Raw genomic sequence first — 57,671 nt, 5'->3', positions numbered from 1 at the left:
GGCTTGTCGCAGGCAATTACGCACAGATCGGTGATGATCAGGTCGACGCACGCCCGCCCGGTCAGCGGCAGCGTGCAGGCGGGCAGGATCTTCGCCTCGCCGGCCTTGTTGGCGTGATCCATCACCACGACGACGCGCTTAACCCCGGCAACTAGGTCCATCGCCCCGCCCATCCCCTTCACCATCTTGCCCGGAATCGTCCAATTGGCGATGTCGCCAGCTACGCTCACCTCCATCGCGCCGAGCACCGCCATGTCGATATGACCGCCGCGGATCATCGCGAAACTGTCGGCGGAGGAAAAGAAGCTCGACGTCGGCAGTGCGGTGATCGTCTGCTTGCCGGCGTTGATCAAATCGGGGTCGACGGCGTCGCGCATCGGGAACGGGCCGATGCCGAGCATGCCGTTCTCCGACTGCAACGTCACGTCGAGGCCGTCGGGCACATAATTCGCCACCAAGGTCGGGATGCCGATGCCGAGGTTGACGTAGAAGCCGTCCTCCAGCTCTTGCGCAGCGCGTGCCGCCATCTGTTCGCGGGTCCAACCCATCACATCGTCTCCGCTTCGCGCACGGTCAGCTTCTCGATCCGCTTCTCGTTGATCGTCGACCGGACGATGCGATCAACGAAGATGCCAGGCGTATGAATGCAGTCGGGATCCAAACTGCCGGCGGGTACAATCTCCTCGACCTCGACAACCGTCACCATGCCCGCGGTCGCCATGTTCGGGTTGAAGTTGCGCGCAGTCTTGCGGAACATCAGATTGCCCGCCGGATCGGCGCGCCACGCCTTGATGATCGACAGATCGGCGCGCAGCCACGTCTCGCGCACATAGTCCTCGCCCGCGAACGTTTCGACCGGCTTGCCCTCGGCGACGACGGTGCCGACGCCGGTCTTGGTGTAGAAGGCCGGGATGCCGGCGCCGCCGGCGCGGATCCGCTCGGCGAGCGTGCCCTGCGGGGTCAGCTCCAGCGCCAGCTCACCCGACAGATATTGCTGCTCGAACAGCTTGTTCTCGCCGACATAGCTGGAGATCATCTTGGCAATCTGCCGCGTCTCGAGCAACATCCACAAGCCAAAGCCGTCGGCGCCGGCATTGTTCGAGATGACGGTCAGGTTGCGCACTCTGCTCGCACGCACCTCCGGGATCAGGCTCTCGGGATTGCCCGACAGGCCGAAGCCGCCCGACATGATCGTCATCCCGTCGAACAGCAGCCCGTCGAGCGCCGCCGCCGGACTGTCGTAGATCTTGTTCTTCATACCGCCTCGCTGCTGATCCCGCCAGTGAGCGGCAGGCCGACGTAATTCTCGGCGAGCGTCCGCTGCGCAGCCTCCGAGCCACGAATATAGTCCAGCTCCGCCATCTGAATACGCCGGTCGAAGCCGTCCATTGTCGGAAACCGGTGGGTTACCGAGGTAAACCACCACGAGAAGCGTTCCGCCTTCCACACTCGCGCCAGCGCCCGAGCCGAATAGCCGTCGAGCCCTGCGGCCGAGCCCTGTTTGTAGTGGAGCGCGAACGCCTCGCCGAGCATCGTCACGTCCGACACCGCGAGGTTCATCCCCTTGGCACCGGTCGGCGGTACGATATGCGCGGCGTCACCAGCGAGGAACAGCCGCCCCCAGCGCATCGGCTCCGACACGAACGAGCGCAACGGCGCGATCGACTTCTCGAACGACCGCCCGCGCGTCACCTTGGCTGCCGTATCGGGGCCGAGCCGCAAGCAGAGTTCGTCCCAGAAACGGTCGTCCGGCCAGTCGGCGATATCCTCGTCGAGTCCACACTGAATGTAATAGCGGCTGCGCGTCGTCGATCGCATCGAGGCGAGCGCGAAGCCGCGTTCGTGATTGGCGTAGATCAATTCGTGATCCGCTGGCGGCACGTCGGCGAGGATGCCGAGCCAGCCGAACGGATAGACGCGCTCGAACGTCTTCAGCACCTCAGGCGGAATCGCCGCCCGGCTGATGCCGTGATAGCCGTCGCAGCCAACGATGTAATCGCACGTCACCTCGTGCTCGACGCCGTCCGTGCGCCACGACACCGTCGGCCGTTCGTCGTCGATCCCGGCGAGTGCGACATCCTCGGCGTTCCACACGATCGGCAGATCGTCGGCCTCGGCGGCATCGAACAGGTCGCGCATCACCTCCTGCTGGCCGTAGACGGTGACGGTCGATCCACCGGTCAACGCCGCCATGTCGATGCGGAACAGACGCCCGTCGAGCGACAAATTGGTGCCGCCATGCACCAGCCCCTCACGATGCAACCGCCCGGCGAGGCCGAGCCGATGCATCAGATCGACGGTGACCTGTTCGAGCACGCCGGCGCGCACCCGTCCTTCGACATAGGTGCGGTCGCGCCGTTCGAAGACCATCGCCTCGATGCCCTCGCGGCGCAGCAGATGCGCGAGGAACATCCCCGCCGGTCCTGCCCCGATGATCGCAACCTGTGTGCGCATCCGTCCATCCTCTCTGCGGCCCTTGCACGCCGTCGTGCCGCCAAGGTGTGCGGCCGTGGCGGTGCGGGCCATGTCGCCGCCAGCCGAAATCTTGGATTATCCAGCGCATGCGCTATGCTGCCGCCATGGCGATCAATCCGGTGCCTAGCTTCTATCTCTACGGCGAGCCCCATCGTGCGGTTGCGGATGGCTTTATCCATGTCGAACAGCTCGACGATCGCTCGCGGCCGAGCGAATGGACGATCCGTCCGCATGCTCATGCCGATCTCGTACAGATGTTCCTGATCGGATCGGGCGGCGGCGCGATGCAGGCGGAGGATGCGGCGATGCGCTTCGACGCGCCGGCGCTGCTGCTGATCCCCGCCGGCGTCGTCCATGGCTTCCATTGGACGAGCGAATCGGCGGGCTGGGTGCTGACGCTCGCGCGCACCTTTCTCAAGGATCTCGTCGCGCGTCATCCCGATATCGCGCCGGTGTTCGACCGGTCGCAGGCGCTGACCCCCGACGCCACCGTCGCGGCGCAGCTGACGCAGGCGATGGCGACGCTGCGCCAGGAGCTCGCCTGGTCCGCCGCCGGCCATCATGTCGCGGTCGAGGCGGCGCTGCTCGCTATGCTCGTCGCCGCGCTGCGCCTGCTGCCGGGCGACGATGCCGCCGCCGCGCCTGCGCCGGGCCAGCATGCCGGCCTCGTCGCCCGCTTCCGCGCCCGGATCGAGGATCGCTTCCGACGGCGCGAGAGCATCGCCGCGCATGTCGCCGCGCTCGGCACGAGCGAGACGAGCCTACGCGTCGCCTGCGCGCGGATCGCCGGCCGCTCGCCCGCGGCGATGCTCGACCAGCGCGCGATGCTGGAGGCGCGCCGCGCCCTGCTCTATTCCAACCTCTCGGTGGCGGAGATCGGCTATGCGCTGGGTTTCGCCGACCCGGCCTATTTTACTCGCTTCTTTACCCGCCACGCCGGCCGCTCACCGCTTCGCTACCGCCGTGCGAATGCATTGAATTTGCCGGAGACCTGATCGTAGCCGTTAACTGGCGGTGTGCCGGATATCTTCCTGAACTCAAGCCTCTACCCTCGCCCAACGGGCCAGGACGAAGGTGCTATCGGCAATCAGGCGAGGCCCGGTTGTGGACGTTAGCGTGTACCCAGGCGAACTTGTGGAGACGGCAACAGGGGAACGCCGCAATTTTTCGTTTGGGATACGCGACATTCCCCGTGGGCAGCCGAGATTAGGCGTGCGCCGTCGCTCGATCAGCGGCTGCGGAGACCCAAAAGCCGACATTCGAGGCTGCCTCCCCGCTCGCCGCTTTCTGCCGTTCGTTAACCTCGACCGCGGTGGATCAACCGTCCCCCAGCTCGCGAGCTCATAGATGGGATAAGATTTTAGTTGGCTTGCACTAACACCTGAAGATGTTGACAGAGGCCGCGCGCGCTGTGCGGGAGCAGACGGCAAGCGTGCGCGTTCTGGTATCGTAACGACAGGGGGCACGCGTGCACGCACAGTGGGGCAAATTATCGGCAGCCGCGTTGCTCCTAGCGGGATGCAGCGTCAATGTGGTGCCCGACAATCAATCAACAACTGCAAATACGAGCGAACCCGCCGTACCGGCGCAGTGGACCAAAGATACCCGCGCGCAGTTGCGCCAGGCAATCGATGCGCGGGCGGTGCACGGGCTCGATCAGATGTCATTCGCCAGTGACGCAAGTGACGAGGCAGGCATCACGAAGCAGGCGCTCGCCTACGCTTCAGCCCTAGCACACGGCGCGACCGACCCGACCAAATTGTACGACGAGTACACCGTACCGCGTCCTAACCCGGATCTGCGCGCGGGGCTTGCTACCGCTTTGGTCGCAAACAACGTGAAGGGCTGGCTTGCCGACCTCGCGCCTGCCGACCAGAACTACCAGCGTCTGTCCAAGGCCTATCTTGCACTACGTCAGCAACCCGGCTCGCCGACTCCGGCGATACCTGTCACCGGCGAGGCGATCAAGCCCGGTGCCACTGATCCGCGCATCGCGACGATTGCGCGTGAACTAGTGATCCTCGACTATTTGGATCAGGGAGCGGCACAGGGCGATCGCTACACGCCCGCTATGGTTAAGGCGGTGCAGGAGATGCAAGCCGACTACGGCATGAAGCCTGATGGCGTTATTGGCAGCGCGGCACTCGCGATCCTCAACATGTCTGATATCGATCGCGCGCGCGCGGTAGCGATAGCGATGGAGCGGCTACGCTGGCTTGAGCGTACGCCGCCCGCCACGCGCATCGACGTTAATCTCGCTGCGGCACGATTGACCTATTGGCGTGATGGCAAGATCGTCGACAGCCGCAAGGTCGTGGTAGGCGAACCCGACCGCGAGACGCCGCAACTTGGCTCGCCGATCTTCCGCCTGGTCGCCAACCCGACCTGGACGATCCCGCGCTCGATCGAGGGCGAAACGGCGGCGAAGGGCGCTGCCTATCTTAAGGCCAACAATATCGCGCGCAAGGATGGCTGGCTGGTACAGCAGCCGGGACCGAAGAACTCGCTCGGTCTTGTCAAGTTCGACATGCTTAACGATCAGGCAATCTACTTGCATGATACGCCTGCCAAACAGCTGTTTGGTATGGTCCAGCGGCAGCGTAGTCACGGTTGCGTCCGGGTCGACGACGCGCTCGGCTTCGCCGAAATACTGGCGCGCGACGAAGGCATGACCGATCAATGGCATCAAGCGCGCGGCACGGGCAAGGAGACGTTCGTCAAGCTGCCCAAGCAGATCCCGGTGAGGATGCTTTACCAGACGGTGTTGTTCGACGACGCGGGCGAGCCGATTGTGCGCAACGATCCCTATGGTTGGGACGACCGCGTTGGCGCCGCGCTGGGCTTCAAGGCTGGCAAGGCTTTGCGGGTTGAGACGCGTGCCAGCGACGAGGGACCGTGATCTAGCCATCCTTCAACGCTCGATTACCGGCCCAGTTTGTACACTCGGTGACCCTTGCGATGACTGAGCTCACGCAGCGATTTGTGCGGCCGATGCCGTTACGGCATTGAGCGCCTGATAACGAGCGAAAGCGGCTGGATTCACCTGGCGACAAGCGCGTTGAGATTGTCGGCACGGCAATCATTGTTGTGGGCGCATTCGGGACGCTCGCGGCCTTCCTGATCGGAATGGTCAAAGGCGCGACGAGCCGGGATTGCTGGTTGCCAACTTCCGCTCGGGTCTTGGCCGCTCGATCCTGCTCGGATTGGAGTTCTTGGTCGCGGCAGACATCATAAACACGGTGGCGGTTGAGCCGACGATCGAGAGCCTGCTCGTCTTAGCCAGCATCGTCCTGATCAGGACCTTTCTAAGCTTCTCGCTCAAAGTCGAGATAGACGGGCGCTGGCCGTGGCAGAAAGGACAATCAGCACCGGAAGCGCCATACGACAGCGATCAGAAAGATTGATCAGGCGCATATTATCGCCCGGATGACCCATAAGTGGACGTTAAGCCTACCCTTCCCACTTTCCAAATGCAGACGCTCGTTCGTCAACGAGAATGACTAGCTTGCAACTCCAGACATTCACTGACCAATGCCGCCGTTTCGTTCGATAGCGGCCGGCCGGCTTTTCAGACGCTGTACAACAAAGGCCACCGTCACGAGTGTCACGGTTGTGTTCTACTTAGTGACGTTCACCGTGATCGTATCCGATACTACTTGGGCATAACGGACTGGCTCGGACGGGAAATTGAATAGAAATATCCGGGCTCTCAGCTTGTATCGACCTGCTCTTGGGAAATTCGTTTTTGCGCTTTCGTGAGTGAGGACACGGTAAGGCGATGCGACTGATATCTTCGTCAGCTCCTTTGTCTCTAAAGGAGGCGGTGGCGGTGAGCCTGCCATCGGCTCGGCAGGCGCGACTGGTTGACCGTCTTCCGAAATGACCTCAAACGCGATGCCCCGCGTGGGTTGCAGAAACGGTGATACCGCAAAGGTGTCGTCTTTGGCGGTAAGATCGACCTCAATGGGCGCCTCCCCCCGCATGGACAAGGTAGGCGCATGCAAGCCGACTTCGATAGGAGGCTTTTCCCCTAACCATGCCGCCTGAGCGGGAGGACTCCAGGTTGCCGCAGCCTGAAGGCCTATGAGCCAGAGCAATGGCATACCAATATTCCTCCATCCATCAGCATCATCATGGCGCCTATGATCGAGTGACTGGCTTTGGGTATGCCGCACTACCCGTCAAGCGGCAACAATCGAGAATAGCCGACCTACTTCTTTGCTGATAAGACCCAGTTGCGGTCATTCCACGTCGCCGTCCCCGTTCATAACTTTCGCCATTCGTTCATCACGGAAACTGCAGGCGCGCGACGGCAGCTCTAGCTGAACGACGCGCGTGAAATGGGGATAGCTGACATGACTGCTTGAGCGTGCCAAAGCGATGGACAATTATTTTGCGCTAAGTTGAGCGCGGCACCAGCAGCAGTACAAGAGACTCTTGTCCTGTTGTATAGATGCGGTATCGGTGTATCACCAGCAAACCAAAGGAGCAAGAAGTTGTCTGATCAGGATCAAGTCGAGCTAGGTGTAAGTTCTGTAGAACTCGCAACGGAGTTGACCGTTGCATGGCTCAGCAATTCGAATAATCGAGTCAGTGCTGATGACGTTCCGGCTTTCTTGGCCAAGATGCATGAGACGGTGAACGCCTTAGCGGCGGGTGGCGCCGCAGGCGGTGAAGCCGAACAGGCGCAAGAATACACCCCAGCGACTACGGCTCGTAAGTCGCTCGCTTCGCGCGAACACATTATCTCTATGATCGACGGCAAGCCTTACAAGACCTTGCGGCGTCACCTCGCAACTAACGGCATGACCCCGGACGAATATCGGACTCGCTATAGCCTCAAGGCTGACTATCCGATGGTCGCTCCCGCATACTCCGAAAGTCGTAGTGCGATGGCCAAGACGATCGGTCTAGGCCGTAAGCCGGGGCAGACCAATTCGCCTAAGGGCGAAGCAAAGCCTAAGGGGTCGAAAGCCAGCAGCGCTAAGGCAGCGGCCAAGGCTCACCTCGGCGGCAAAGAGAAGTAACCTTCTCCATCAAACGTTGCAGCCTCGAAGCTGCTGCTACGCCGATGATACAGGGGATCGCCGAATGCGATCCCCTTATCGTTTTGCCAGCGGCACACCCCAAAGATGCATTTAGATGCCACCGTCTGGGACGGATTTCGCGGCGTTCGATCGTCGTGGCCTGCCTCGACTCACATCCCGACATTCCGGTCGTCCGCTTGGCATCCCGAAAGCGAACGCCCGTTCATTTGACGTCCCTACTAAGCGTAAGCAGGCCTTCCGGCCTTCAGATCGCATTCACCCATGGCAAACGGGAGAGCACTGAGCTTGCCTCCTTAACTCTACATATGTATGGTTTGTCCATGAGTCGCACCCGACGCCCATCTCCGCAGATGATCGCGCTGCTCGCCTCGCTGTTCGAGAAGGCGCCGGGCTGGATCCACGGATATGACCTGATGAAGGACACGGGTCTGAAGTCTGGTACGCTCTACCCGTTGCTGATGCGTATGACCGACCAGCGTCTGGTCGAGGCCGAATGGCGCAAACCAACCGGGCCAGGACGCCCGCCGCGTCATGCCTATCGATTGACCGCACAGGGCCTGGCGCTCGCGCGTGAAGCGAAGATGGCAGCCCTGCCCTCCGCTTTGGTGGGAGCGCCGGCATGAGCGCGTTGCTCGCCCGCATAGTGATGGCGATAGCGATGAGGAGCCTCGGTCCACATCGTCACAGCTGGAAGCTGGCGATGGAAGCTGAGTTCGACGCGGCAGTTGCGGGAGGCGACGGACTGCCCTTCGCCACCGGTTGCCTGACGACCGCGTGGCGCGAGCTGCCGGCTCACATCGAAGGGCGGCTGACTTTGACGAGCTACACTATAATCGTGGGACTTATCCTGCCCGCGGCGGCGCTGCTGCTAGTCGGCATTCTCGTCGGCTATCCTTTCATCCATCCACCTTACGCCGACTCGATTGGCTCCTTCGCAAGAGCCGAAGCGATCGTGCCCCGGTTAAACGCCGGCAACGCTGGTGCGATACCGTCGCTCGCCTTGATTCTTATGCTCCGCGTTGGGAGCGACGCCCTGGTTGCCTGGTTCGCGGCGGAGCGGGACTGGACGCGGGCGGCTGCCGCACAGCGCTTCGGTGCGGCGGCAACGGTCACGCTGGCTCTGTTCGCCGGCATGGTCGTGCAAGACGAGACCTGCCTCGTGCTGCCCGCCCTGACATTGGTGGTCGAGGCGGTCGCAGTCGCCTTGCTCCGCCAATTGTATGGCGAGACTGACCCACGCTCCGCGGTCCATCGGAGAGCATCATCCACCTGAACTTCACCTCAACAAGGAGAACCTCTCGTGGTCGTCATCCGCAAACAGCTTGCCTTTATGACGCTGCCGATGGCCGCGGTAGTCTTCCCGGCGCCCTTGCAGGCGCAGTCGGGGCAGATCGTCGAAGTGATCCAGTGGCAGCCTTACGGAGCGCCTGCGGCCTTCGAGCGCGTAGATGGCGTTCCCGGCGGCAACGCGGTTGCGGTCGAACCACGCACTACGGCCGGCGAACCATGGGCCAGCGCTGCGGGGATGGCCGTGCCCGTCACGCTACAAGCGGAAGAACGCATCACGGCGACGTTCTGGGCTCGCAGCGATCGCGCGGTCCGCGTACCCGCAGCCATTCAGGGTGGACCACCCGAGCATGCCGGCCTTGCCAGCACTACCATGGATGTCGGCCCGGCATGGCGACAGTTCACCATCACCGGCGTTGCGCCCGGTGCTTTGGCGGCAAGCTCGCAGTCGTTGACTGTGCAATTGGGACAAGTACCAACTCGAGTGCAGCTTGGCCCAGCCGCTTTCCTGAAAGGCAAGGTCAGCGCGGCTGCCATGGACCACGCCTTCGCCAATTTCCGTCCGACACAGATAGCTGAGGACGTTCGGATCCAGTCCGAGCCGGGCGTCACGCTGGCCGGAACGCTGAGGGTTCCGGCCACGGCTGCTGCCTCTTACCCGATCGTCCTGCTGCTGGGCGGCGGTGGATCTTCACCCCGCGGCGTCTTCCCATTGCTCGAACAGCGGCTGCTGGCGAACGGCATCGCGACGCTCAGCTATGACAAGCGCGGCGTCGGGCAGTCCACCGGCACGCTGCTCGACACCAACGAGGTAATGATCAAGGACGCGACCGCAGCGGTCGCTTGGCTGCGTAAGCGGGTCGACCTCGATCCGAAGCGTTTGGCGTTGTTCGGCCTCAGCCAAGGTGGGGTCGTCGGTCCGGCTTTGGCGGCCAGGGACCCTGACATCGCCGCGGTCGTGATGCTCGCGGCACCCGCGGGGGAGCAGGGCACGCTTTTCCTGGACGCGATGAATGTGCAACTCGCACAACGCGGCCTACCGAAGGAGGCGGTCGCCCGTATCTTAGCTGCGACCCGTCCCTTCATGGAGGCACATGCGGCGGGCAAACCGGCGGGGCAGCTCGCAACTCTGCGTGCCCAGCTGATCGCCACGATTGTGGCCGTCGGCCGCAGCGCCGAAGAAGCGAATGGGTGGGCGAACATGCTGGCGCACCCGGTTCTGCTCTCGCAATGGCAGACCGCTGCCGCCTCGACGCTGGCAGGCCTGAAGGCGCCGGTGCTCGCGCTCTACGCGGCCGAAGACACAGTGGTGGCGGCGGAGGGAACCATGGACGATGCAGCACACGCCCTTCGCGGCAACCCGGACGCGACCGTGGTCATCATGCCGCGGATGAACCACGCCTTCCAGCGGCTGGAGAAGGGACCGGGGGGCAAGCCGATCCATGCCGGGCCGCCGGTATCTGATCCCGCCACGCTGGAGCACGTAACCGAGTGGCTATCCCGTCATTTGAAACGTCCTGAGGATGGTAAGGCGAAGCCGACATCCTGAGCCAAACAGTAGCACTGATCTGGAGTACGAAGCCTCGTTTGACGCGAATGCACGCAAACCACAGAGTAATTGGTTCGCTTTATGGCGGGTCAGTCGCGGCTGGAAGCCGACAACGCCGAGTGTCGGCCGCCCGTGCAGGTCGAACCGCGCGGGCGCTTATCTTTGTCGACCTCCGCGTGTCACATGATGCGGCTGTCCGGCTCGAGCGGTTGGAGCACAATGTCCGTAATCGCCGACGATCCGACCTGAAATGCTTTCTGGTACTCGGGATCTGCAACCATATCGTTGAACGCGGAACGGCGCGGATACTGGACCAGGACGACGGCGTCCCACGACTGGGCCTCGCCCTCGGTAAGCACCGGGAGCCCTTTGCCGCCAAACAAGATCCGTGCGCCGAAACGCGCGAGGATCGGCTTGGCCATGCCGATATACTGCAGGTAGCGGTCCCGGCCGCCGACCGGCTTGAACCGTAGCAGGTTCAGCATGACGACGGGTGTCTCGTCATGCTCGGCCATAAAGGCCTCGTAAGCGGCAGAAGAGAAGGCAACCATTCAATCTTCCTTTGAGCTGGCACCGTCTGCCGGTGCATCGGCCCTTTGATAGGCTGCGGCACTGCCAGAACCTGTCAGGATCGCACGCCAATCCCGATCTTGTTGGCGCCACTTCTTCACCAGCGCATGGCGCCGTCCGGGGTATCGCTCGTCGAGCATTATGCTCACCTGCACGCGATCAACCCGAAAGTGTCGGAAGGCCGCCTTTGCTTCGCACCAAGCCGCCAAGACACGGACGTCGTCGAAGTACACGATGGCAATGGGCCAGATGATGCGCTCCGATACGGTGCCACGGGCGTCCTCATAGCTGATCGCCACCTTCCGCTGCCGGCGAACCGCGTCGCGCAGCTGCGCCACGTGTGGCGGATCCATCCGCTGGGATAGTGAGGCGGCCGAGAAAAACGGTGGCGGGTCCTCGTGGCCCAAAAACGCACTGCTCGTGGTGGCAAGGATCTTCGCTAGAGCGCTTTCGCTGTTGCGCGCCAATGCCGGATCGGCCCGTTGCCGCACCCAGCCAAGCCCTAGAATGAGCGCGTCGATTTCTTCGGTCAGCAAGGCAAACTCAGGCAGGAAGAAGCCGTCACCCAGGCGAAAGCCAATTCCGGCTTGCCCGTCGACCGGCGCTCCCAACGACCGCAGCGTCTCGATATCACGGTAGACGCTCCGCGGCGAGATCCCGAGATCCCGAGCGAGATCGTCGGCTGTGACCGGCATCCTGTGCGCGCGCAGAATGTTGATGAGCTCGAAGAGGCGACTTGTTCTCGACATTGACTATTGGTCTTAGCCCTCTCCGATGTTTGGCGGCGTCGCGCCGCGATCAGTCGGGCGTCTTCGTCGACGGGCCGAACGTCGTGATCTTGATGATCTTTCCATTGTCTCCGACGGTGATCTGATCGCCACCGCGAGCAAACTCCTTTCCATCGGCCTGGATAAGCACCCAGGTCAGCAACGCGACGTTGTGGTGTGCGGACACGTCGCCAACCTCGAAGTGGCCGCCCGGAAAGCGCTCATGGAACGTGGCCATGTCCTCGATGACCAGCGTACGACCAATCGTCGTATCATGCCTCACAGTCTGATATTCGATGTTCTCATCGAGAACTTCCGCAGCAATCCGCCTACGCTCGTCGAGCGACTCCGAGTTCCAGGCAGTGTGAAGCTTGGCGTACAGATCCCAGGCCTGTCGTTTCGTAACTACCATCGGGTTTTTCCTAGTAGTTTGCTGGACCTGCTGCGCGTAGGCAGAGCTCGGCAGAAGTATCACGTTTGCCATCATGGCGACGCCAAGGGCGCGGTTCCCTAGAAGCAAATTTGGCACGATCACGGGCTATCCTCGGCACGTTGTCGGTAGGACGGACTCCAGCGCGCTAGATCAGCGCCCTGTCAGGAATTGTCAGGAATGTGCACAGAGACGGGCTAGGCACCGCGCCTTGTCCAGCGTCAGGCGGCCGCTCGGGCCACCGTCGCGCGGGCAATGAGGATGTGAAATGGATGGATCGCGCGGAGGTACAGGCGACCGAGCCGATTGTGCGTGCGAACCGCGGTGGTGGCGGTCAACATCGACCCATGCGGTCCGACCTGGCGCAGGAGCGACAGCCGGAAGTCGAGGTGATGGTCGTCCTCCCCAAGCACGATCTCGTCAGGGCTTTCGCTCAGGATTGGGAAGAAGTCGACGCGCGTAGGGTCCGGTCGCGCGCGGCGCAGCTCGCCGGACGTCCGCGCGCCGAACGGTACGACCGCGGCGTCGCACACCGCGACCAGTGCCCTGGACCAGTATGGCGGCGCCGAGTGCGCGATCAGCAATCGCCCGCATCGTCGCACCATCGGTCGCCACCTCGACACCATAGCTGTCGAGCAGGTCCGCGCCCGCGTACCAGCCGCTGATCGCGCTGGCAGGAGGAGGCTCGACGCGTCGGACGGCCCAAATGCCGAGCACGTCAGGCGCCTGGCTTGGCGAACAGAGCGGCGATCTGATGGAACGGGCCGAGATGGACGACCCGGCGGTCGAGCAGCCCGACCTCCACCATCGGCAGTGCGTCGATTGCCCGGTGAACCGCTGCAATTGAGGGCAGCTCGTAGATCAGTGTGACCACCTGCGGCTCGCTGGAGAAGTAGAACTCGCGCAGCTCGTCGCCGAGATAAGATGCCCAGACCGCCTCGATCTCCGGCACCATGTGCGGCTTGAAGTCGTCGAGGGTCTTGCCGGAACTAGGAGTGAGCAGGACAAGAAATTTCATGGGCAATCTCCCAAAAGGTGCATAGGCAGCGAAGCTCGCCGAGCCCAACAACGTGTCTCAGGCACCCGCCTCGACGTGTCATGTGTATCATGATATAGGAAGCTGATGACAGAGCGCAAGGCACGAGGATCGTCGGTCGCTCCGCAACGTGGCGAGCCGGTACGCCAGCGTGTGATTGACGCGGCGGAGCGGCTGCTGCGTCAAGGCAAGGCAGAGTTCTCGATGCGCGATCTCGCGGCGGAAGCCGGGGTCAGCTTCGCGACGCCGTTCAACCAGTTCGGCAGCAAGGCGGCGATCATGCACGCGATCTCCGCAAAGCGAGTCGAGCTAATGGACTTGCGCTTTAGGGAGGGCGCGCAGCCCCGTAGTCCGCTGGATCGGGTACTCGTGGCGGTCGACACGGCGGCTTCGGTCATGATCGAAGAGCCGGTAGTGAACCGATCGGTGATGGGGTGGCTCGGCACTGCCAGCCGGGGGGCTGGCTCGGCTTTAGTACGCTCCGAGGCATACTGGTCGCTGGCGCTCGGCACGATCAACGGCCGCGCGCCTGCCAGACGCGAGCAGGCGGTCCGCTCCCTTCCGAGACAGCTCGCCTTCGGATTTCGCGGCGTGCTGTCGTTCTGGACCGCCGGCGAGCTCGCTGACGATGAACTCGCCGCGTGCGCGCGGGAGGTCGCTCTGGCGATCCTGCTGGGGGTCCAGGTCGAGCAACGCAAATCGGTAGGTAAACCGGCGCGCTCAGAATGTGAATGAGACCAGAAAGCAACCCCGTTCCGACTGCTGCGCGATGCGCTCGGCGTCGTCGTGCACCGGTCTCAGAGAGCGCGGCGACCCTAGCGGCGTCTCCACTCGAGGCTGACGCATGCCGAGTGGCCAGCTGCCAACTCTATCCGCCGGCAGCTACAAGCGCTCGCAGATTTGCTCGCTCAAGTACCGAGCTCATCGCCTACCCTATCAACCCATTGGCGGTGAACTGACCCACAAGTGGACACTCAGCCCACCCTTCCTGCTCCCCAATTTCGGACGCTCGTTCATCGATGCGAATGACCAGCTTGCCACCCAGACATCCCCTGACGAATGTCACGATTTGGGGAAAGCGGCCCGGCGGCTTTCGCGGGAGCCGAGTCACGGTAGCCGACATTGCGCGACGCTGCCGCCTCTCAATAGGGTATCGGATCGCGACCGGATCTATAAAGCTTCCGGTCAATCCAGTTTTAACTGGGCAGAGGTAAGCGACTGGCCATGAGAAAGTCGCAGCTCAGCGCCGCAGCCAACTGCATCATTGCTATGATGGTGTCGCCGTGCGTCTGTGCAAAGGTGATGCCTGCGAATAATCGCAAACCGACCCTTCCGCAAATGGTGATCCTTCGTGGCGATACCGCTACTTCCGCCGGTTTTAGGATATCGACTTATGAAGTGACATGGAGGCAGTACCTTCAGTCCGTCGATCAAGCACGCTGCCCGATGCCGAGCCCGGTCTTTGATCAAGGTCCAGATGCTATAAAAGCCGACGACCCACGTATCCGGGACAATTACCCAGTAACGGGAATTGGTGCAATTCATGTAAGATGCTATATTGCCTGGCTTAACCGCAGTACCAATTCATCTTATCGCCTTCCTACGCTGCACGAGTGGCAGTACGCTGCTCGAAATGTACAGCCGCGCCTTTGGTCTTCGATAGAAAGGGCAGCAGCTGCCTCCGTGGTGAAAACGGATCCACGGGCGGCAGTTCGCGAGGCCATGGTTCAAGTTGTGGGGAGCGGAACTCCTACCTCAGAAGGGATATTCGACCTCGAGGGCAACGCTGATGAGTTACTATCCAACCTCCACCCTTTGACAGGGCGACAGCTCGAAAGATGCGGAAAAGAACAGCCGGATGTTCTGCTTATCACAGGGCTGGGGGGATATGGCGTTGAGCGCAACAGCGGCAGGGAAATTCCCAATGACTTTCGTGCTGTCAGGCACTCTGTATGTGGCCTCCCGATGAGGACTGTTGGATTTAGGCTTGCCGCTCCCCTGTTGCATGCACCGGCGCCCTGAAGCCACACTGACCTGGCGGTAATCGTCGCGCACAGGCTGAAGGAGCAGGCCACTTTTGAAACGGCGATTGGGGCGCACTACGTCGAGCTATTGGCCGTGAGGACGATAAGCTAAGTTACGTTCGTGCTTTCAGGTATAACATTTCCGGATCGAGCCGTGGCGTCCACGACCCACAAACAGCCGTTCAGGTGCATCTTGCCGTCGTCCGGAAGCGGACGCCTGTTCATCTCGGTGCGCGAGCGTAGCAGTGTCTATTGTAAAGCAGAGGTAATTCAACGTGGATGAAGCGGACTTCGACGCATGGGCTGATGGCCTCGCTCACGCACTTGCCATGAGTCGTAAGTTGCAAGCCCGCTGTGCGCCAGACGCGCCGGTGATTCATGCCGTTCCTTCGTCAAGCGCCGGCCAGCAATGGCGTGCGTTGATCGATCGGCTCAATGCGATCGATCCTCAAGGTGGATGGGGCAGGATGAAGATCGGTGACGTCGAGTTCGTAGCGGTCAGGGGTACGAGCGAGGTTCCCGGCGCCAGTTGGTTTTGAATTGCCGCAAATTAAGCAGCTAACAGTTTTTCCTGTCACAGCGAGCGAGCTACACGGGCGACCCACAACTACTCGCCAGCGTCGGCGGAAGCGCTGACGTCGCCGACGTCTACCGAGTCAGTCGCGCCGACGTGGTGAAGCACGGCATGGGCCCGGAGCCGCGCGACCCCGCCGAGCACCATCTCGGCAAGGGTGCGCGCGACATCTGCATCCCTGACCTGCGGTTGGGATCGGGCATCATCCCCGGCGAGCCAGTCGAGGGCATCAAGGTCAGGACGAGGGATTTCCGATGACGGGAACCTCGCACGCCAGAGCGACCTAGCGGATACGGTCGCCATGAGGCATCTGGGCAGCCCTGGCGGAGGGTGGATGTCTCGTCCGGTCTCCGTCAATCTAACAGGCGGGATCCAGGATGTTCAGCAGCGGCCTTTTCGACACATACGACCCAGAGGATCTGCCGATCGATCCAGACATCGCCCTGATGGATGAGAAGTATCTCCTTGAGTGGGAGCAGGCTTGGCTGATCAACGATGCCTTGGACGAAGAGAGCGGTGGCGCCAGCCCCTCAGCCAGTCCCTACGACGTGGGATATATCATGCCGGCGTCGGTCATACGTCAGCTGACGCACGGGTTGGAAATCTCCTGGTATCCGAACACCCACGAACGCTTCCACGAATTGAAGATCGTGCTTCCGCTGACCAAGATCGTGCAGTGCGTCGAAGTCCACAAATACGACGGCAAGCCAACCGTCTTCGTCAAAGGCGACTGGCTCGAGATGGTGCACCTGCGTAGCAACTCCCTGTTCGCGATGATCGACGTGGTCGCGATGGGTGACGAACTCCAGAACGGCAGGCTCGAGACGGGCAAGCTCATCGCACTGCGTGACAGGCTCGATACGTTGGCGGCCGCACATCCCGACATCTCATTCATCTCGTTCGCGGACAGCCTACTGCTTAAAACGAACTGGATGGTTGGGATGTTCGACAAGGGCGCCTACAATTATGCCCCGGAAAAGCTGATCGAGCTGTTCGCCGAAGTCCGGGAGGTCTTCAGGGACACTCTCGGTCTAGATGTCTATGCGGTGTTCGCATCGGGATCGAACGAATACTACGACGATGCCCTGCTCCACATCTCCCCAAGCCACAACCACATCTGCCTCAACAGCCTGGGCCTACCCTTCGCGCAGATCATGCTCATCGATGAGGCCGCGAGGAAGGCGATCAGGAACGGGGATCACGATCCTCACGACCTCTACATGGACGGGGATTTCTTCCGCTCTCTGAGCATCGAGGACTACCAAACGAAGCGGACGATCCCAAGGGCGCCATACAAGCCCAAGCTGAGTGGGTCGGAAGGGGAATATTTCTACAGCGACTATGCGGAGTTGGCATCACTTGTTTCCGCGCCGAAGTGACCATGAACTGCCGCGACCGAGGAGGATTGGATGGCGAGTTTAAATGTATCGATTCCCCAAGTAGCGGACGGCGAGACGGTTGAAGCCATCGACGCGTTTCTCTTGCGCCTGCACGGCTGGGTGCTCGTCTATGGGAACATCGAGGACAAGAGCATGGGGCTCCGTGTCGGCGACTACCGCCGGGATGGTCAGAAGCCCCTGGTTCGTGATCACGATCCGGACCGGCCCGGCGAGGATTTCGAGCGCACCCACTACATTTCGATGACCTTCGAATTCGAGCGCGAGGACGAGGCGCGCGAATTCCACGAGCGGTTCGGCTGATGTCCATCGACCGGCTGCAGCGGATCGTGGAGAAAGCGGTCCCGATCCTATTCGACCAGATCGAAGGCGGCCGCGTGCCGGTCCAGAGCGAGGCCTCCCTCCAACTCCACCTCGGCCGCATCATCATGACTGTCGCCGACCTGGAGATGGTCCATCCGCGCGAGACTTTCTCGATCGAACTGGAGAAGCCGCTCGGCGGGTCCGGGCGCGGGAGGATCGATATCTGGTTTCGGCTCACGACTGACGACGATCGAGAGTGGCGGTGCGCGATGGAACTGAAGTTCTTCAAAAAGGCGAGCCAGGCCGAACCAGTCAACCGGCACAAGGCGATGCTGGACATCGCCCGCCTCGAGAAATGCGGCGACGTCGCCGACATCGGGTTCATGCTCGTCGCGACCAACCACCCGCACTATATCGACTGGGAAAATTACTCGCCCGACACCGCCGATTTTGACTTCCGAAACGGGCGCAGATACGCCGGCGGGACCGTGATGACCTACCGAACCCCGGGATCCAAGCTGCCGTCCATCACGCTCAGGAATGACTATGATTTCGCCTGGACCGAAGGCACGCGGCAACTCCGCTACCTGCTGCTGAGGGTGCCGACCAACGTAAGCTGACCGCGACCGGTCGCAAATGCGACCGTCATCAATACTTCTCGTAGCTGGGATTGTAGGTCTGGCTGGCGAATTCGCCGAGGACCGACCGCGCCGCCCGCAACGCCCGCAATGCCGGCTGCGTCGCGACGGCCGAAAGGTCGTCGTCCTTGGACAGGGTTGCGATGATCCTCAGCAGTGTCGCCATCGCCTCCCGCACGAGGTCTAGCGTGTTGTCCTCGACCCAGAAGTCGCCGAACTCACGCTTGCGCTGCTCGCCCTCCCAGCGGGGGTTGCGCATGTAGGCCAATGCACCGCCGATCCTCATCGGAACGCCGTGCGCGATGTTGTGCCGGATCGTGAATCCCGACCTCGCGGCGGCGCACCAGAGCTGCAGAAGCTGCCTCTCGCCATCGGCCTGCGCCGCAGCGGCGCTCTCCAGCATTGTGACGAGGTCAGTGATCATCCGCGCGTCCGTGTCGGGCTTCGTTCCCTTCGGGTCGATGCCGCGGATTCGCCACAGCGCACGTTCCAGATGATACTCGATGCCGCCCGCAAACGAGATGATGGCAGCGATTTTTACGCCCACCGCCGGCGTGAGGCCGAGTGCCGACTGAAGTGCGTCGGCCCGTCCGAAAGCGGTTAGTGCCTCCTGGCTCATTTTAAGACTTCCCCACGGGACGTAACGGTGGCGACTTTCCGTCGATCTCGGCATCTTCACGTAACGCCCGGTCGCTATGCAAACCAGGTCCTTTACGTGAACAGCAGGAAGACCTATCTTTCCAACATGTCGACGATCACCACCCGCCGAGACCAGCGCGACACCGCCGCGGCGGCCCGTCGTGTGGGAGGCTATCAGGAACTCGTGCGTCTCGCGAACGAGCGGCGCCATTCCGAGGGCAGCACGGTCACGCGTGACGCGACGACGGGCCGCTGGGGCGTTCGTTCCGACCGCAAAGCGGACTGATAGCCCAAGTTGAACTTCACGCTCGCCCTTCTCGCAGGGCTCGTGCTGCTTCTGCCGGGTATCACGGCCCTGGTCAGCTGGAACTTCCAGAACGTCCACCACGGAGCGAAGCGGCCTGAGCTGCAGCTGACGTCGGTGACGGCCCTATTCGTCGCCCTCGGCATCGCGCTGGTCATGCACATCCTGGGATATGGGCTGGTGAGCCTGGCTTGGGCCGCCGCCGCCCAACTCGGCGACAGCCTCGGGCATTCCCTCGGGCCATTCATCCAAAATCCATACGACATGGCGGTCGGCCTCGCGCTGGGCGCTTCGAAACCTTCGACAACGTCGATCTTCGCCTTCGCCATGTCCGTCCTTTTCGAGTGCCTGCTGGCTTGGCAGCTGGTGACATCGCAGGGCCTGGACATCGTCTTCGACGAATTCGACGTCCGCTCGCAGGGCTGGGTGTTCCAGCACGTCGTGCGACCGCTTCGCCACGGCTATAAGCCGATCGCCTACATCCTCACCAACACGCCGCACGGCGAATACGGCATCGGCTACCAGGGTGTCGTCGCCGCCATCCGCCAGGGAGACAACGGCGAGCTTAAGTCGATCAGTCTCGCGGACCCGGAACGCTTCGTCTACCAGGTGGTGCACACCAAGGCCGATGAGCCCGACCTGATCCCGCACATTGAGACGCACGACCGCGACTGGGTCGGCGGCGTCGTCGTGCTGGAGAGCGCCGTCATCCTCAACATCGTGATCCAGAACATCCCCGAGATCGTGATCGATGAAGTCGAGCACGAAGCAAACGAGGATGAGGAATCTCCCGCTTCGGCCACCGGTGGCAAGGATGACGGCGCATGAGCACGGCGATAGACCTCGCGTTCCTCGTCCTCACGCTCTTGCTGGCGTTCGGCGCCCCTTTGCTGCTTGTCGCCTGGATTCGGGCCGCTGCGAACTGGTGTTGGCTTCTCGCGATCCGGGGACGCCTCGTCGGCGCCGTCTCGTTTGTCGTCCTGCTCGCCGTCACAGTATTTCTCCGCGTCATCTTCGGGCTGCACTTCATGTCGCCGCTTGCGGTCCTAGCTGGCATCTACGTCACTCCCCTGGCAGCCATCCCCCTGGCAAACCTGATCGCGCAGAGACTCGCCCCGGCAACCGGGGGGCCGAAGCAGAAAGCCCGCGATTTCATCTTCCGAGAACGTCGACGCGAACAGAGCGACGCCTATTCAGCGCCATCGGCGGAGATCTGAGGATCGGCCCGCCAGGGAAGTTTTGTTCTATCTTCGTTTGCTTCAAAAAATGCCCTTCTCCGAGTCAAAACGAGAAGGTCGAATGTCGAGGCTGCACGCATTCGCCAGCACCGCAGCCGAGGTCGCCAGCCACTTCGGCGTTGAACCGGTCCCGAGCATCGAGATGCCTGTCGAGAAGGTCGAGGGGCTCCCCGGCCTCGTCGTCTTCGAGAGCGGCGGGAAGCGCCATCTTCGCACGATAATCTGGGGCTTCCCACGGTTCACTCGCGCCATGCACACGCACAGCGAGGAGCCTAGAGATTGCACATGGCGAAAGACTAGCGCGGCACGGTGACGCTGCAACAGCGATCTCGATGGGCGCGGCCGATCAGACTGGACCGGACTTGTCGTCGGGCGCGGCCTCGTCGTGAATCTCGACCACCGCGACGCGGCTATAATTTCTGGCAGAGGTCGACCTGGTCGCGCCCTCCTGACTGTGCGCTTCGGCCGCCAGAAGTCGCGGGTCCGCTAGGGGCAAGGCGCGCAGCCGCGCCATTACGGGGTCGTGGTTCTTCGCGAGCTCGGTGAGAGCCCTGAAGACCTCGGTGTGGCGCTCGCTCACGGCCTGCGTAGCAAGCGCCAACACCCGCTCGACGAGGCCCTCGGCCCGCTTCGCGAGCGCCACCCTGTTGTGGGCGCGGCTCGAAAGATGACCGATCGGGTGCTCCTTGTCGAAAGGCCTCAGCACCAGGGCCTCGACGAGCAGCGGGGCGCCGTCAACCGGCTCGCCCTTGCCGAAGTGCGCGACCTCCTTGTTCCTCAGCCGCATCAACTCGCGGTGCGCGGCGCGCAGGGACTGCGGTAGCTTCGAGATGCCGAACCACGGCCTGCGGTCGATAGGCTGGGTATCGGTGGCGCGCGCGTAGAGGATGACGGCGTTCGTCATCAACGACCCGACGATCGTGGTGAGGTCCGCATCGTCGAGCGCCGTCTCGTCACTGCCGCTCGTGAGGCGACGTAGCAGCCGCAAGGCCAACAGCGCCTCGTCGAGGTCGCGGTGGGCGGACGATACATCCGTCGCCCGCCGGACCGCCCCAACCAGATCCGGATGCGAGTTCTGATCTACCAGCCAGGCGCCCAAGGCGGTCAGATCATAGACTGTGAGCGGCGTCATCGACGTCGGATGCCACCTTGCGCGCTCGCTGACGAGTGGCAACTGTGCAGACGGCGCGCGAAACCAGTCTAGGATTGCCGCCAGCATTCAGAGGACTGGTCGCCACTCCGGCAACTGCTGATCCTGACGCAATCGGAGGCGCCGCCACTCCAGGGCGGAGAAGACATCCTCCGGGGTCGCGTTGGTCTCGATGGGGAGCGCCGCGGCCGCCTCCCGCACGAAGATCTGGCCGAGCAATGGGTCCTCGAGCCAGGCGTACTCCCACCAGGCCACGATCCGTGGGCGCGACGACGCCAGGAGGGCGGCCGACGGCAGGAGGTCGCGCTTCTGGTGCTGGTTCACGCGCCGGTCGGCGGGCAGCAGGTTCCAGAGGTCGTCGCAGGGCCACGCCGACCAGGGCAGGCAGTGGTCGACGTCGAGGCTCGCCATTGTAAGTCGCCGGCCGCTCCAGACACATTCGACAGTCCTGCCTGACGCGAACAGACGCTGCGCGGCCATGCGCCCCGCGACGGTGCTCCGCATTGGTTCCTGCCATTCGAGAGCCGCCTCCACCTGTCCAGGTTCGACCACCATCCCCATCCGTGCGGCATAGCGGCGCGTGAGCCTGGCCCACTCGGCGACAAGGACCGGCTCGATCCAGGCGCCGAAGCGCGTCATCGCGCGCCACACGCTTCCGGGGACCGTGATCGTGCCCCAGCCACGAAGCGTCGGCACGTCGAGAACCAAAGTCCGCTGTGGTCCACGCCCGCGCGCGCGTTGCGCACCGAAGACCCGCCGATCCGAGTTGGGGAAGCGCGTGAAGTTGGCGGGCATCGACGCGATCGTCGCCGCGGCCTCGCCGATCGCCCCCCTGACCATTGCCGCCCGGTCACCCGAGTTCACCGCGCCAGGCCGAAGATCCTGCGCCGATGCGCCGAGCTCGACGAGAGCCCTGAACCCCGACTTCGCGAAGCCGAGACCATCAGGTCCGCTATTCCCCGGTGCCTGGGGGAGCCCCGAACGCACCAATGGAAGATACATCCGTATCCAATTCGCCGCGACGAGGCCCAAGGGTATCTCGACGACGTCCGGATCGAGGGCGTCACCGCACGGACGGGCGGTGGCTGGTGCGTATTCGGCGACACGCGCGACTGCCCTCAGAAGTCCCAGCTTGTAGGTGGAGGACTTGTCGTCCGACAGGATGATGCCGCGCAGCAGAGGCAGCGCACCCCCGCCGTCGTCGGGCACGCGCAGGACCACGGTGGTCCACGACACATCGGCCCTGCCCATCGCGTCCGCCGCGCGTTCGACGCGAAGGATCTCCAACCCATGGGAGCGGGCCAGCACTTCCATCTCCCCGAGCGGCGTTGGATGCATCGGACGCCCGGGTGGCGCAGGGCCATCCCGCAGCGTGACCACCATGAGACCGCCCGGCTTCAGAAGCGTTGCGAGCTTCCGGAAGGCCCGCTCCCTCCCGCCAGGCGCGACGTGCTGCCAGACGCCCGCTACCAGGATCGTGTCGAAGGCGAGCGTGAGCCTGTGGACCGCGTCCAGGGCCGGAAGCCGATCGTCGATCCAGCGGATGCGCTCCGACGGATGCCGCCTGACACCTTCCGCGCGCATCGCGGCGGCCGGTTCCACCGCCACCACCTCGTATCCGAAGTCTGCGAGCCACTGCGCGTCGCGACCTGAGCCGGCGCCGACGTCGAGTGCCAGCCCTCCCGCGACCGGATCGCGGAGAAGGCTTTCGATACTTGCGTATACCCCAGTAAGCTCGGGCCGGTCGTAGCTCTCCGCCAGCTCGGCCGCCGCGCCGTCATAGGCCCCGATCGTCTCAGCTTCGTCCGCCACCTCAGGCCCCACCTGCGAACCGCTCACGATGCCGTGCGACGTATTCGGGCCGCGGATGCAGCCGCGCGTCGGACGGCAGTCGGATCGGACGACCGGACGACGGGAACAGTTGTCGAAGCTCCGCCGGAACCTTGTTGTGCGAGACGAGCAGCCCGAACTTGTCGTCCAGGCTGATCAGGTGGCGGTCGAATAGCCAGTGCGCCGTCGCGGATAGCGCGATGCCGTTCTGGACCTCGTCAGGCCCGCCGTCGGCCACCGACCAGATGTGCGCGGCCTGAGCCTCGGCCTTGCCGCCGCCATTGACGATCCGCAGGCCAGTGACGGCGCAGGTGCTGTCGTAGGCGTCGAGGACGAGACCGCGGAAGGCGGCGTCGCGGATCTTGCGGTTGACCAGCATCTCCTCGATCCGGCGTTCGGTCGGCGGCTGTTGGATCAGGCTCTCCGTCGCCGGGTCGAGGAACCTAGGTTCCAGCTCCAGACGGATCGCGTTCTGCTGATCCAGCGTCCTGCTGAGGCCGGAATCGACAATCGCCACGAAGTCGGCGGCGTCGATCTCGCGGACCGAGCGGCCCCGCAGCGCCCGTCCGACGACCGAGACAGTGGGCAACTCCCGGAGGAAGCGCTCCGCGAAGCGGCCATCGTTGTCGCGATACGGCACCGCGTGACCTAGTTCGAGGAAGTCGGCCACGCGTGCGTAGAAGAGGCCGGAGTCGTTCGGATCCGGATCGATCCGCTGCACGCGGGCCACCGCGACGTAGGCCTTGCGTCCGCCGTCCGATCCCGTCTCGCGGTAGACTATCCAGTCGCCGACGAAGCGCTCCGCGACCCGGAGATAGACCCGCGGGAAGTGGTATCGCTCGGCGATGAGGTCGTCGTAGCGGGACGTGCCACTGATCTCGAACACGCCCTTCATCCGCCCCCCCCAACGGCGCAGTCATCAGCGTGCGACAGCTAAAACGCAAGCAACGAGATGACCGCGACCGATTATCTCGTCGAGCGACACGCGCCTTGTCCCCAATGCATTCGGACTTCGATCCGATTCTGTTGTAATCCATTGAAAACGAAAACGTCCTGCTTGACCCGATCAGGAGCTTGCGGCCTATTCGCCGCGGGGGTGTGATTCTTGGCTAGCTCCGCATTGGCTTCTCTGCCGGACACGGTGCGTCCGCAGCTCTTCCGTCAACTCGGTCCCGACATCTTCATGGTGTTCTCGGGGGGAGGAACTGCGTGCTCTTCTATGGCTGTCTACAACACCGCTACCCGGTCGAACCTCGTTTTTCAACGCAGGCCGAGGCTTCGCTGTGAACTACGGCCTGGCGCCGGAACCAGGGCTCGGGACGGCGGCCGAGGCGGCCCCGACCTCGACCGCGAAGAAGTCAGCCGGCGAAGTCCGCTCGCGGGTGGCCAAGCAGGAGCGGATGATGCCTAGCGCCGAGCCCGCGATCGGCTGGTTCATGCTGTCGGAGGCGGACCGGGCGGCCGCCAACCGGCTGCTCGCCAGCGCTTCGTCCGACGGGACGCGCGACGAGCTCGGCTTCGCCCCGATCCACTTCGCGTTCGCAGACCGCTTCTTCCCCGGGACATCGGTCCAGCACGCCCAGCTCCGATACGTGTTCTTCGTAGCATGGTCCTACCAGGAGCTGCTCTCCAGCACGGCTGGCGAGCGCTTCTCGATCGACCGGCTGTTCGAGATAGAGCGGCGATACTCGCGCCGCCTGATCAAGTCGGTCGAGACGTTGGAAGGTTCGGGCATCTCGGGATGGACGAAATACGAGGCGGATCAGCGTCCAGTCGTGCGCGCGAGCACCATCTACTGGACCGCGCTCCGTTCGTGGCGAATAGCCACCCCTGTCGCCGGCCTCGGCGAAGCCCCGACCGAAACCCAGTTAAGGGGTCTGTGGCCGCGCCTGGTGACGAGGGAGGACGGCGACGACGGCAAGTCGAGAACGGCCGACCTCTTCGAGGGACTGCCCGCGCCGCCGCCAGGCTGGCGCAACAAGACGGGCAAGCTCGAGTTCGCGCTTCTCGCGCGCGAGGCGAGATACCTGCGGCGGCTCTGGGAGGCGGCCGGAAGAGGCGGCACGCAGCCACTCCTCAGCAGGCTGATCGAGCAAGGAGTCACGACGGAATCGCTGTGGTCGGCGAAGGTCCGCAACGCCGCGATGAAGCCAGACCGCGAGGCCCTCGCGCTCGCCGAACGCGCCGCTTCAGTGGCGTGCATCGCTCGGGCCGCACACTCCGCGCTTATCGAGCAGCGGCGCAACGCGGATCGCAACGCCGAGGACCACCGCCATGCCGACGCCCTGCCCGGCCTCATCGAGGAGCACCGGGACATGGCGCTCGACCTCGATATAGCAGCGCTCCGGACCGAGACCCGCATCGACAACGACCTCGCCGCGTTCATCGAGACCGTCATGGAATGGGTGCGCGAGCGACGCCCCCTCGACGCCATCGCCAACGCGCTGACCATAAGGGAGCGCGACCTGAAGGACGTGCGGGCCTATCTCGTGAACGAGCAGCGCCGCCGCGACTGGCAGAAGGGCATCGCGACCCCGCTCGACTACCGATGGCCGGTCGTGCGCGGGATGATCCAGTGCGTCAGGGAGGCCTCGTGACGTTCGGGCGGCGCGACGACCGCGTCTCGATCTTCGGAGCGCTGCGCCCGATCACCGGCCAGACTGTGTCGCGCGCGGTCGTCACGACCTACTCGCTCGACCTGATCGCGATGCTCGGCCTCGTGCTCGCGCTCGGCGGCGATGCGGACACGGAATTCGAGGCCTCGCCCCTCGGGCTGGTTAAGGCGTTCGACAGGGTGCGCGGCAAGCTCCTCGTCCTGCACCAGCTGAGCCGCGTCGTCGCGCCCAGCGCGCACCGGTCAGTGCTGCCGCTCCTCGACACGATGATGCGCGCCGTCGCCTCGAACGAGCGCAGGGAGAGCTGGCACCCCAAGACGGCCCTGGTGCGGTATGCCTCGGACGCTGGCGTCGAGTGGCGCTTCTGGATCGGCAGCAGAAATCTGACCGGATCGACTGATCGGGACGCCGGCCTGCTGCTGGTGACGTCGAAAGCCAGAACCGCGCGGCCAGTGCCGGACATCGCGGGGCTCGCGAAGGACCTACTGTCGGACGTGCACCTCTCCGCAGCCGAACTCGCCGAGTTGAAGTCCGCGCGCTGGCTGGCCCCTCCAGGCACCAGCGTGCGCAGCATCCTGTGGCGCCGCCATGGCCAGACGCGGCGCTTCATCGACACGCCACTGCTGGCGCGCGCCGACCGGGGTTGCGCGGTCAGCCCCTTCATCGACCGAGGTGGCCTCGCCGAGGTGCTGAAGGCCGGCGCGCCCGACTTCTCGCTCCTGACAACGGAACTGGCCGGAGCCGGATGCGCACCTGTCGACGGGGTCCGGTTCCGCGTCGATGCGGCACCTGAGCCAGCCGCCCGTGTATCCGTCGAGCAGCAGCAGGACGAGGTGGTCGGGGAATTTGACGATCCTCCCTCGACCGGAATCCACGCCAAGCTCCTCGCGGTATCGAAGGGCAGCCGCACCGCACTGATGCTGGGAAGCGCGAACCTGACGGGGCGAGGCCTGACCGGCCCCAACGCGGAGGCCGTCGCGATCCTGGACATCACCGATCCCGCCCTGGCGGATTCACTTTACGGGTTCGTCAATGGCGGCATCGACCTCACCCCTGTCGACGTGGACACAACCGAGGAGAAGGGAAAGGAGCGCGCGGAGCGCGAACTCGACGACCTCATCAGCCAGTTCCTCGAAGTCGGTTTCAGCCTCTCCTACAGGGAGGACGGCCTGCACCTGCTGATCGGCGGAGGGGAAGACGAGGCGCTGCAGCTGGCCCGGTTCGAGGTGTCGCCGTTCCTCGACCCGGAGGCCTGGTCCGCGATCGAACCGGGCGACCGGTCCATCCTGCTGATCGCAAACGCGCCGCCGACGAGCAAGCAGACATGCCTGGTGAACTTCCGCGCCCGAAGCCTCGGCGGCCCGGAAGTGTGCCGCGCCTGGGTCCAGACCCTGGACGTCGAAGGCGTCGATCTTGAGCGAAGGGATCGGGCCCTACTCGCGCGGTATGTCGGGGCGAACAGGTTCCGCGATTGGCTTCGATCGCTTCTCGACGGGGTCGATGGCACCGGCGGGCAGCGCTGGTCCGACGCCGGCCTTCCTCCTGGACCACGGGACCCAACAGGCCAGTTGGCTCAGATCTTCACGCTCGAGACGATGCTCGCCGCGTGGGCCCGCGACCACAAGGCGTTCGAGAGTCGCGTAGCGGGAATGATGTCGATGCTGGACTCCTTCGCAGACGTGTTCGCGTTGATACCCGACGACGAGGAGCGAACGGCGGCGCTCGCCGACGTGGAGGACGTGCGGCCGTTTCTGCAGGCCGTCCATGACGCGATCGGCACAGGCTCGTGACGACGCTCGCGAAATTCCAGAAGAGGACCGTCCAGGTCGCACTCGATCGCCTCGAGGCGGATGGACCTCGACGCTTCCTTGTCGCGGACGAGGTCGGCCTGGGCAAGACGGTGATCGCCCGCTCCGTCGCCGAAGGGCTTCGCAAGAACCGCCGCCGGCTGAACGTCATGTATCTCTGCCCCAGCCTGGAGATCGTGGGGCAGAACCGGCTAAAGTTCGTGTCGCTGACCGAGATCGACGAGAAGGATTACAAGTCGGGAGAGGACCGGCTCGTGCTCGTGCCCGGGGCGCTGCCCGATGAAGGCAAGGGCTATCGCATATTCACCTTCACGCCCGAGACAAGCCTACCTGGATGGAAGCCTGGCCCTCGGACGGGCCGCAAGGCCGAGCGTGCCGTAATCCGCCGGGTGCTCGACAGATTCGACCTCCTGAGACCGATCGTCATGCGGCTCGACCGCGAAAGGGGACCAAAGCCAAGTCCACTACTCGACGAGCGGGCGGCAAGCCTCGATGGCTATACCCAGATCGGCATCGAACGCGCGCTCCGCGACATCTTCGACTGTCAGACCGGGAACCTCGAGAAGGCCATCATCGCCTGGCTCGAACCAACGAACGTCGATCTCGCGGAATTTATCGCCCGCTTCCGCTCCGCGCTCGCCTTGGCCGCCCTGCGCTCGAAGACAGTCCGTCCCGACCTTGTCATCCTGGACGAGTTCCATCGCTACGCCGACCTGATCATCCCGCGGCCGGACGCATCGGAGGACCGGCTCAAGCGTGAGCGCGCGCGGGTGCACGAGCTTCTCGTCAATGCACTCCTGAACGGCGAGCAGAAGCCCGCGGTCCTGCTGCTCTCCGCAACACCCTACCGGCTTCGGCGGCTCACCGGCGAGGAAATGCATCCTGTCGAACACTACCGGGCTCTGGTCGATTTGACCGGGTTCCTCGCGGACGATCCCGATTGCCGTGTGACGGTGGAGGCCGCGATGCGGGACTATCACGACGCGCTCGCTACGCTTGGATCCCCGAAAGTGGTGCGGGAGCAAGTGCTCAAGGCAAAATCCCGCCTGGAGACGCTGCTAGCGCCGCTCATGGCGCGCACCGAGCGCGCGCTCGTCCACAAGGAGGATCTGTTCAAGCGCGACAATCATCCGGTCGACATCGAGGCGCGCGACCTGATGCTCTTCCGGCACCTCGCCGAAAACTGCGGCAAGGAATTCGCGGGTTGGGCGCCCGCTATGTGGAGTTCGATTCCCTATCCTGCCCAGACCCTGCATGGATACAAGGTCTGGGATAAGCTGTCGGACGCGAAGGCGCCGCCCTTCGAGGCCGGCTCCGGCCGCGGGAGACTGGCCCATCCCCAGCTGCGAGTGCTCTCGGACATAGCGGGAGGATCTGAAAGTCTCGCGCTGCCGTGGCAGCCGCCAACGGTGCCATGGTGGCGGCTAGAAGGCCCCTGGTCCTCGAAGCGGACGCATCCCGGGAAGACGCTCCTGTTCAGCAAGTGGCGAGGAGCGCCAACCTCCATTTCAGCGCTGCTCTCGATTGATCTCACGAGAGGCGTCGGCGGCCACGGCAAGAAGGCGCCCTTCCTCAGGCCCGGCGGCAGCGAGACAGGCGCGTTGGTCGGCATCTTCATGCAATGGCCGAACCTATCCCTGGCTATCGACCCGATAAAGGCAAGCAAGGCGGGCCTGAAAGCAGTGCGGCTGGAGGCGGAGGAGCAGCTGGAGGAGTTCCTCGCCGGGAAAGGTGTGCGCTTCGACGGCGACGAGAAGAGGCCGACCTGGATCGTCGCCTGCGGCATCGAGCGGAGAATCTCCACGCAGGCATTCAACCGCGTCGTCTCGCTCGCCGCGAGCACTCGAACCGGTGGCAAGTCGAAGGATTGGAGGTCAATCCAGCCGATCGCGTCCATCTCGCGGGCTGAGCTCGCCGCTCTAGCAGACCACATCGTCTCCGCCCCGGGATCGATCGTCGCACGCTGCGTCAACCGGCACGGCATCCCGCAGAACCTGAAGCGCGAATACGCGCGCGTCTTCGACTTCGCGTGGAACCGGCTGCGGAGCTATCTCGGACATCGCTCCTTCGCCGAGCTGATCCTCGCGGCCTCGCCGCGTCCGCGCTACCCGGACGCGCTGTGCGAGGCGATGCTCAAGGGCGGCTTCGAGGCCGTGCTGGATGAGCAGATCTGCCTGGTCGGGCAACTCGGCGACGCACGTGGGCTGGAGATCGTGGAGCAACTCTCCAGCTGCCTTCTCGACCGCCCCGGTCTCGTGCAGTTCAAGCGGACGAAGGGAAGGCACCGGGTTCCCGTTCAGGCGGTGGCACCGTTCGCTGGAGGCGAGCAGAGGCGCACGGGAAAGAAGAAGGGCGGGAGGCTGCGCAGCGACACGCTTCGCCGCGCCTTCAACTCCCCATTCTGGCCACATGTCCTGTGCACGACGTCCGTCGGCCAGGAAGGACTAGACTTCCACCTCTGGTGCCGTCGCATCGTGCATTGGGACCTTCCCTCGGACCCGGTGGACTTCGAACAGCGGGAAGGCCGGATAGCCCGGTTCGGCAGCCTCGCCGTCAGGCAGTCGCTCGCCGGCAGCCACCGCGATGCCGCGCTAGCACGGGCGGAAAAGGGCAGCCCCTTCTCCAGCCTGCTTCAGGTCGCGCGGGAGCAGCCCTCTGGCGACACCGGCCTGGAACGCTGGTGGCTGCCCGACGCGGGTCTTCCCGAGAGCATCAGCTTCGATTGGCGGTTCAGCCTGAGGTCCGCCAGAGAGGAGCAGATGCTCAAGGACTTGCTCTACTACCGCCTCGCGCTGGGCCAGCCAGACCCTGAAGCGTTCCTCGAGATGCTGAAGCGGGTGGGGGCCGAAGGCGAGGACGCGCGCAGCCTTGCGATTGATCTTTCCGCCATCTCGAGATTTGCGAAAATAGCGCCGTAGCCAGGCTCCGCGTGGTTTCCCAAGATACGGGGCGACATCATGGGATTCGCGGCCAACTTGGCGCTCCCGTCGGTCATCCTGATGATGCTCTACGGCCAGACGCGCATCTTCTTCGTGATAGCGCGGGACGGGCTGCTCCCCGACAGCCTCGCGGAGGTCCGCCCGAAGTGGAAGACGCCGCACCGCATGACGATCATCACCGGCATCTTCGTGGTTGCGGCCGCCGCGCTGCTCCCGGTCGGGCAGCTCGTGGACGTCTCGAACGCCGGAACGCTGTTCGCCTTCCTGCTAGTCGCGGTCTCGGTGATGGTCCTCCGGATCCGCGATCCGCACCGCCACCGGTCCTTCCGCACGCCGGGCGTATGGCCAACGCCCGGCTACGCATACCGTGCGAAAAAAGGGTACGGCCTCAAACATGAACACGGTCGCCAAGCTGGCGGAGTTGGTCGCCGCACTGGCCTGACCGGAAGGTACGCTCGCCTGAGTAGCAGTACCGGCAGAGTGACCCATGTGTGGACGGCCCTCCGTTGGCAAGCTTGAACAGTTGCTTCGCGTTGCTGGTTGGTGCGGCCATGTGTCCGACCTGTTTGTGCGGCAGATGGTGCCGCTGGCCGTAATGCCATTCGCGCGTCTCGGGTCCCGATCACTTTCACGCGCTTGATGCGCTTGGGTCATTGTGGGTTTTCCCGATCCGGCGGTTCAACCGGCTTGTTGCATTAGCTCCTGCTCGCCCTTTCCAACCTCGTCAGGCGCGGTCGCCCGCGTCGTATTCTTTACGCGACCTGCGGCTCGCGATAGCGTTCGCCGCTGGCCATCATTGCCCAGATCATACGGCGTTCTTATTGGCGAGCGCAACCGCTGCGACCTTGGTCTTGCGGCGGGCGAGGAGCTGGACAAGCCACGGCCGCTTCGCGCCGTTCCGTTCGGCATATCGGACCACGGCCATGGCGCCGACGATCAGCATTTGGCGCAAGTACTGGTGCCCAGCCTTGGTGATGCCGCCGAGCCGGTCCTTGCCGCCGCTGGAGTTCTGCCGCGGCACCAGGCCGATCCACGCTGCGAGGTTGCGACCTGAGCGGAAGATCGCGGGATCGGGCACGGTGGCGACGATAGCGCTGGCGAGTAGCGGGCCGACGCCGGGTATCTCCATCAGCCGGCGACCGAGCTCCGTCTCCCGCGCGCTTGCCAGAATGCGGCGGTCGTTCTCAAGGATCTGCTCCTTTACGATGCGCAGCTGAGCCGCCAGCATCTCCAGGCAGAACCGTGCATCGGCCGGCACACGCTCGTCGGCAGGGTCCGCGATCACATCGAGAAGTTGCTCGATGCCGTTCCTACCGATCGGCGCGGCGATCCCGAACTCGACCAGATGCGCTCGCATCGCGTTCGACAGCTGCGTGCGCTGGCGATTGAGGATCAGACGGACACGATGAAGCATCATTGCACTCTGCTGCTCGGGCGACTTGATGCCGACGAAGCGCATCGTCGGCCGGGTCACCGCCTCGCAGATCGCCTCCGCATCGGCCGCGTCGTTCTTGCCCCGCTTGACGTACGGCTTCACATACTGAGCCGGCATCAGCTTCACGTCGTGGCCGAGCGCAACGAGCTCGCGTGCCCAATAGTGCGAGGTTGCACAGGCCTCGATACCGACCAGACACCGCGGTAGCTTGGCAAAGAACTTCAGCATGCGCCCACGAGTCAGCCTCTGACGGATCACCGCCACCCCCTCGGCATCGACGCCATGCACCTGGAACACGTTCTTCGCGAGATCGAGACCTATAGTCGTGACGCTTCCCATTGCGGTTCTCCTTCCGGCTCTCCGCAGATCATTCTGCGGGAGGGTTGGAGAGCCGTCCACGTCATCACTTTCGGCCATTCAGCGGCCCTGTTGCACTTCCGAACTTCGCTCGTTCATTCATGTGACTTGATTGAGCCCCGAGGAGCCGCGGAGGCTGGCGCGGAACGACGTGAAATGGGACTTTCCTGCCCTTACCATGTGACGCGTCGATCGGCAGGTTTCGCCAAAAGCGGACGTCCAGCGCTTTCCCCGACGAGCCGTCGGAGCGCGACTGGAGATGGGCCGGGAAGAGACTGGCAGGTTTGCAGCGGGCGACCTGAGATAGCTGCCATTGGACGAGATTGGCGAAAATCACCGGTATATCGTGAACCCCGGTGGCAATAGATCACGCCTTAATGTCGTTGTCGTCGGTGTAAAGACGGCGATCGCGATCTGATACAGCCGGCCCGCGCTGTGCAGGGGCAGTTGTCGACTTTGGGCCGCGAGATCGGCATCGCGGCGCCCGGGAGCCATCCGGCCCATCAATCCGCCAGTCCGTTGAAAGTGCTGCCGTCCGCTCGGCATTGGGCGTATCTGAAGCCACATCTTGGTGGCGCCATGCTGCATCGCTGAGGGCCTACATCTCGATGAGCAGATGGCGAAGCTCAATCGGAGAGCCGTTGCGCGAATGATTGGATGTAGCGGTGAGCCGACGTTCGGAAGGAAAGTCCAGTTTTGAATGCAACTGCTCAGCCTTCGACCAAGACCCAAGCGCCTTTCGTTCGAACGCCGCGATCCAACAGTTCAAGGTTGCGAACCACTTGGCCGCGGTGCGGCTTTGAACATAGCCGATCATCGCGCCGATCTCGTGGTCGGCGCCATGCAGCCCTTCGCGAAACCGCTGCACGCCGCCGCCCTTTTTCACGAATGTGTGAAGATACTCGCGGCGTTCGCGGGTCCTGCTTTTGGGCGTTGGAAGGCGTTTGCACTCGATTGGGATCAGGACATCGTAATAGGAGTACTCTCGACCCCCGATCCAGATCGTGCATCGGGACGGGGCAGGTGCCAGGTCAAGGGTCCGGTTACCCTTGACGGTATCAGGAACCTCGGTTTGAAAATTGATATGATCGAGGCACGATTTGCGCGTCGCCCCATTGAGAAACCGGCAAAGCTGCGCCGTGAGCGCTGTCTCGGCTGTGACTTTCTTGCGCTTCGGGTCATCTCTCCACGCCGTCAACTGCTGACCGATGAACTCCAGGATGGCATTCAGAAAGGTCGAGGGCTCATGCAATTCCTCATCGAACGCTCCGACAGCGCCAAGCGGGGGACTATCGGCCAGCATCAAAAGCCTTGCGCGCGCAGATCGGCGAGAAGATCGTCCGCGTCACGAAGCGCGATCGACCTGAGCCAGTAGCGTTTGCGGTTCGGCTTGATCAGAAACAGGAACCGACCATCGTAAATTCGGGCGATGCGCGTCATGGAGAGACTGATGCCCTGTTTGGCGTGCAAGAGAGCATTCAGATGATCGGAAAGTTCTTCATCGCCCGCCCAATCGAGATCACCGTCACCGAACACGAAGACCTGACACAGAATTCCGGGCCAACGCTGCACTGAAAGTGCGCGCAACGGATTGCCGGAGTAGACCGCGTTCACTTGCCGGCACAACAGATCGGAAAAACTCTTGAGATCACCGGCCGCTTCACCTGCAGCGGAATGGAATCCCCGGCGCAGAAAATCGCGATAGTAGACCGCGATGTCTTTCAGCACGATCGTCTCGTTCTCGCTCAGGTCGAGCTTACCATCCGGCGGAAAAGGAAGCTCGTAAACATCGGAACACGCTATCGCAGTCGCTTTTTTGGTGAACAGCTTGGCGCTGTTGGCCGCAACAAAACCCTGTAGAACGGCGGCATTGCTTCGCATCCACTCCGACACCTTGCGAAGAGGCTTGGGGTCCGTACCCGAAAAGCCGACGATCTGATCGGGATAGGTCAGTACACTGCCCTCCCATACGGCATTCTGAAGATCCATGTGTTCGCGAACGAGCAATAGAGGATGCTTGAAAATCGCGGCCGTACGCGGCACTTCGATGGGACGCCGTGGCATGACCTTTATCCGGTTCTCATCGATGCCTTGGCTGCCGAGTGCTTCCGAAGGCATGAAGTCCTTGCCGACGATATGCGCCGCCTCGCGCGATATTCCGCTGCTGCCCTGGATGATGCCCTCCCCGTACTTCCATCCGTGACGGTCGGCGAAATTTTGCAGGGTGGGATAGGTTTTAAGACGCCTAGAGACAGCCAGTACGCGTGCACCGCCAAGCAGCCCGGAGCGCCAGCGCAGGATGCTGCTATCCTTGAGGACTTCCGAGCGCGGCAGCCAGTGCAGGTCATAATAATCGACTTCGAAGCGCAGATCAGCTCGTGCTCGCGGGGTTCGACGAAACACCGCATGGAGAATCTTTCGGCCGGCCGGAACGGCGGACGCCTCCGCGACGATGGCGACAGCCTTGGTGTCTGCAGCGTCGAACAGCCCGCGAATAGACACGAAATCGAGGATTTCACGCACATCCCATTCGGCAAAGAAGCCTTGCCGGAAATTTTCCGCGCCTGAGTTGTAGAGGAAGTTGTACTGCTGGATCATGCACAGCACCCCGCCCTGAGCGAGCATCTTCATGCTGTCCTGAAGGAACAGGAAGGCTACCTGCTTATCCGGAAGCGCCTTGTGATCCTCATTATATTTTGCACAGCTCGTAACCGCACCGGGCGTGTCAAGCGCGGAGGCAAACGGCGGGTTGCCGACGATTACGCCAACCTTCCTGCTAAAAGTGCCTGCCTGCACAAATAGAAAGAAGCAGCTATGATAGATCGTTTTCTGGATGAGCTCCGGGAAAAGCTTGCGGCTCTTCAGGATTTGCTCGGTCGTCAGTTCGTCGCACAGCGCTAGCGAAAGGCTGAATGCCGCCAGTTCGACGGCCCCCTTCTCAAGGTCTGTGCCACAGACACGTCCAACCAGATCACGCAGGATCTCTGGCGTGGGCCGGGCCCATTGATTGCGGCTTCGCCAATGCAGCACAAGGCGCTTGTACGCCTCCACGAGGAAGATGCCCGAGCCGCATGACGGATCGAAAATGACCTCATCGTTTTGAATTAGACGATCCAAGCGAGACAGGCTCAGCGTTTCGTCGAGGAGCAGCCGGACAAGCGCTGGAGGCGTGTAGACGCTGCTTTTCGTATTGCTTACAAATAGCTGGTAAATATGGCTTATGAGCTCGACAGGCAGATCCCTAAAAGAATAGCTGCGCCAGAAGCTGAGCTGCCCGTCGCCATCTTCGCGGGCCTCGATCAGCCGGCGAAACTCGCCTAGATCGGTCCCATCGATCAAAAACCGCTTGTGCTCCTCGTCGAGTGTAAAAACGCCGCCGTTGAACTTACCCTCTAAATCCGCGAGGAGGTTCACAAGTTCAGGCCCGTTCGCCAGCACTTCCCCGAAGGTCGAGGTACCTTCGCAGAACGTCGCGAAGTAGCCTTCTGGAAGGGCTCCGCGCTCGGCAAGGTATGCGATTAGCAGCGAGAGGATCAGCAACTTTCGCGCGAGCGCGGCATCAATCTGAAGATCGCTCTTCTTTAATCGCTCGTGCAGCGTCTCAACCGCCTTGATGAGCGCGCGATGCGCCGCCGCCTCGCGCGAGAGAAGCAATTTCTCGGTGTTAACGTCGTCCCAGACGGTGCCGTTATAAAGTTGCTCGGCAGACCACCAGGCCTGGGCCTTGGCGATCCGCCCCGCCAACTTTAGCACCTTGACCGGCTTGCAAATAAGATTACCGCCGGAATTTAGAAAGTCGGGCTTGTGGCGACAGCGAAAAAGCTGAACCAGTCCGGGTGTATGCCGGTACAGCAGGGGAACGCCGCCCCAACTCCACAGCCGCTTATGCAAAGCTGCAAAAGCGGGATCATTCGCCGGCCCATCGGACAGAAAGATAAACGCCTGTGCCGCACCGTGCTGCATGGGCGTGTCGGCTTCGAAGAATACGGCGTCAGCGCCATATTCCGCAGCCTTCTCCATCACTACAACTTCTGCAGGCGGCCGGCCGGATTTGTCATAGCCCTCGACAGCAACGAAGCCCTCGGCAGGTTGAATCCCGTGCGTCAGGCCATCGATAGCCTTCACCATCGAGAGTTCCATTACGGCCAGCCCGCCTGCGGCCCGTGAGCGCGTCACGATTTACGGTTCTTTTTGCTGAGTTCGAAACCCTCACGCAGCAGTTCGATCATGCTGATGCCGTGCTCGACAGCGTAAAGCTTGAAAGCCTTTTTGAAGGCACGCGGAACCTTGAAATTGAGCGTCTGCAGATCGGCAGCCGCTGTTTTCGGCTGCTTACCTGCATCTCCCGCCACTTCCTTTGCTCCGTCCGTCACCGCGCGCCTTTCTCGCCGGCAGCGTAAGGATGTCAAACGCATTCTTCCACACAGAAATCAGGTTAGCCATTTTACCGCTTATCAGTTTAAACCGAAAGCCGTATTTCGGTCTTTCTGTGTCTGAACACAAATGCGGCGGCATTGCGATCGAGCCACCCGCTAGCTCTCCGCCGGTCTTGCCGTTCCAGACTTGTCGGCTAAGCTGATGGCGATGACCAAGCAGCTTCAGAGCGTGATGATCGCCCGTTCTTGGGGACTGACGTGGTGCTTCTCTGGTCTAGCGCCGTCAAGATCGAGCGTGCGGCGCCTTGAACAGGGATCGAATTGACGATGCCCGCTGCGTTCCGCCGCGTCATAGCTCTGGTTGACTGGAACTCGCAAATTCGGAACTGCAAAGCTCTCTCCATCGAAGATATGGAGCGGCAGGCGTCGACCACCCTGACCATGACCGCTAGGGCGATCGGTCGCGCGCTCACTGCGTTGGAGGAGGGAACGCGATACCGCGTCTCGCTGAGATTGTATCACGGTTGGCGCAAGGGGTTCGAGGAGACGGATCGCAAGCGCGCCGCGACCGCTGCGATCGCGGCCGCCGATTTCGCGACGTTGTCCACGAGCGCCACGGTGGTCATCGAGGATAACGTGGGCTTCGGTGACCTTCTCCTCGATGCGTTGCCTCGGCGGGAGGTTGGTAAGCCTTCGGTGCATCTGCCGGGCACCTACCGCCGCGCGGAACGGCGTGCCGGTTTCGAGGAGAAGATGGTGGACACCGCGATCGCCGCCGACCTGCTCAGCATTGCGAGGAGCGATCCCGACTCGGTGGTGATGGTGGTGGCTGAAGACACGGACCTCGTGCCTCCTCTCTTTACCGCGGAGGCCTGGATGTCGGCGTCGGGCGGAAGGGCGTTCCTGCTGAGGGCCGGTCACGGCGGTAGGAGCTTGGCGTTGGACGATATGGCATTGAAGGGGAACTGGCATGGTCGAGTCCGCACAGCTGCTTGAGGAACTCGCCGTCTTCTCGGACCTCGGGGTCGATCCGCCGTCGATATTTGAAAGCGGTGTCGACTACCTCGTACGAATGATCCGGCTCGGCCGGGCCACGACGCTCCGTTTCGAAGCGCGAGGCGATGGTCCCGTCACGGAAACCGTCGACGACGTGACGATCAACCACGCGAGCTATCGCGCGCTGCTCGCGTCCGAGCGGTTCGGCCAGCTCCGACAATGGGCCGATGTCCAGGCAGCCGTGCTGGAGCGCGCCGGGCAGGAGAAGCCGCTGATCCAGCTTCAGGGTTACGTGGCCAGCATCAAGAGCGTAACCGGGACCGACGCGCTGGACGACCTGCTAGCCAGCAAGCCAGGGCCGGCTGGTCGGCTGGTGGACGTCATGCTGATCGACGGTCCAGCGGGGATCGGCAAGACGTTCCTGATCGAGGCTTTGGCCTACCGTCGAGCACGCAGCTTCATGCAGTATCAGCGACCCCTGGTCCTGCACGTCCAGAGCCGCGGTCGGATACTGACCTTCCTGCAGGATTTGATAGCCTTCAGCCTGCAGCGCCTGCGGCTATCGGTGACGTTTGACCAGTTGCCGATCCTCGTCCGCCACGGTCTGGTTACCCTCGCGATCGACGGCTTCGATGAACTCGGCGATCCCAACGGGTATGCGAACGCTTGGGCGCAGGTTGACGAGCTGTTGCAGCAGGTGCGCGGCGGCACAATGATTCTCGCCGGCCGTGAGTCGTTCATCGGGCGAGACCGGCTTTTTGCGAAATTGAACTCGCTCGATGCGGAGCGTCAGGTGGTGGATTCCCTCACCTTGCGCCTTCCGGACGTCGGGTCGGCGCGGGATTGGCTTCGACGCCAGGGCTGGAGCGATGATCTCTTTGAGCTCCTGTCCGAGTTTTTCGTTGAAGGGTCCTACGCTCTTCGACCGTTCTTTCTGTCTAAGATCGCGGATGCGGATCTGGCGGGTGCGGTCGCGAACAACGAGTTCGGTCCTACCCTCTCGTTCCTCGTCAACGCGATGGTGGAGCGCGAGAGGGACAAATTCCACGCGCAGGTCGAGGCGGCGATGGACGTTGACGAGCGCGACGAGTTCATCCGCCGCTTCCTGAGCGAGGTCGCGCGGGAGATGGCGGAGAACCAGACCGAAGCCTTGGACGAGACCACGATCCGCTGGTTGGCTGAGTCCGTAGTAGACGAAGGTGTACCGGAGGAGGTGTCGCGCCTTCTGCAGAACCGAGCACTGGCGATGGTCTTCCTGACCGTGGACGAACGGCGGGGCTACCTGCGCTTCGCGCACGGACAGTTCCAGAACTACTTCCTCGCGAATGCGACGATCAGTGCTGTCGCCGATGGCGAGCTGCCCAAGTTCGTGCGTCGCAACATCCTTGGGACGGACTTCCTGGCCGCCTTTTCTGATGCGACGCAGGACGTGTTTGACAGGGAGCCGGGAGTGATGCCCGCCTTTGTGTCGCACGCGACGGAGCACCTCGCTCGCTACCCGCACGTGGACCGCGGACCGCGGAACCTTGCCGCGGTTCTCATCGCTTGCCTCCCGCTCGCCGAGGTGCTGCCGGACCTGTCGCTAATCGGTCGTGACGTGGACGAGGCAGTCGTGCGCGGCTGGGCGGCCCCCGTGACCATTCGAAACACTGACATCAACCAGCTCGACATTAGGGGATCGAGCGTAGAAGCCGTGGTGTTCGAGGGTGGCTCGGTCGGCGGCGTGTTGATGGATTCCCTCAGCCGCGTGTCGCCGACGCTGAAGCCTGCTTACGTGCAGGTGGAGACACCAGCGGGCAAGGTGGATCTATTCACGGGCGATATGCGCGACCTGTGGCTTTCTGCACGCGGCGGCGAAGGGGCCGTCGTGGAAGATGCTGTCATGGACCAGATCGATCGCGACCACGAGCTTGTTCGCCTGCTCGACAAGGTTCTGCGGTATCGCGGGTATTGGCTTCGCGAGCATTCCGACGCCATAACGGAGCGGCTGACCGGCCATCCCCTTTGGCCCGATCTTCTCGACATTCTGCGGCGACACGATCTTGTTCGGGAAGAAGTTCGCGCGTCGTCCGGGCAGGCCGCGACCTTCGTGCATCTGAAGCGGCCTCAAGCGCTGTTGGCGTATCTCGACGACCCCTCTCTCACCGACGATCCGTCGATCCGAGCGTTTGGGGGAGAACTTCGGCAGCTGACAGGTGAGGTCAAAGCACCGGGATAAAACCGCGAGGAGGCGATTTCCAACGCCTCCAGCCTTCGGGCGCCCCGCTCGTCCGTATGAACGAACGGGCGTTTGCGGCAGTCACGATTCAAAAGGGGTCAGTCCGCTCTCCTGAAGAGTTTCGGGCGCCGGTAGGCGTACGAAAGTCCTGGAAGCCCGAACCCGCGGGCCTCAACCGGTGCGCTATGGGGTTTTCGGGTTCAGCCGGGCTAAGCGCCGGGGTGCCACGATTGGCGCGCGCGATGTCGTGGATGCAGACCGTCCGGATCCAAGCGGCGAAGTAGCTTTTCACCGGTAGATGACCGGCTTTCATGGGACCCGACGGCACCTGCGGCGGAGACCGGCACATGCCCGTCCGGTTCCGCAACCGTTGGCGCTGCGGGGTAGATGGCGAGCAAGCCATGCCGGGTCATGGTATCTGTGTCCCGGATAGATGTCCCGAGGCGGGTGGCGCGCGAGGCTGGCGCCGACGCTCGAAGGTCCCGACGATGACCATGTGCCCGCCGCAGCATGGGCATGGCGGGCGCAGATCCGGCGGTTCAATCTCGGCAACGTCTGCGGGCGCCGGTGCGACCCCGAGCAGCCGGCGGACGTGGTCGAGCGTGGTCTTGCGGGTGGCGCCGGCGAGCAGGCCGTAGTGGCGGATGCGGTGGAAGCCCTTGGGCAGGACATGAAGCAGGAAGCGGCGGATGAACTCGCCGGCGGCTAGGGTCATGACCTGCTGCCGTTCGGCACCGGCACGGCGATAGTCCTTGTAGCGGAAGGTGACGCCGGTCTGGTCGAAGCGCAGCAGCCGGCTGTTCGAGATCGCGACGCGGTGGGTGTAGCGCGAGAGGTAGGCGAGCACCGTCTCGGGCCCGGCGAACGGCGGCTTGGCGTAGACGACCCAGCGCTTCTTCCGGACCGGTGACAGGTGACGCAGGAAGGCGCGCCGGTCGGCGAGATGCGCAAGGCTGCCGAAGAAGGCGAGCCGCCCGGCATCGTGCAGCGCCATCAGCCGGGTCAGGAACACGCGGCGAAACAGTTTGCCCAGCACTCGCACCGGCAGCAGGAAGGCCGGGCGTGACGACACCCAGCGGCTGCCGTCCGCCGACAACCCGCCGCCTGGGACAATCATGTGGATGTGCGGGTGGTGGGTCATCGCCGACCCCCACGTGTGAAGCACGGCCGTGATGCCGATGCGGGCACCGAGGTGCTTCGGGTCCGCAGCGATGGTCGTCATCGTCTCCGACGCCGCCTGGAAGAGCAGGCCGTAGAGAGCCGCCTTGTTCTGGAGCGCGACCTGAGCGACCTCGGCCGGCAGCGTGAACACGACGTGGAAGTAGCCGACCGGCAGCAGGTCGGCCTCGCGCTCGGCGAGCCAGGCGCGCGCGGCCGCGCCCTGGCACCGCGGGCAGTGCCGGTTGCGGCAGGAGTTGTAGGCGACCCGCCAGTGCCCACAGTCGGTGCAGGCCTCGACGTGCCCGCCCATGACCGCGGTGCGGCAGGTCTCTATCGCCGACATGACCTTGAGCTGGTCGAGGCTCAGGTGTCCGGCACGCGCCGCCCGGTATGCGGGACCGGCGGCGCGGAAGATGTCGGCGACCTCGAGCGAGGCGCGCAACGCCCGGTCAGCCGGGCGGACTCTCCTCGAGGGCGCTCGCCGTCAGCCGCTCGAGCGGGCTGGTCACGGCGCGCATCGTGCGAGTCGCGACCTTGGTGTAGAAGGCGGTCGTGTCGAGCCGGGCATGGCCGAGCAGCGCCTGGATGACGCGCACGTCGACGCCGTCCTCGAGCAGGTGCGTGGCGAAGCAGTGCCGCAGCGTGTGGGGTCCGATGCGCTTGTCCAGACCCGCGGCCCGGCCCGCCTCGACGACGACGCGGTGCAGCTGCCGGGCGCTCAGCGGCTTGAGGTAGTGCTGGCCGGGGAACAGCCAGCCGTCCGGGTGCATGACGCCCAGCTGCCGCCCGGCCTTCCACCACGCGCGCAGCAAGGTGAGCAGGCCTGCCGGCAGCATGGCGTTGCGGTACTGCCCGCCCTTGCCGCGCTCGACCCGGAGCAGCATCCGCTCGCTGTCGATGTCGCGCACCTTCAGCGCCGTCACCTCCGACGCGCGCAGGCCCGAGCCGTAGGCGACCGACAGCGCCGCCTGATGCTTGAGGCAGGTGGTGGCCGCCAGCAGCCGCGCCACCTCGTCCTGGCTCAGCACCACGGGCAGCTTGCGGGCGTGCCCCGTGCGGACAAGCCGACGTGCCAGGTCCGGCCGGTCGAGCGCCTGGGTGAAGAAGAACCGCAGCGCCGACACCATGCTGTTCATGGTCGGCACCGGCACCCCCAGGTCGCGCTGCTCGACCTGGAAGCGACGCACCTCCTCGGCCGTCGCCGTGTCGGGTGGACGCCTCAGAAACGTGGCGAACCGGCCGACGTCGCGAATGTAGTTGCGCTGCGTCTCGCGGCCGAACCGACGCATCTGCATCTCGTCGATGAGGCGCTGGCGCAACGGGCTGACGGCGATGGGAATGAGGGTCGTCATGGTGGGGCTCCTTCTCGTGGAGCCCCGATGCTCTGCCTGTGACGAGCAGCGCTCAACCGACGCGCTACACCCGCACGTCACCTCAACCTCGCCCCACACGACCATCCCGCGGAGCGGGTTCGTGCATCCACCACTGACAGGCGTTCGAGGCCCCTACCCTCCCGGCTGAACGAACATCCGCTTCTTGGTGGTCGCGGCCCGAAAGCGGCCGGTCCGCTCTCCACCAGCCTCGCCATTGCGGAGGCGACCTAACCATCCCAAACATACGGCAATCGATATTTCCGCCGTTAGATAGGCCGATCCGATTAGGCTGCACGACAAGATGCCGCAGGAGCGCGCACACGACTGTTACCGTTTCGACTGAACATCAGCGCATCTTTTGAGCATTATCTTTACTCAATAGCACGAACGCATCGTCGCGTTCAGAACGGTCTGACTAGCCATTCAAACCCCGTACCGCTTATTGCCGCCGCTGGTGATGCAGTACCTCCCTCCGCGCGGCCCGATGCAGATCTGCGAACCCGAGCACGGGCATCCGCCGCCGAAATAGGATCCTCCGCCGCGGCTGCGACGCCCACGTCTTCCGTGCGATGTCGATCGACGCTTCGCGTGGTGAGCGCCGGCGCGCGTGGCGTCGTACGCGCCTGCGGCCGAACCCGCAGTCAGCAGACCGCGCGTGCCGCCGGATTGGGTTGCGCCGACGGCCGCAGCGGCGGCGCTACGCGCAAGGAAGCCTTCCGAGACCCAGCAGGTTCCGCCGGCTCGGGTGAGACCGGCCCAACCATCGCGACGCTCGGCCACCACCACCTGCTCGTTCCTGCTCAGCGCTTCGACCACGCGTGCCGACGACGTAGGTTCGGCTCGGCAGTTTAGTTTCCGAGCGGACACGCGGGCCGGTTCTGAAGTGCCTGCCGCACCGACCACCGGCTCGGCGACGGTCGCGTCGTTCTGCGCGTTCGACGAACACTTCCCGATCGCAAAGAGGGCGATGGCGATCACCAGCACCACGCCGCAGCCACGACCGGCACCGGTCTCGTCGCCCCCCGTCGACCTGGAAGCGGCAGGCCTCGACGGCGTGGTGCCGGCCATCTGCGATCTGCCGCCTCCGGTGCGGTTCATCCTCACCTGCCTACGCACCGCCATGAGGCTCCCCCCGTACAATCCCAGACACCCGGAACAGCCTGCCCGCCATTTCAATCGGCGGCAATAAGCGGTTGTTCGCATTGTATTTAGCTTTGGGCTCGATAGTCTTTACCAATGCGCCGAAACTGGGGACCGGTCGCGATGGGAGAACTTGCTTGAATGCGCATGATCTGAGGTCGCGCTGGATGCGTGACCTGACGCGTTTCCTGCCGTTGAAGAGCCAGTTCGTCCTGACGGGCAACGTCAGGGACCTTCAAATCCGTGTGGTCGACGGCCGGGCGGTCGCCGCCCCCATTGCCGACGTCCTCACCTCGACGCTCGCCGAAGCCGGATACGCCGCCGTCGTGCACTACGACCCGCTCAAGGGCTTCACGGTTCTGAGCCGTCCGGACGGGACGCGGACCGATGGCGACGCGCTTCTCACGAGGCTCGGGCTGACGCCATCCAACGGCCGCGCGCAGGCGGGCCCGGATGTATTCGGCGCCACACTCGAGAAGATCGTGACGCTCGAAGGCGAACCGATCGCGCTCATCGCCGACTTCGCCTCCCGCATGATCGTCCGGAGCGATGCCCTTTCGCCGGCCGAGCAGCAGCTGTTCACACGGGCGCTGATCCTCAGCCAGACCGCCCGCGCGCGACCGAGCGGTCCTGACCGATCGCCGCGCTACAACACCGTCATCTGGATAGCCGAGAAGGAGGGAGACCTTCCCGACTGGCTCACCATCGACAACCCCCGCGTCAGGCACGTGCCGATCGCGCCGCCCGATCGGGCGGCGCGAAGTGCCGTCGCCCCCTCACTGGTGAAGACGTTGCCCGGCTCGCGCGACGCCGAGGCGGACGTTCTCGAGGAGGCCGGCCGCTCGCTCGTCGATGCGACCGAAGGCATGCTGCTCGTCGACCTCAACGCGGTGGCGCAGCTCGCCCGAGCCGAGAAGGTGCCCGTCACCGAAATCGGCGAGGCCGTCCGCCGCTACAAGGTGGGCGTCACCGAGGACGCGTGGCTTAAGATCGAGCGACGGAAGATCCGTGACGGCGCCGACATCATCCGCCGCCGCGTCTCCGGGCAGGATCACGCGGTCGTCCACATGCTCGACATTGTGAAGCGCGCGGCGACCGGCATTGGTGGCGGACGTCGCGGAGGCCGTCCCCGTGGCATCGCGTTCCTCGCCGGCCCCACGGGCGTTGGCAAGACGGAGCTGGCGAAGACCGTCACGGAGCTGCTGTTCGGAGACGAGAGCGCGTACATCCGCTTCGACATGTCGGAATTCAGCGCCGAACACGCGGACCAGCGCCTAATCGGCGCGCCACCCGGGTACGTGGGTTACGACGTCGGTGGCGAGCTTACGAACGCCGTGCGCGAGCGTCCTTTCAGCGTCGTGTTGTTCGACGAGATTGAGAAGGCCCATCCGCGCATCCTCGACAAGTTCCTCCAGATCCTGGACGACGGCGTCCTGACCTCGGGGCGCGGGGACCGCGTGTACTTCTCCGAAGCGCTGATCATCTTCACCTCGAACCTCGGCATCTATTCCGCCGGCGCGGATGGCGCCCGCGTCGCGAACGTCACGCCCGACCAGCCCTTCGACGAGGTGCGTTTGCGCGTCCGAGCCGGGATCTCGAATCACTTCAAGCTCGTTCTCAATAGACCCGAGATCCTCAATCGCTTCGGCGAGAACGTCATCGTCTTTGACTTTATCCGGCCGACGATCGCCGACGAGATATTCGGCTCGATGGTAGACAGCGTGATTCGGGACGCCGCCGCGGGCGGACGCGACATCGTCCTCTCCAAGGAGGCCCGCGAGGCCCTGCGACAGCTGTGCACGGCCGATCTCTCGAACGGCGGTCGAGGCATCCGCAACATGATCGAGGCACATCTCATCAACCCGCTGGCTCGCGCGCTGTTCGAGCTGGATCGCGAAGGAGAAGTGAGGATCGCCCGCGTCGTCACGGGCGGCGTCACGACCCTCGAGATCGAACCGGCGTGATGCAGGTCTCGATCTCCCGCATCCACTTCCCGGTAACCACGCTCGGACCCGGACGTCGCGTCGGGCTCTGGTTCCAAGGCTGCTCGATCCGATGTCCCGGCTGCATCTCGGTCGACACCTGGGACGCCGGCCGCAACCTCGTGGACGCGACGGACGTCGTCGACCGTCTGAGAAAATTCTCGGGCTCGTGTGACGGCCTCACCGTCTCGGGAGGCGAACCGTTCGATCAGCCCGACGCCCTTGCAGAGATACTCTACGGGTGGCGCCGACATTCGGCGACACCCACTCTGGTCTTCACGGGTCGCGAAATGCAGGATGTGGCCGGCTGGTTCGACGTCCATCCCGACCTCGTCGACGCCGTCATGACGGGTCCGTTCCGCTCCGATCTTCCCCAGACCGCCGCTCTTCGGGGCAGCGACAACCAGTCGCTGCACATGCTCACCGAGCGCGGTTCGGCCTTCAAGGTTTACGATCGCGCGACCGGGGTCGAGGACAGACGACTTGACGTCATGTTCGACGACGTGGGGGACGCCTGGCTCGCCGGCATACCGGCCAGAGGCGACCTGTCGAAGCTGCGCCGACTGCTCGCCCGGGAAGGTCACTCGGCCTCGACGTCCGCATCCATCCGGGAGACCGTCCGATGATCCGCTTCTGCCCCAACTGCGAGACCCAGCGGCCGGCCGACGAGATCCTGTGCGACGGCGACATCGCGGGCCTGTCGTGCGGATGGGAACTCTCCGATCTGCCGCTGCGACCAGCCGGCTGGAGGCCCGCGGCCCTAGAATTCCCGGCCAGCCCGGCATCGACGCCGACCTGCACCAACGGACACGGTCTCGAACCCGGCGACCTCATCTGCAGCGAGTGCGGCGCCGATCCGCGGGTGCCCGACGACGCCGCGGTCGAACGGCACCCGCCACGGGACGTCAACCGGGGCGCGGGCGGGATCGACGGGAACGCGACGCCGCCCATTTCCGAACCCGCACCCGAGGCAGAGGCCGAGACGGAGATCGCCGGTTGGCGCCTGCTGCGACGGATTCCGACGACCAGTCATGTCCGGGAGCGGTTCGAGACGGTCCGGGACGAAGACGGCCGGGAGGCGGTCCTGACGCTCTACGCCAACGGCAGCGAGCCGGATCCCGAGGTGTACGACGCGCTGAGCGTCCTCGATCGGGACCACGTGCCGGAGATCTTCGATACGGGAAGGTGGCGGGATCGCGCTTACGAGGTGTCGGAAGACCTGCGCGGCGGCACGCTCGCCGACCTGGGGCTGATGGCGAACGATCGAGCGACGCTCTGCCGCATCCTGGACGAGGTGGGCGGCGCGCTGGCGGCCTTCGCCGAACGCGGTCTGCGACATAGAGATCTGCGACCTACGGCGATCATGGTGCGGACGCGCGAGCCGCTGGACCTCGTCATCACCGGCTTCGGCTCGGCGCGCCTTTCGGACTACGATCTCGACGTCGTGTCTCCCCTCGAGATCACGCGGTACACGGCCCCCGAGGCGGTGGCCGGCGGCGTCGCAGCCGCCAGCGACTGGTGGAGCCTCGGCATGATCCTGCTCGAACAGGTCACTCGAGGCGCGTGCTTTGCCGGCGCCGACGACCAGTCGTTCCTGATCAGCGTCCTAACGAACGGGGCGCCGATCCCCGACGATCTGCCCGTCGAGGTGGACGCGCTTCTGAGAGGGCTTCTGGCACTTGACCGCCGGGAACGCTGGTGCTGGCCCCAGGTCCAGCGCTGGCTCGCGGGCGACGTGCCGCAGGCGCCCTCCCGGCTGCGTCCTGTGGGAGACGGGGCGGGCATGCGCAGCATCATTCTCGGAGGCGTGAAGCTGGACACGCCCGAACGGTTCGCACTTTTGGCCGCGGAGCCCGAACACTGGGACCAAGCCCGGTCAATGCTGCTCCGCGGCGAGCTGGCGACGTGGATCGACGAAGCCGGACACCATGCCGACCTTCGTGCCGAAGTCAGGACGATCGCCGCCCTGGAGGACGTCTCGGCGGACTTCAGGCTGGCGCTCGCGCTGAAGGCGCTGAACCCTGCGATGCCGCTCGTCGTGCGGGGCGAGATTGTCACGCCCGGTTGGCTGATCGACCATCCCGACGACGGCTACGCGCTCATCACCGGACCTCTGCCAGATCGCCTCGAGCGCGACGACGACGAGGTGTGGCTGTCCCGCCTGAAGCGCCGCGAGGCTCGCGTGCGCGAGAGGGCGAAGCAGCTCGACGTAGAGATCGACGAGAGCCAGCTCCAAGCCTCGGTCTTGTCCACGTCGAAGTCGCGGCTTGCCGCCGTCTGGGCGGACCGCAGCCGCATCCTTCCGGACACCGACCACCCGGGTCTCCTCGCCATCGTCGAGCGCAGGATCACCGAAGAGGAGGACCTCATCCTCCTCCTGAGCGCGTCGGCCATCCACTTCCGATCCGCTGAGGCGATCGTTGGCGAAGCGGCGACCGCGGCGGCCGCCGCCGGGGTCGCGGAGTTCGACCGTGCCGCGGCACTGGCGCGCACCGGCGCGCCGAGACGCGAACTGCACGCGGAGATCGAAGGGCGTCTCGAAGGCTTCGCCCGTTGCGGTCGGCAGCGCATCGACGATTGGGGCGACCAGTTCAGGCTGGAGAAGCGGCTGCCTCTCGCGCGCGCACTCGCCCTCCTAGCGGTGCCGGCGGCGGAGTGGCGGCAGCCGCCGCGGCAGGCGTACATAGCGACCCTGCTGGACTTCTTCGCGCGTCGGATAACGGGCACGATCATGCGTGGGCCGCTCACCCGAATGGTAATCGGCAAGACCACGGCCCGTCTCGATCTGATGGAGCTCGACAGTCCCCGCCGGAGGGCTTCCGAGCTGCTCGACCACGTCCTGCTCCGAAACGATCAGAGGATCGATCTGGACCCGACGCCCCTCATCGACGATCCGCGCGTCGAGCGTCGTCTCCGGACCCTCCACAGCCACGCCACCCTCTACCGCCGCGACACCGGGATCGACGGCCTCTACCTGGGCTTCCCGTTCCTCGTCATGCAGGAGGCCCGGGCCTCGACCCGTCCCCGCATCGCCCCCGTTCTCCTGTGGCCGATCAGGATCCACCCCGAGACCGGATCGCGTGGGCGGGTCACCCTCGCGTTCGACCGGGACCGGGAGGAGGTCCGCCTCAATCCCGCGTTCGAGACGCTGCTCGGCGTCGAGACCGCGGCCCGCTGGCAGGAGGCGGCCGACGACGTGCTCGGGAGATCGTCCGTCACCGCGCAGGACGTGGTCGAGGCCTTCCGCGAACTCGCCCGGGTCGAAGGCCGAGCGCTGGAGGGTATCCCCTCCAAGGATCTCCGGCTACGGCCCGGGGAAGATCGCGTCGCCTGCGCCGCCGCCCTGTTCCATCTGGGCTTCATGGGTCAGGCCGTGATGGAGGACCTGCGGCAGCTCAAGAGCAGGCCGCCTGCGGGCACCTCGCTCGAGACGGCGTTCCGGGCGGGCGAACAGATCGTCAGGGGCGAGCAGCTCCACGTTCCCGAGCGCGAGCGCTTCTTCACCGCCGACAGCGATCCCTCCCAGGAGGCCGCCGTCCTCGAAGCCAGGCAGGGTCGCGGGCTGCTCGTCGAAGGACCGCCCGGCACCGGCAAGAGCCAGACTATCGTCAACATGGTCGCGGACGCCATTGGCACTGGACGCAGCCTGCTGGTGGTCTGTCAGAAGCAGTCGGCGCTGGAAGTCGTGCACAAGCGGCTCGAAGCCTCGGGCCTCGGAGAGCGCGTCGTCATGGTCAACGACGTGAACAAGGATCGCGAACCCGTCATCCGCGCCGTCCGCGAGCAGCTCGAGGCGCTGCACGCCAGGCCCGGAGGTGCAACCGGCTGGCGGCAGCTGCGCGATCAGGCGGCGGCCCGCATAGAGGCGCTCGAAGCCGATCTAGACGGTCAGCATCGTGCGCTGCACGCCGTTGACGAACGGACGGGCTTGTCCTTCCGGCTGATCCTGGGCGACCTCATCGGGTTAGCACGCGAAGGAATCACGCCCGCCCTCCCATCGCTGCGCCAGGTGCTCGCCGGCACGGATCCCGGAGCTTTGACGGTCCTGCAGGAGATCTGCGCGCCCATCGCCCGTCTGTGGCTGCCCGCACGTTGGGAAGGCAGCGCCCTCCACGACACGCTTCCATTCGGGACCGACCCCGGCTCCGTGCAGACCTTCTCGGAAGATCTGGGAGCGTTCGCGGCCGCCGAGGAGGAGCGCCTGGACGTGACCGCCCGGACGCCCAACGCCCTCGAGATCGAGGATCCCCAACCCTACCTAAGCTGGTCGACGGAGCACGGCGCCGCGTTCATATCGATCGACCATGAAGCGCGGCAACGTCTCGCACGCTGGCTTCCGCTGCTCGCGGGTGCGTCCGAGCGCACGCCCGGCGAAACCGAACCCCAGACGGAGCTCGCGGATCTGGAGCGTTCGCTCCTCGCGCTGCCGGCCGACAACGCCCCGGACGACGCCGTGGAGGTCGCGCGGGGACTCGACGACGTCGACCTCGTGGCGTGGACGGAGACCTCGGATCGGCTGCAGCGCCGACCGACGTTCATGGAACGCCTGATGCCATCCAGGTGGATGGCGCTTTGGCGACGACGGACGTTCATGAAGCAGGCCGGGTTGAGCGAGCCTGCCGCCTTCGGCGCCGCGCTCCACCGTGAGGAAGCCTTGCGCCCGCTTCGCAGCAGGCTCGAGAAAGCTACCGCCGGGCTGGGCGAGGCCGCCGGCCACCTTGCCGTCCTGCGCATCCACCGGCTGATCGAAGAAACCCGAGCGTGCCGCGCTTTGATCGACGGGGCGGAAGGGCTGGCCGTTCGGCTCGAAGCCTACCCCGAACCCTCGGTCTCGGCGGCGATGGCGAGAGCCGCGACCCGCCAGGCCGTGGAGGACCTCATGGAGGGAATCGATCAGGGCCTCGCCAGGCACGCGGCCCGGACCGTGAGCCGATCCGCTCTCGATCGGCTCGCGGCCTGGATGTCGGAGGCCTGGGTCGACCAGTGCCGCGCTGCCGTGACATCGCAGCAATCCAACGCGGCGAGGATCGAGCCTCTGCTCGGCGCAGTGCCCCACGTGCCCGCCTTCCAGCGCTTCCGGGCGCGGGTTCCCCAACTGGGCGAAGAGGCGATGAAGGTCTTCGCGCAGCTCTCCCGCATCAGCGAGGAACTCGCGAGGATCGAAGAGGTCGAACTGGAGTCGACGGTCCGGCGCATCATGGCAATCGAGGCTCGTCTGGCATGGAAGAGCCGCCTTGAGACGGCGGCTCCCACCCTCCTCCTCGAAGCGCAGGAGCTCGAGGCAAAGGCCGCGGCGCTGGCGCTGGCGGACCGAGACATGCGAGCGCTGAACCGCCGGCTGCTGGTCGATGGGCTCGACGCGAGCCGCCTCAGGCCGCTCAGGGAGTGGGAGGACATCACGCGGCTGCGGGGGGCCAGGGCCCGCCGGCTGCGCGAGTTCGTCGATCGCGGGGCCGAACTGGGCCTCATGCGCCTGCGGCCGGTCTGGCTGGTCAATCCCGACGTGGCGAGCCGACTACTGCCGCTCCGCAAGGGCCTGTTCGATACCGTCATCTTCGACGAGGCGTCACAGATGCCCATCGAATACGCGTTGCCCACGCTGTTCCGAGCCGAGCGGATGATCGTCAGCGGCGACGAGAAGCAGATGCCGCCGACGGCGTTCTTCTCGAGCAAGGTCGAAAGCGACGAGGCCGAGATCTTCGAGGGGTACGCCAACGAGGAGGACCTGCAGGAGGACGAACGCGACGCCGCGGACGAGACGTGGAACCGGCGGGAGATCAAGGACTGTCCGGATCTGCTGCAGCTCGGCAAGTCCGTCCTGCCCGCGACGACGCTCCAGATCCACTACCGGTCGATCTACCGCGAACTGATCCAGTTCTCCAACGCGTCCTTCTATTCGAACCGTCTCAGCGTCCCCGCCCGCCATCCCGCCGACGAGATCAGACGCAAGCGCCCGATCGAGGTGGTCCGGGCGGAAGGAACCTACGTCGACCAGACGAACCCAGGCGAAGCCATGCAGGTGGTGGAGAAGCTCGCGGAGCTCTGGAGCAAGGAGGGAACGCCGCCCACGATCGGCGTGGTCACCTTCAACCGCAAGCAGGCGGACGTCATCGAGGAGGCGCTCGAACGCCGTGCGGAGACGGACGCCGCCTTCCGCGCGGCGCTGACCCGTGAACGCGACCGCGTCGAAGGCGGCGAGGACATGGGGTTCTTCGTCAAGAACGTCGAGAACGTGCAGGGCGACGAGCGGGACATCATCGTCTTCTCGTCGACCTTCGGACGCAACGCGCAGGGCACCTTCCGGCGGTTCTTCGGCGTCCTGGGGCAGAAGGGCGGCGAGCGACGCCTGAACGTCGCGGTCACCCGGGCCCGTCAAAAGGTGATCCTCGTGACCTCCATGCCGATATCCGAGATATCCGATCTCCTGAGCACCCGCCGTCAGGCATCCTCGCCGCGCGACTTCCTGCAGGCGTACTTCGAATATGCGAGATCGATATCCGAAGGCGATCTCTATGCCGCGGACGGGCTGCTGACGCGACTGACGCCGGAACGACGACGCGGCGGAGGTGCCTCGTTCGACGATGCGGACGGCCTGCGCGTCTGCGTGGCGGAGGAACTGCGGACGATGGGTCGGGATCCGACCAGCGTCGGTGACGACGGCGCGTTCGGCCTCGACTTCGTGATCGAGGACCCGAGAACTGGTCTATACGGCATCGGCATCGAATGCGATGCGCCGCGGCATCCACTGCTGACCAGCGCCCGGGCCCGGGAGATGTGGCGGCCGCAGGTGCTGCGGCGCTCGATTCCCGTCATCCACCGCGTCTCCTCGCATCGCTGGTTCTCCGAGCCGGAGCGCGAGCGCGAGCGGCTGAAGGTGGCGGTGGAAACCGCGATGGGAGGATGGAGATGAGCGGTCCCAAGGTCGTGCGCATCGTGACGCGCGAGGAGATACTCGACATCTGCCGAGGACACCTTGCGAGGGTCGACGCCGCGCTGGAGGAATGGACGCGCGTCGGAACGCGCAACGAGTGCATCGACGAAGACGCGTTGGCAGCGGCACGGCGACGCAGGGCGGCCCTTGAGGCCCTCATCCGGAGCGACCGCTTCATGGACCTCCAGAAGCAGGCCCCCACGGAGGAGGCGTTCCTCGAGGAGGACCTCCGACGGAGGCTGACCAAAGTCGCACAGGCGCAGGCGGCGGCGCGATCCCGGGACCGCCGGTCAAAGGAGACCGGCGCGGCTCTTCTGCGCTCGCTTGAGCAAAAGGGGCCGGTTCCTCCCCAGCTCGCCGAGGATCTGCGGAACGGGCGTGAGGAGGCGTTTCCGCAGGCGTTCGGCATCATGTCGTCCGCCGCCCGGGAGCATAGCGCCTCATCCGAACTCGCGCGCAGATTGCGCGAGGAGGATGTCGATAGAAACTTCTCGAAGTGGATGGCCAACAGGCAGGTCGCGATCGACCCCGAGATCGACAGGCTCGAAAACCGCCTCTCCGAACTCGCCCAGATCGCGGATGCCATCAAGTTCGACGATCTGCATGCACGGCTCGAGGAGGCGCGTGGCGCTTCGGGAAGCCGACGCGGGCTGCTGCTGGACGGGCTGGAGGTCGAAATCGGACGCACGCTGGCGGCCGCGCGCCGCACGGCCGCCCTTCTGCACGAACTTCGGCTGCTGTCGGCCGAGGCTTCCGCCGCCGGTCTCGACGAGGCGGCGTTCGACGCCGGAGCGGAAAGCATGGATGCGACCGCCTTAGAGCACGGCATAGCCGCAGCCCGGGCGGCCATCGAAGCCCACCGTGCGGCCGCAGCCGCGCAGGCGCGACGAGCGGCGGTGCTGAAGGGGCTCGCGGAGCTCGGCTACGAGTTCGCGGAAGGGATGACGACGCAGGTCGCAGGCGACAACCGACTTATCCTGAGGAGCGCGTCCAGGCCGGACTACGGGGTCGAGGTCTCCCCTGCGGGAGCGAAGATGCAGATGCGTCCGGTCGCCTTCGAGGGCGGATGCCTCGGGCCCGACCCGGCCCGCGATCGCGACGCCGAGACGATCTGGTGCGGAGACGTGACGTCGCTTCAGGCCAGCCTCGCCGAAGTGGGAGCGGGACTCCAGATCGAGAAGTCGCTGCCGGTGGGTGCGGTGCCGCTCAAGCGGATGCGGCTCACCGGACCGGAGACCGTTGCGTCGGCCGCGACCCCCCAGTTGCGTTCGATCAGATCGGACAGATGACGGCGAGGCGACGCGCAATCACGATTGAAGAGGGAGCAATATCCATGACAGCGCCGTTCGGCATCGAATTCCACACGCCGGTCGAGGATCTCGAAATCATTGAGGATCTAGGCCACGGCAAATACCTCGTGACGCCGCCGAAGCCGCACCCCAGCTTCGAAAGCTACGTCGTGCAGGCCACCCCTTCCGTCGGCATCTGCTGGATCAAGGGCGTCTCCACAACGGTAGGCAACGATGCGTACGGCATCCAGGTGCGGCAGCTGCATGGTTCGCTGAACGCGCAGCTCGAGAAGCGCTACGGAGCCGGAGAACTTGCGGAAGGATTGCGGTCGGGCTCGATCTGGGACGAACCGCGCGATTGGACTCAGGGGCTTACCGCGAACGAGCGCCATTGCTACGTTCTCTGGGAGCGACCGGCAGCCCGGCTTCTTCCGGATGACGTCGACTCGATATTCCTCGGAGTCAAAGGCTTGAGTTCGGATGAGACGAACGTCGGTCTCGAATACGCGTCCGTCAGAATGAAGCAGGCCGAGGCCGAGCTCCAAGACATGCTATCCGATCTCCTCTGATCGCCCGAGGAGCCGGTTGGAGCTCGCTAGCGGGCTGGTCTCCAGCCGGCCGCCTCGGCCTCGGCCTCGCTGCAGAACCAGCGTTCACTCTTCGGCGGCGCGATGCGCACCTTGGCATAGTCCCGGCCGCCGGGAACGTGGTAGATCCTAGCGCCCTTCGAGCTGACGTTGCCCTTGATCGTGCAGGAGGGGTTCGGCGCGCTAACGGCTTCGCCCGGCCGCGCTCCGTCTCCACGGCGAAGGGCCCGGAACTCCGCCGGCGGTTGGAAGACATCAGACCACATGCCCAGGCGCTTTGTATGCGCGACGTCCTCCGTGCCAACGTAGCGGGTGCTGTAGCGGCGGTAGGCGACCGCCAGCCCTCGGCTGACCAGTTCCTCGCCGACGTCCCTTCCCGCGCTGCGGCACACGGCCACGGTCCTGCCGTAGCGATCGACGTCCATCGGCATGCAGGTCACCGTCCTACCCTCAACGGCGCGTCCGAGCGCGTCGGCCGCGGTGCGGCCACATGGATTGCGTCGGGATCCTCTCCCGCACAGCTGGTGCAGCTCAGGCGCGTCGATCCCGTACAGGCGTATGCGCGTCGCACCAATCCGCAGCGTATCCCCATCGATCGCCCGCGCCGAACCCACGATAGACGCCAACGCCGCCAGCGCAGCCAACCACGTCAACGCCGAACCTCCCTAGCTCCCTGGAACGGGCCGGCTATAAACCGCTGCCGGGGAACAACAATCCGGGGGAAGCGAAGGTGGTCACGTCGAGGCAGATCACGCGCGGCGTCGTGCGGACGATGAAGGCCATGGACCGCGCGGCCAAGCAAGCGGAGCGGCAGCGGATCGCGCGACAGAACGCGCTGCACAAGCAGGCCGTGCTCGACTCCTCGTCTCGAGCGGCGGCGCAGTACGAGGAGATCATCGAAGCGCTGATCGGCGCTCACCGCGTCGACTTCCGTCGTCGCGACTGGTTCAGGACGGCGACCGCACCGCGCGTCTCTCCACCCGAACGGCGATCAGACGCCGAGGACGCCGCGCAGGAGGAGTTCGACGCCTACACTCCCGGCTGGATGTCCCGGCTGTTCGGGCGGCAGCAGCGGGATCTCGATCGGCTGGGACAACGGGTGATGGAGGCGCGCGGTCTAGACGACGAGGTGCACATCCAGATGGTGCATGCGGCGCATGCCCGCAACGCCGAGATCGAGGCCGCCCAGAGACTCGTCGAACGGCAACCCGATGCGATCGTCGAAGCGCTGGAGCTGCACAGCGACCTCGGTGATCTTCCATTCTCGGTCGAAGGCATGGACACCCTCATCATCGACGATCGCGTCATCGCGGTAGTCGACGGGTTGGATTTGGAGGACATGCCGGAGGAGAGTATCTCGCTTTTAAGGTCCGGCAAGGCGTCCCTCAAGGCCATTCCGGTCGGTAAGCGCATTGAAATGCACCGCGACGCGATATGCTCCGCCGCCGCCCGCGTCGCCATCGAGTGTCTCTCCGTCCTGCCGGTGGACGAGGTGGAAGTGCTCATGCTGACCGACATCTTGGATCGCGGCACTGGGCACATAACTTTCGCCCCGGTCCTGCACCTACGGGTGAGCGTGCAGGCGCTTCAGGTAACCAACATGGCGCGCACCGAGGCGGCCGCCTTCGTGGAGCGACTGGGAGGCCACTACCAGTGGTCGAAGCGCGACGGCTTCCGTGCGCTGAATCCCACCGCGTTTGGCATCGATCTGAACGAGCGACAAACGCTTCCGCGATCTCCGGTTCCCGCCCCCGTACAGCCGAGCGCTTGATTGGCGAACGTGCCGACTTCCGAGCACGCAGGCGCCCGGCTGCCGGGGTTTGCCAAGCCGCGCTCGCGGTGGATGACAGATCGGGCTATGCCCCCCCCTCAGTCATCGCTCGCATGAGGTGACATAAACTGACATGACAACGGGCGCAGAAATAAGTTCGACCATTTGTTTATAGCGAAGATTTGTCATTATTTAAATTCATCAACGACGTCTAACGCAGAGATTGGAACACGATAGATCACGGTCACTTTATGCCACGAAAATTTGTTTAAGTCCTCTACACTGAACAAATAGCACCGAATTGCGGTGCTCAAGTTAAAAGAGGAAATCCCGCTTTGCACCACTTGGAGAAATTTCACTCTCTGCCCACCGCCTGAACGAAAATCGGCTTCCTCGTGGTTCTCGCCCGAAAGCGGACGGGCAGCTTTCCTAAAGAGTTTCGGGCGCCGGTAGGCGTACGAAAGTCCTGGAAGCCCGAACCCGCGGGCCTCAACCGGTGCGCTATGGGGTTTTCAGGTTCAGCCGGGCTAAGCGTCGGGGGCCACGGTGGGCGTGCGCGATGTCGTGGATGCAGACTGTCCGGAGCAGGCCTGCCGGCGGCATGGCGTTGCGGTACTGCCCACCCCTGCCGCGCTCGACCCGGAGCAGCATCCGCTCGCTGTCGGTGTCGCGCACCTTCAGCGCTGTCACCTCCGACGCGCGCAGGCCCGAGCCGTAGGCGACCGACAGCGCCGCCTGATGCTTGAGGCAGGTGGTGGCCGCCGGTAGCCGCGCCACCTCGTCCTGGCTCAGCACCACGGGCAGCTTGCGGGCGTGCCCCGTGCGGACAAGCCGACGTGCCAGGTCCGGCCGGTCGAGCGCCTGGGTGAAGAAGAACCGCAGCGCCGACACCATGCTGTTCATGGTCGGCACCGGCACCCCCAGGTCGCGCTGCTCGACCGGGAAGCGACGCACCTCCTCGGCCGTCGCCGTGTCGGGTGGACGCCCCAGAAACGTGGCGAACCGGCCGACGTCGCGAATGTAGTTGCGCTGCGTCTCGCGGCCGAACCGACGCATCTGCAACTCGTCGATGAGGCGTTGACGCAACGGGCTGACGGCGATGGGAATGAGGGTCGTCATGGTGGGGCTCCTTCTGGTGGAGCCCCGATGCTCTGCCTGTGACGAGTAGCGCTCAACCGACGCGCTAAACCAGCGACGTCACCTCAACCTCGCCCCGCACGACCATCCCGCGGAGCGGGTTCGTGCTTCCACCACAATCGGACATTGCCCCCTCCCCGTACGAGGGTCCGAGCCGCCTCAAGGGAAGGCCGATGGAGCGGGTGAATGGAACACGCCACAAGCGTACATTCCTGAAGGCAAATGTCTGAGGGAGAATGGCCGCTTACGCCCACAACCGGAATAGATGTGACCGCAACACCTCCGACGGGGGGGGGG

General features: G+C 64.4%; 49 protein-coding genes and 2 pseudogenes (1 of these 51 running past the window's edge). 29 read left to right on the top strand and 22 right to left on the bottom strand.

Going from position 1 to position 57,671, the window contains the following annotated elements:
* The 3 genes in view from FFS23_RS01385 to pobA are tightly spaced (each overlapping or abutting the next) and all read right to left on the bottom strand, a layout consistent with a single transcriptional unit that may run on beyond the window.
* Positions 1-548 carry the 5' portion of a 3-oxoacid CoA-transferase subunit B gene (locus FFS23_RS01385; protein ID WP_137897119.1) on the bottom strand. The gene continues 100 nt to the left of window position 1, outside the view, so only the first 548 of its 648 coding nucleotides appear in the window; the start codon lies at positions 546-548; its stop codon lies off the left edge, out of view.
* The gene (locus tag FFS23_RS01380; RefSeq protein ID WP_137897118.1) at positions 548-1,258 is read right to left on the bottom strand and encodes a CoA transferase subunit A; all 711 of its coding nucleotides are present in this window, start codon (positions 1,256-1,258) and stop codon (positions 548-550) included. Before FFS23_RS01380 ends, FFS23_RS01385 begins: the two co-directional genes overlap by 1 nt.
* Entirely contained in the window at positions 1,255-2,454 is a 1,200-nt protein-coding gene (pobA, locus tag FFS23_RS01375; RefSeq protein ID WP_137897117.1) for a 4-hydroxybenzoate 3-monooxygenase, read from the bottom strand. The genes FFS23_RS01380 and pobA overlap by 4 nt, the downstream gene beginning before the upstream one ends.
* Before the next feature lie 125 nt (positions 2,455-2,579).
* On the opposite strand from pobA, the gene FFS23_RS01370 reads away from it, so the two are divergent.
* The 7 genes from FFS23_RS01370 (at position 2,580) to FFS23_RS01340 (ending at position 10,359) form a co-directional block, all read left to right on the top strand.
* A complete protein-coding gene (locus FFS23_RS01370) occupies positions 2,580-3,470 on the top strand; it encodes a helix-turn-helix domain-containing protein (RefSeq protein WP_137897116.1) in 891 nt (296 codons plus the stop codon).
* A 539-nt stretch (positions 3,471-4,009) separates the two neighbouring features.
* Positions 4,010-5,374, top strand: coding sequence for a L,D-transpeptidase family protein (locus FFS23_RS01365; protein ID WP_249340467.1), 1,365 nt, complete (start codon positions 4,010-4,012; stop codon positions 5,372-5,374).
* 253 nt (positions 5,375-5,627) lie between these two features.
* A complete protein-coding gene (locus tag FFS23_RS01360; RefSeq protein ID WP_212742887.1) occupies positions 5,628-5,879 on the top strand; it encodes a DUF1622 domain-containing protein in 252 nt (83 codons plus the stop codon).
* 1,092 nt (positions 5,880-6,971) lie between these two features.
* Positions 6,972-7,502, top strand: coding sequence for a Ros/MucR family transcriptional regulator (locus tag FFS23_RS01355; RefSeq protein ID WP_137897114.1), 531 nt, complete (start codon positions 6,972-6,974; stop codon positions 7,500-7,502).
* A 371-nt stretch (positions 7,503-7,873) separates the two neighbouring features.
* Positions 7,874-8,146, top strand: a complete 273-nt coding sequence (locus FFS23_RS01350) for a PadR family transcriptional regulator (RefSeq protein ID WP_137897113.1) — start codon at positions 7,874-7,876, stop codon at positions 8,144-8,146.
* Positions 8,143-8,796 carry a hypothetical protein gene (locus tag FFS23_RS01345; protein WP_137897112.1) on the top strand — a complete coding sequence of 218 codons (654 nt, stop codon included), beginning with the start codon at positions 8,143-8,145 and terminating at the stop codon, positions 8,794-8,796. The genes FFS23_RS01350 and FFS23_RS01345 overlap by 4 nt, the downstream gene beginning before the upstream one ends.
* A gap of 27 nt (positions 8,797-8,823) precedes the next feature.
* Positions 8,824-10,359 carry an alpha/beta hydrolase family protein gene (locus FFS23_RS01340; RefSeq protein WP_137897111.1) on the top strand — a complete coding sequence of 512 codons (1,536 nt, stop codon included), beginning with the start codon at positions 8,824-8,826 and terminating at the stop codon, positions 10,357-10,359.
* 179 nt (positions 10,360-10,538) lie between these two features.
* On the opposite strand, the gene FFS23_RS01335 is transcribed toward FFS23_RS01340, so the two are convergent.
* From FFS23_RS01335 to FFS23_RS01315, 5 genes are all read right to left on the bottom strand, one after another.
* Positions 10,539-10,910 carry a DUF1330 domain-containing protein gene (locus FFS23_RS01335; protein WP_137897110.1) on the bottom strand — a complete coding sequence of 124 codons (372 nt, stop codon included), beginning with the start codon at positions 10,908-10,910 and terminating at the stop codon, positions 10,539-10,541.
* Positions 10,911-11,678 carry a helix-turn-helix transcriptional regulator gene (locus tag FFS23_RS01330; RefSeq protein ID WP_137897109.1) on the bottom strand — a complete coding sequence of 256 codons (768 nt, stop codon included), beginning with the start codon at positions 11,676-11,678 and terminating at the stop codon, positions 10,911-10,913.
* A gap of 49 nt (positions 11,679-11,727) precedes the next feature.
* Entirely contained in the window at positions 11,728-12,231 is a 504-nt protein-coding gene (locus tag FFS23_RS01325) for a nuclear transport factor 2 family protein (RefSeq protein WP_137897108.1), read from the bottom strand.
* A gap of 116 nt (positions 12,232-12,347) precedes the next feature.
* Positions 12,348-12,710 (bottom strand): DUF2867 domain-containing protein, encoded by a 363-nt coding sequence (locus FFS23_RS01320; RefSeq protein ID WP_171009314.1) that lies wholly within the window; start codon positions 12,708-12,710, stop codon positions 12,348-12,350.
* Positions 12,711-12,844: 134 nt separating this feature from the next.
* Entirely contained in the window at positions 12,845-13,144 is a 300-nt protein-coding gene (locus tag FFS23_RS01315) for a superoxide dismutase (protein ID WP_137897106.1), read from the bottom strand.
* A gap of 105 nt (positions 13,145-13,249) precedes the next feature.
* On the opposite strand from FFS23_RS01315, the gene FFS23_RS01310 reads away from it, so the two are divergent.
* From FFS23_RS01310 to FFS23_RS01280, 7 genes are all read left to right on the top strand, one after another.
* Positions 13,250-13,897 (top strand): TetR/AcrR family transcriptional regulator, encoded by a 648-nt coding sequence (locus FFS23_RS01310; protein ID WP_137897105.1) that lies wholly within the window; start codon positions 13,250-13,252, stop codon positions 13,895-13,897.
* Positions 13,898-14,386: 489 nt separating this feature from the next.
* Positions 14,387-15,184 carry an SUMF1/EgtB/PvdO family nonheme iron enzyme gene (locus tag FFS23_RS20680; RefSeq protein WP_137897104.1) on the top strand — a complete coding sequence of 266 codons (798 nt, stop codon included), beginning with the start codon at positions 14,387-14,389 and terminating at the stop codon, positions 15,182-15,184.
* Between the two features lie 277 nt (positions 15,185-15,461).
* The gene (locus tag FFS23_RS01300; protein WP_137897103.1) at positions 15,462-15,725 is read left to right on the top strand and encodes a hypothetical protein; all 264 of its coding nucleotides are present in this window, start codon (positions 15,462-15,464) and stop codon (positions 15,723-15,725) included.
* A 134-nt stretch (positions 15,726-15,859) separates the two neighbouring features.
* Positions 15,860-16,018 (top strand): hypothetical protein, encoded by a 159-nt coding sequence (locus FFS23_RS01295; protein WP_349303942.1) that lies wholly within the window; start codon positions 15,860-15,862, stop codon positions 16,016-16,018.
* Positions 16,019-16,137: 119 nt separating this feature from the next.
* Positions 16,138-17,139 carry a hypothetical protein gene (locus tag FFS23_RS01290; protein ID WP_137897102.1) on the top strand — a complete coding sequence of 334 codons (1,002 nt, stop codon included), beginning with the start codon at positions 16,138-16,140 and terminating at the stop codon, positions 17,137-17,139.
* 30 nt (positions 17,140-17,169) lie between these two features.
* Positions 17,170-17,460: a hypothetical protein gene (locus FFS23_RS01285; RefSeq protein ID WP_137897101.1), complete on the top strand. Its 291-nt coding sequence runs from the start codon at positions 17,170-17,172 to the stop codon at positions 17,458-17,460.
* Entirely contained in the window at positions 17,460-18,080 is a 621-nt protein-coding gene (locus FFS23_RS01280; protein ID WP_137897100.1) for a hypothetical protein, read from the top strand. The genes FFS23_RS01285 and FFS23_RS01280 overlap by 1 nt, the downstream gene beginning before the upstream one ends.
* Positions 18,081-18,108: 28 nt before the next feature.
* Here the strand turns inward: FFS23_RS01280 and FFS23_RS01275 are convergent, their stop codons facing one another.
* Complete coding sequence (locus FFS23_RS01275; RefSeq protein WP_137897099.1) at positions 18,109-18,717, bottom strand: hypothetical protein; 609 nt, start codon at positions 18,715-18,717, stop codon at positions 18,109-18,111.
* Positions 18,718-18,843: 126 nt separating this feature from the next.
* Between FFS23_RS01275 and FFS23_RS01270 the strand changes: the two genes are divergently transcribed.
* From FFS23_RS01270 to FFS23_RS01260, 3 genes are read left to right on the top strand one after another with little or no spacing between them, the layout of a single operon-like run.
* Positions 18,844-19,023: a hypothetical protein gene (locus FFS23_RS01270; protein ID WP_137897098.1), complete on the top strand. Its 180-nt coding sequence runs from the start codon at positions 18,844-18,846 to the stop codon at positions 19,021-19,023.
* Positions 19,024-19,032: 9 nt separating this feature from the next.
* Positions 19,033-19,869: a hypothetical protein gene (locus tag FFS23_RS01265; protein ID WP_137897097.1), complete on the top strand. Its 837-nt coding sequence runs from the start codon at positions 19,033-19,035 to the stop codon at positions 19,867-19,869.
* Positions 19,866-20,258 carry a hypothetical protein gene (locus FFS23_RS01260; protein WP_137897096.1) on the top strand — a complete coding sequence of 131 codons (393 nt, stop codon included), beginning with the start codon at positions 19,866-19,868 and terminating at the stop codon, positions 20,256-20,258. Before FFS23_RS01265 ends, FFS23_RS01260 begins: the two co-directional genes overlap by 4 nt.
* A gap of 64 nt (positions 20,259-20,322) precedes the next feature.
* On the opposite strand, the gene FFS23_RS19960 is transcribed toward FFS23_RS01260, so the two are convergent.
* The 4 genes from FFS23_RS19960 to FFS23_RS01245 all read right to left on the bottom strand — a co-directional run bounded on the left by FFS23_RS19960 (position 20,323) and on the right by FFS23_RS01245 (position 24,154).
* Positions 20,323-20,487 carry a hypothetical protein gene (locus FFS23_RS19960; protein WP_171009313.1) on the bottom strand — a complete coding sequence of 55 codons (165 nt, stop codon included), beginning with the start codon at positions 20,485-20,487 and terminating at the stop codon, positions 20,323-20,325.
* Between the two features lie 138 nt (positions 20,488-20,625).
* Positions 20,626-21,411 carry a hypothetical protein gene (locus FFS23_RS01255; RefSeq protein WP_137897095.1) on the bottom strand — a complete coding sequence of 262 codons (786 nt, stop codon included), beginning with the start codon at positions 21,409-21,411 and terminating at the stop codon, positions 20,626-20,628.
* An 87-nt stretch (positions 21,412-21,498) separates the two neighbouring features.
* Positions 21,499-23,268 (bottom strand): class I SAM-dependent methyltransferase, encoded by a 1,770-nt coding sequence (locus FFS23_RS01250; protein ID WP_137897094.1) that lies wholly within the window; start codon positions 23,266-23,268, stop codon positions 21,499-21,501.
* Positions 23,243-24,154, bottom strand: a complete 912-nt coding sequence (locus tag FFS23_RS01245) for an HNH endonuclease (RefSeq protein ID WP_137897093.1) — start codon at positions 24,152-24,154, stop codon at positions 23,243-23,245. Before FFS23_RS01245 ends, FFS23_RS01250 begins: the two co-directional genes overlap by 26 nt.
* A 388-nt stretch (positions 24,155-24,542) precedes the next feature.
* Here FFS23_RS01245 and FFS23_RS01240 point away from each other — a divergent pair, with 388 nt between their 5' ends.
* The 4 genes and pseudogenes from FFS23_RS01240 to FFS23_RS01225 form a co-directional block, all read left to right on the top strand.
* Complete coding sequence (locus FFS23_RS01240) at positions 24,543-25,856, top strand: DUF6361 family protein (RefSeq protein ID WP_137897092.1); 1,314 nt, start codon at positions 24,543-24,545, stop codon at positions 25,854-25,856.
* Positions 25,853-27,664 carry a phospholipase D family protein gene (locus tag FFS23_RS01235; protein ID WP_137897091.1) on the top strand — a complete coding sequence of 604 codons (1,812 nt, stop codon included), beginning with the start codon at positions 25,853-25,855 and terminating at the stop codon, positions 27,662-27,664. The genes FFS23_RS01240 and FFS23_RS01235 overlap by 4 nt, the downstream gene beginning before the upstream one ends.
* Positions 27,661-30,600: a DEAD/DEAH box helicase gene (locus FFS23_RS01230; protein WP_137897090.1), complete on the top strand. Its 2,940-nt coding sequence runs from the start codon at positions 27,661-27,663 to the stop codon at positions 30,598-30,600. Before FFS23_RS01235 ends, FFS23_RS01230 begins: the two co-directional genes overlap by 4 nt.
* A 30-nt stretch (positions 30,601-30,630) precedes the next feature.
* A pseudogene (locus FFS23_RS01225) lies at positions 30,631-30,966 on the top strand (amino acid permease); the annotation flags it as partial.
* 407 nt (positions 30,967-31,373) lie between these two features.
* Here FFS23_RS01225 and FFS23_RS01220 read toward each other — a convergent pair.
* The 4 genes and pseudogenes from FFS23_RS01220 to FFS23_RS01205 all read right to left on the bottom strand — a co-directional run bounded on the left by FFS23_RS01220 (position 31,374) and on the right by FFS23_RS01205 (position 36,786).
* Positions 31,374-32,395 (bottom strand): annotated as a pseudogene (locus FFS23_RS01220) (IS110 family RNA-guided transposase).
* Between the two features lie 616 nt (positions 32,396-33,011).
* Entirely contained in the window at positions 33,012-33,716 is a 705-nt protein-coding gene (locus FFS23_RS01215; protein ID WP_137897088.1) for a hypothetical protein, read from the bottom strand.
* Positions 33,716-36,553: an HsdM family class I SAM-dependent methyltransferase gene (locus FFS23_RS01210; RefSeq protein ID WP_212742886.1), complete on the bottom strand. Its 2,838-nt coding sequence runs from the start codon at positions 36,551-36,553 to the stop codon at positions 33,716-33,718. Before FFS23_RS01210 ends, FFS23_RS01215 begins: the two co-directional genes overlap by 1 nt.
* A 32-nt stretch (positions 36,554-36,585) precedes the next feature.
* Positions 36,586-36,786, bottom strand: coding sequence for a hypothetical protein (locus tag FFS23_RS01205; protein ID WP_212742885.1), 201 nt, complete (start codon positions 36,784-36,786; stop codon positions 36,586-36,588).
* 330 nt (positions 36,787-37,116) lie between these two features.
* Here FFS23_RS01205 and FFS23_RS01200 point away from each other — a divergent pair, with 330 nt between their 5' ends.
* Both FFS23_RS01200 and FFS23_RS01195 read left to right on the top strand, forming a co-directional pair.
* On the top strand, positions 37,117-37,785 hold the full coding sequence (locus tag FFS23_RS01200; protein WP_137897087.1) for a PIN domain-containing protein: 669 nt from the start codon (positions 37,117-37,119) through the stop codon (positions 37,783-37,785).
* Positions 37,760-40,003, top strand: a complete 2,244-nt coding sequence (locus FFS23_RS01195) for an NACHT domain-containing protein (RefSeq protein WP_137897086.1) — start codon at positions 37,760-37,762, stop codon at positions 40,001-40,003. The genes FFS23_RS01200 and FFS23_RS01195 overlap by 26 nt, the downstream gene beginning before the upstream one ends.
* Positions 40,004-40,412: 409 nt before the next feature.
* Here the strand turns inward: FFS23_RS01195 and FFS23_RS01190 are convergent, their stop codons facing one another.
* The 3 genes from FFS23_RS01190 to FFS23_RS19955 form a co-directional block, all read right to left on the bottom strand.
* Positions 40,413-41,606, bottom strand: coding sequence for an IS91 family transposase (locus FFS23_RS01190; RefSeq protein ID WP_137897085.1), 1,194 nt, complete (start codon positions 41,604-41,606; stop codon positions 40,413-40,415).
* A 7-nt stretch (positions 41,607-41,613) separates the two neighbouring features.
* Positions 41,614-42,516, bottom strand: coding sequence for a tyrosine-type recombinase/integrase (locus FFS23_RS01185; RefSeq protein WP_137897084.1), 903 nt, complete (start codon positions 42,514-42,516; stop codon positions 41,614-41,616).
* A gap of 444 nt (positions 42,517-42,960) precedes the next feature.
* Complete coding sequence (locus FFS23_RS19955; RefSeq protein ID WP_171009312.1) at positions 42,961-43,605, bottom strand: SH3 domain-containing protein; 645 nt, start codon at positions 43,603-43,605, stop codon at positions 42,961-42,963.
* A 239-nt stretch (positions 43,606-43,844) separates the two neighbouring features.
* On the opposite strand from FFS23_RS19955, the gene FFS23_RS01175 reads away from it, so the two are divergent.
* From FFS23_RS01175 to FFS23_RS01155, 5 genes are read left to right on the top strand one after another with little or no spacing between them, the layout of a single operon-like run.
* Entirely contained in the window at positions 43,845-45,641 is a 1,797-nt protein-coding gene (locus FFS23_RS01175; protein WP_137897083.1) for an AAA family ATPase, read from the top strand.
* Positions 45,641-46,285: a 4Fe-4S cluster-binding domain-containing protein gene (locus FFS23_RS01170; RefSeq protein WP_137897247.1), complete on the top strand. Its 645-nt coding sequence runs from the start codon at positions 45,641-45,643 to the stop codon at positions 46,283-46,285. The genes FFS23_RS01175 and FFS23_RS01170 overlap by 1 nt, the downstream gene beginning before the upstream one ends.
* A complete protein-coding gene (locus FFS23_RS01165; protein ID WP_137897082.1) occupies positions 46,282-52,569 on the top strand; it encodes an AAA domain-containing protein in 6,288 nt (2,095 codons plus the stop codon). Before FFS23_RS01170 ends, FFS23_RS01165 begins: the two co-directional genes overlap by 4 nt.
* Positions 52,566-53,879, top strand: a complete 1,314-nt coding sequence (locus tag FFS23_RS01160; RefSeq protein ID WP_137897081.1) for a hypothetical protein — start codon at positions 52,566-52,568, stop codon at positions 53,877-53,879. The genes FFS23_RS01165 and FFS23_RS01160 overlap by 4 nt, the downstream gene beginning before the upstream one ends.
* A gap of 44 nt (positions 53,880-53,923) precedes the next feature.
* Positions 53,924-54,448, top strand: a complete 525-nt coding sequence (locus FFS23_RS01155) for a hypothetical protein (protein ID WP_137897080.1) — start codon at positions 53,924-53,926, stop codon at positions 54,446-54,448.
* Between the two features lie 26 nt (positions 54,449-54,474).
* Here the strand turns inward: FFS23_RS01155 and FFS23_RS01150 are convergent, their stop codons facing one another.
* The gene (locus FFS23_RS01150) at positions 54,475-55,119 is read right to left on the bottom strand and encodes a thermonuclease family protein (RefSeq protein WP_212742883.1); all 645 of its coding nucleotides are present in this window, start codon (positions 55,117-55,119) and stop codon (positions 54,475-54,477) included.
* A 77-nt stretch (positions 55,120-55,196) separates the two neighbouring features.
* On the opposite strand from FFS23_RS01150, the gene FFS23_RS01145 reads away from it, so the two are divergent.
* Positions 55,197-56,237 carry a hypothetical protein gene (locus FFS23_RS01145; protein WP_137897079.1) on the top strand — a complete coding sequence of 347 codons (1,041 nt, stop codon included), beginning with the start codon at positions 55,197-55,199 and terminating at the stop codon, positions 56,235-56,237.
* Positions 56,238-56,738: 501 nt separating this feature from the next.
* On the opposite strand, the gene FFS23_RS01140 is transcribed toward FFS23_RS01145, so the two are convergent.
* Positions 56,739-57,356 carry a phage integrase N-terminal SAM-like domain-containing protein gene (locus tag FFS23_RS01140; RefSeq protein WP_137897078.1) on the bottom strand — a complete coding sequence of 206 codons (618 nt, stop codon included), beginning with the start codon at positions 57,354-57,356 and terminating at the stop codon, positions 56,739-56,741.
* Positions 57,357-57,671: the final 315 nt, after the last annotated feature.

The organism is Sphingomonas sp. 2SG (assembly GCF_005503285.1).
GTDB lineage: Bacteria > Pseudomonadota > Alphaproteobacteria > Sphingomonadales > Sphingomonadaceae > Sphingomonas > Sphingomonas taxi.
This window is presented reverse-complemented; position numbering and strand designations above follow the sequence as displayed.

Bases quoted from the DNA above. Each gene is read 5' to 3' on its own strand.
- FFS23_RS01335 (WP_137897110.1), bottom strand. From the start codon at position 10,910: ATGGTTGCCTTCTCTTCTGCCGCTTACGAGGCCTTTATGGCCGAGCAT.
- FFS23_RS01255 (WP_137897095.1), bottom strand. From the start codon at position 21,411: ATGACGCCGCTCACAGTCTATGATCTGACCGCCTTGGGCGCCTGGCTG.
- FFS23_RS01285 (WP_137897101.1), top strand. From the start codon at position 17,170: ATGGCGAGTTTAAATGTATCGATTCCCCAAGTAGCGGACGGCGAGACG.
- FFS23_RS01315 (WP_137897106.1), bottom strand. From the start codon at position 13,144: ATGAAATTTCTTGTCCTGCTCACTCCTAGTTCCGGCAAGACCCTCGAC.
- FFS23_RS01345 (WP_137897112.1), top strand. From the start codon at position 8,143: ATGAGCGCGTTGCTCGCCCGCATAGTGATGGCGATAGCGATGAGGAGC.
- FFS23_RS01350 (WP_137897113.1), top strand. From the start codon at position 7,874: ATGATCGCGCTGCTCGCCTCGCTGTTCGAGAAGGCGCCGGGCTGGATC.
- FFS23_RS01275 (WP_137897099.1), bottom strand. From the start codon at position 18,717: ATGAGCCAGGAGGCACTAACCGCTTTCGGACGGGCCGACGCACTTCAG.
- FFS23_RS01175 (WP_137897083.1), top strand. From the start codon at position 43,845: ATGCGTGACCTGACGCGTTTCCTGCCGTTGAAGAGCCAGTTCGTCCTG.
- FFS23_RS01370 (WP_137897116.1), top strand. From the start codon at position 2,580: ATGGCGATCAATCCGGTGCCTAGCTTCTATCTCTACGGCGAGCCCCAT.
- FFS23_RS01260 (WP_137897096.1), top strand. From the start codon at position 19,866: ATGAGCACGGCGATAGACCTCGCGTTCCTCGTCCTCACGCTCTTGCTG.
- FFS23_RS01200 (WP_137897087.1), top strand. From the start codon at position 37,117: ATGCCCGCTGCGTTCCGCCGCGTCATAGCTCTGGTTGACTGGAACTCG.
- FFS23_RS01165 (WP_137897082.1), top strand. From the start codon at position 46,282: ATGATCCGCTTCTGCCCCAACTGCGAGACCCAGCGGCCGGCCGACGAG.
- FFS23_RS01215 (WP_137897088.1), bottom strand. From the start codon at position 33,716: ATGCTGGCCGATAGTCCCCCGCTTGGCGCTGTCGGAGCGTTCGATGAG.
- FFS23_RS01185 (WP_137897084.1), bottom strand. From the start codon at position 42,516: ATGACGACCCTCATTCCCATCGCCGTCAGCCCGTTGCGCCAGCGCCTC.
- FFS23_RS01380 (WP_137897118.1), bottom strand. From the start codon at position 1,258: ATGAAGAACAAGATCTACGACAGTCCGGCGGCGGCGCTCGACGGGCTG.
- FFS23_RS01310 (WP_137897105.1), top strand. From the start codon at position 13,250: ATGACAGAGCGCAAGGCACGAGGATCGTCGGTCGCTCCGCAACGTGGC.
- FFS23_RS01195 (WP_137897086.1), top strand. From the start codon at position 37,760: ATGGTCGAGTCCGCACAGCTGCTTGAGGAACTCGCCGTCTTCTCGGAC.
- FFS23_RS01280 (WP_137897100.1), top strand. From the start codon at position 17,460: ATGTCCATCGACCGGCTGCAGCGGATCGTGGAGAAAGCGGTCCCGATC.
- FFS23_RS19960 (WP_171009313.1), bottom strand. From the start codon at position 20,487: ATGGCGCTTCCCGCCGCTCTCGAAGACGACGAGGCCGGGGAGCCCCTC.
- FFS23_RS01155 (WP_137897080.1), top strand. From the start codon at position 53,924: ATGACAGCGCCGTTCGGCATCGAATTCCACACGCCGGTCGAGGATCTC.
- FFS23_RS01290 (WP_137897102.1), top strand. From the start codon at position 16,138: ATGTTCAGCAGCGGCCTTTTCGACACATACGACCCAGAGGATCTGCCG.
- pobA (WP_137897117.1), bottom strand. From the start codon at position 2,454: ATGCGCACACAGGTTGCGATCATCGGGGCAGGACCGGCGGGGATGTTC.
- FFS23_RS01330 (WP_137897109.1), bottom strand. From the start codon at position 11,678: ATGTCGAGAACAAGTCGCCTCTTCGAGCTCATCAACATTCTGCGCGCG.
- FFS23_RS20680 (WP_137897104.1), top strand. From the start codon at position 14,387: ATGAGAAAGTCGCAGCTCAGCGCCGCAGCCAACTGCATCATTGCTATG.
- FFS23_RS01245 (WP_137897093.1), bottom strand. From the start codon at position 24,154: ATGAAGGGCGTGTTCGAGATCAGTGGCACGTCCCGCTACGACGACCTC.
- FFS23_RS01210 (WP_212742886.1), bottom strand. From the start codon at position 36,553: ATGGAACTCTCGATGGTGAAGGCTATCGATGGCCTGACGCACGGGATT.
- FFS23_RS01160 (WP_137897081.1), top strand. From the start codon at position 52,566: ATGAGCGGTCCCAAGGTCGTGCGCATCGTGACGCGCGAGGAGATACTC.
- FFS23_RS01270 (WP_137897098.1), top strand. From the start codon at position 18,844: ATGTCGACGATCACCACCCGCCGAGACCAGCGCGACACCGCCGCGGCG.
- FFS23_RS01140 (WP_137897078.1), bottom strand. From the start codon at position 57,356: ATGACGACCCTCATTCCCATCGCCGTCAGCCCGTTGCGTCAACGCCTC.
- FFS23_RS01170 (WP_137897247.1), top strand. From the start codon at position 45,641: ATGCAGGTCTCGATCTCCCGCATCCACTTCCCGGTAACCACGCTCGGA.
- FFS23_RS19955 (WP_171009312.1), bottom strand. From the start codon at position 43,605: ATGGCCGGCACCACGCCGTCGAGGCCTGCCGCTTCCAGGTCGACGGGG.